The organism is Clostridium sp. CM042, assembly GCF_055080995.1.
The window spans coordinates 345,424-402,530 of the sequence record NZ_CM143646.1; the positions used below are offsets into that span (position 1 = coordinate 345,424).

A 57,107-nucleotide genomic window follows, 5' to 3' on the forward strand; every position below is an offset into this window, starting at 1 on the left:
TCCATAATCAAAGCTTAGGATTAATATACAATAATGAATATGTAAGTTTTTCGGATATTTTAATTGGTGATTATTTTTATAATAAAACATATAGGTCTGGGATTAATAATTTATCAAAAAAAGAAATTATTAACAAAAATACTGAAAATTACAATGAAATTTTAGAATCAATAATTGGAACAAATAAAATTAATACAGTTTTAATTTTAGGTATGAGTATACAAAATGATCAACATATATTAAGGAATATTATGCTATCATTTTATTTTTCCAAAATTATTAAACCTAAAATTATTTATTGTTATTTTTCAGAAAAAGAAAAAATAGATTTTGATGAAAGTTTTTATAAAGTTATAACTTTCGATGAAGAATTGTCTGCTTATTCTAGGGAGATAGAGGTAAGCTATATTGATACACAAGAGGTTTTATCAATGCATTTTTATAAGTAATAAAATATTAGAGGAATAGACAATGAGCGAAAAATATTTAAGCGGAAATGTATATTGTGGTACCTTTATAGGTTGTTTTACTACTATGCAGTGGGTAAGGGTGTCTTGTAAATAACGGTATAATTATTGATGCTGGAAATGGAAAACATTTTGTTGATATGAAAAAAATATAATCTCGCAAAGTGCATAATATGTATTTACAGTTGTATCGCAATTTTCATTAAGTTCGTCATAAGCAACTGTAGAGATACTAAGACATTAGATAAACTGGACAGGTTATTTCTATAATGGGAAGCTAAAAAATGATTAATGAGTGTAGGTGATATCGTAGTAAGTTGAAAATTCATGTTTTGTAAAGAGCTCTCTTCATTAAAGAATAACTGCGATATGTCGAACTTGCTAAATATTATGAATTGTAAAAAGCAAAAGGTAACTTCTTTTTATTGAAGCTACCTTCCAACTTATTATTCAAGCCAGGACGAAATAATCGCTCCTAACATAATGAAAGCTATCCATACAGCAATAGTTCCTACATTCTTTGACAGGAGATTAAAATTAATCTCAACTACCTTATAATGCATGGAAAGTATTATGATGGATATTACAAAAATTCCTACTTTAAGATGCTTCATGACAATTCCTCCTATAAATAATCTTCAAATTATTCATCGGATGTAGAATTACTTTTGCATCTTTTGCCAATCAATTTATAAGCTTTTGTAAATGATTTTTTAACCTTAAGTAGGATATCTAAATTATTGACAGTCTTACAATAATTATTCAATGAAGGTGATGGATTTTGAAATATAAAATCAATGTTCCACATTTTAAATTCCTGTAAATAGGGTGAAACTAGAAATAATATAGTGTGTGGTAAAGTAAAAATCAACTAATTGACGTTGTAATGGCACCATACAAGTTAAGCCAAAGTAGTTAGTTACTACAGAATACAATAAAACTTTATCAGAAACTACTTTAAGAAGTCTTAAAGAAGTCTTAAAGAAATTAGATAAACTGTACAGGTTGTGTCTATAATTGGAAGCTGGAAGAGTGAATGCTTAATATGAGCGTAGGGAATATAAGAAATATCTGAGAAGTCATGTTTTACAAAGATATTTCTACGTTAAAGAATAGGGCGATACGTCGAACTTGAACAATTATGCGAAAATTTTTTATATTAGGTGGTGTAGAATAAATATTAAAATTCAAAACAAAAAGACATATATAGCGGTGCTTATTTTAGTAACAATAGATCAGGTTATTAAAATAGTAACTAACAACAATTTTCTTGACAAAAGTTCTCCTATATTGCCTCCTTTACTATACTTTGAGCCTATGTTCAATAGGGACTATTCATGGTTTAATTCTATGTTACAATTAGGCGTAGGTAAATATATACATATTTCATTAATAGCAATTATGAGTATATTAATATATCTGTTTTATCAATATCTAAATAAGCAATTTGGAACTAACAAATTTATTAATAGCATGTATGCTTTTATATTTTCTGGCGCTATGTGTTCATTAATTGATAAGATTTTTTGGAACGGTAGTTTAGATTACATATTAATAAATGGTTTTTTTACGTTTGACTTAAAAGATGTATATATTAATATTTTTGTTGGATTGCTAATATTATCATTGCTCTTTAAAAACAAAGTTTTAAACCAAATTGATGATAATATAGTAAAAGATTTTACTAAATATATTCTACGGAAATTATAAACATAAATTACATCATTGAAAGGATAAGAATTATTAACGATTGTAGTTAAGTCACAGTGTTTGTAAATACTGCATCAATCATAAAACTACGATTAATGAACAATCGTAGCTAATCACGTCATAAGAATTTAACAAGGGGGTGTACGTTAATGAATGAGATAAATTATACTAAAGTAATTAAAGACCAGACAAAACGTGCTCTTTGGAGTATAAATAATGTTATGGATTGTGTACCCGATAAGTATTGGGATAAAAAATATTGTGAAATGCCATTGTGGAAACATATTTATCATACACTACATTCATTGGATATGTGGTATATTAACCCACGAAGGTATTCGGACCCTCCATTTCATATCAAAAATTTAAACAATTTAGATGTTGAGACAGATAAGCTATTATCAAAAATTGAATTAAAGCAATATTATCAATTAATTGAAAATAAAATAAATCAGTATCTAGAGTGGATAACAGATGATTTACTCCTTACCAAGCCTGAAAATTGTGAGTGGACAAGGTTTGCATTAATTATTGCACAACACAGGCATTTACATAGCCATATGGGAATACTTATGGGATTTATTATTGCTGAAACAGGATTATGGTCTAGAGTTATAGGATTAGAAGGTGATATTCCAACAGCCGATTACAGTTTATATTTCTAATAATTTTTGTATGGAGTAAAATGGATGCTAAAAATAACAATATGAAATTTTTCCATAGATGATTTTTGACTGTGATAATAGTAAACACAAATAAATATTTTATGTCGAAATTGTAATTTTATGCGAAGTAAGGTTAATTTATATTTTATGAGGAGGAGTCCACTATGGCTGATTTAAAAAAGAATAATGATAGAAAAAACATCAATGAAAACAAAACGAACTCTAAAAATGGGTCTTACTTTGCTATTGGGATTACTTTCGGTGTTGTATTTGGATTATTAATTAATAATCTGGCTATTGGTATTGCTATAGGGGTTGCTAGTGGAGCAGCAATAGATGCGAAAATAGCGAACAAAAATAAGAAACAACAATAAAGTTAATAAGTATAATCTGCAATTATAGTTAATTAATACCTTTCTTATATTGTTAACAAACTAGAGTAAAAAACACTCTAGTTTTATTCTATTTGAGAGTGCCTAAAACTGTCGTTTATGGTGCTGAAAGAGTTAGATACTGGTTTAGTTCTTATTTTTGGAATATGTAGTACCAAAACTATTACCAAAAACAAAGTATCAAAATAAACTATCAAAATAAACTATCATTTAACGTTTTGGGTCTCTTTATCCATATAATTCCTTAACGTGGGTTTTGTCGGATTATCTATACTACACCACATAGAAATGGTTTAGACAATTTAGTTTTTTTGCTAACAATATATTGTGTTAAATAGAATATTTTAAGAGAAGTTGCTCTAAGGCTCTGCTGCTTTTCCAATACTAAATGTTGAGGAAGATAAGATATTAGGCAACATAACTATTGAATTTTAAAATTGAATAATACGGTATTAAAAAATGAAAATATTTACCATTATAGGAATGTAGAAATATGTATAATATGCTATAATTTCTATAGAGTTAGGTCGAAGGTGTATAAATTAGTTACTACTATAGAAGCTATACTATCAATAAAAAGGGGACACAATATGTCAAGGGAAAATAAAGTGGACAAAGGTTTTGCACCTACCTACTGGAATTTAAGTTATAGAAGAAAATTTATTAGAACTTTATGGATGATACCTTTTAGTGTAATGGTATTGTTGCTTTATTGGTTTGTATTTTATAATTTTATTGTAAATATAATATTGACAATAACTATTGTTATTGGCTTAATACTTCAATTGATTTACACTTATTTAAAATGGAAGAAAAATGAACAGTAATCTTAGATTGAGTCACACTGGTATAAAACTGCGAAATAAAGATTATTTATATAATCTGCAGACAAATAGTAATTTGAGGTGTGAAGCATTTCGATAATGGGAGGAGTAAGATTATGGCATATAAATTAAATAAAATAACAATAAGAGCGAATAATTCCAAAGATGGAATAGAAAATATTGGTGATATTTGGAAGGATATCACAAGTGGGAAATTACCTATTATTTTTGATAGTGAACATGTGTTTCAACAGGGTATTTCTCCAGTTTCAAAATACAGTAATTATTCTAGTGATGAAAATGGAGATTATGATCTAACGGTAATGGCTGTAACAGCGGACTTTTTTCAAAAGATGGGTGCAGAAGTAAGTAAAGGCTTTTATAAAAAATATGATGAAAAAGATGAAAACGGAGAAATAAGTGTTTGTACGAGAAAGGCGTGGGAAAAGGTATGGTCTGAGCAAAAATCGGGCGATATACATAGAACCTTTACAGCAGACTTTGAGAGCACTGTTCCAAGTGAATATACGAAAGATGGCAAAGCACATTGCTATTTGTATGTTGCAATTCGGTAGATTTAGAAAACATAAGTGGGATTATGAGCAATGTGTAGCGTGTGTACATGGTGACATGAAAATGTATTTTATATAGTTAATAGGATTATAAGAATTTCTTGAATCATAACATATAAATAAGAGGGGGTGAGTTTATGGGATTAATTACTTTAGATAAGGTTGAAAGGCTTGAAAAAAAATTAGATAATATTGAAAAACATTTAGTTAGATTAGAGATAAAGATTGACAATGTCAGTAAAGAAAATAACTCAATTAAAAGCATTGGAGCAAATATAGCCGAAATCAAAAATCAAATATTGGAATTAAAGAAATAAATACATTAGTCAAAAAAGTTGCATACGCAACATTCATAAATGGTAATTCTACGATACATGAATAGGTGTAAATAAATCTGAAAAAAGTAGGTATGTATTATGATATGCAAAGAGTGTTATAGCGATAATGCAAGGGTAACACCGCTTTTAAAACCAGAGCATTGTTTAGAAAACCATACTCAATACATATGTTCAACGTGTGAAAGATGTATATGCATAGATAGAGATGATAAACGAGATGTTTATAGATGGAGTTTCCCATTTAAAACATTAGAAATTGCTAAATTATATTTGAGAACAGCAGAAGTAAGTTGCAAAGATATTTGTGGAATATATGAGATTAAAGGAAAGAATAATAGAATTTCTTATAAAATCTTTCATACAGAAGAAGATTTGGAAAAATATTTATCTAAGAATAAAGAAAAGTCATGTAAGGATAAGAATCCCGTTTATATATCTAAGCAATATATTGAAAGTCCTAATGCTCAAATTCGTAAATTAAACAATGATGAAATAGAAATTTACATTGAAGAGCAAAAGCAGTTCGCAGAATAATAAATACACAATTTTTTTAAACTGCATCACAATGTTTATTTATAACGAAGCTAATATATTTATTAATAGAATATTTTATTAATATAGAAAGAAAAGGAGAAAAATTAAATGGAGTTAAGTACAGAACGTTTAAAAATTATACCGTTGACACTTCATCAGTTTAAATTATTGCTTGATGGAATTGATAAGATGGAGAAGGAGTTAAAGTTAAGTGCTTCAAATGAATATTTAGATGGACATACTCAAGAAGCAATGGAGGGCTTATATCAAGAAGCTGTAAGAAATAGAGATAGATATTTTTGGTACACAAATTGGCAGATTATTTTAAAATCAGAAAATAAGGCTATTGGTAGTGCTTGTTTTATGAAATGTCCAGATGAAAATGGTGAGATTGAAATAGGATATGGTATCAATAGTACCTATCAAAATAATGGGTATATGACCGAGGCAGCACAGGCTATTTGTGAGTGGGCTATTAGTCAACATGATGTTTATATTATCATTGCAGAAACAGAAAAAGACAATATTGCTTCACACAGAGTTTTGCAAAAATGTGGAATGGAAAAATATAAGGAAATAGATGAGGAAATTTGGTGGCGTATGAAAGTTGCTGAATAATATAATTTTTAATAAAAGGTAAAATTGAAGTTACAGTTTTGTGAGGAGTGTTTATTATAAAAATTAAGGAATTAACTATAGCAGCCTTAGTCATGGCGATGTATATAGTAATAATGTATTTAACACAAGGGTTTTCATTCGGACCTTATCAAATAAGGATGGCAACAAGTTTATATGCTCTAGGGTATATATATCCATTCTTAATAGTTCCTATGGGGTTTGCAAATTTATTAAGCAATACATTAATGGGTGGCTTAGGAGTATTCGATATGATAGGCGGAACAATGGTGGGAATCATAACAACAACATTAATATATCTTATCAAAAGATTTAATTTAAATAAATGGCTGATTGTTATTCCAATAGTATTTATTCCAGGCTTATTAGTACCTATATGGCTTTCATATCTACTACATATACCATATTTCGCATTAGCCATTAGTCTTTGTATAGGTCAAATAATACCCGGTATAGTAGGTGTTTTTTTAATAAAAAGGTTAGGACGTAATACAAAAATGGCTCGTCATAACTAAATGTAATAATTATTAAAGAGATAGATTATTTGGGTCTTTTTGTGTAATAAATACACCAAATGACTTTTTATTTTCCATAGAAATTCCTCCTAGTATTTTTTCACTTCCAATACTATACTTACCATTTCCCTATGTCAACTAAACAGCCCGATTTAGCAACTCGACTATCAAGCCAGTCGGCTAAAACACTGCATTTACAGGCATCCTTTCTATAAGAATACAATTGAAGATGTGTATTTATCTTCAACGTACAACACACTGTGTGTAAAAGGAACATAACTAATAAAGTTAAAATATGTTCTTTTTAATGTATCAAGCATGGGTAGTGCTGTTAGGTACTCGTAAGACAATAGAGGTAGGATAATTAGAAAAAGATAGTAAAAACTTTGTTATAAGGTTTTGCTATCTTTTTTGGTTAGGCTAGTGATTTAGATGGAGCGGTTTTAGTTTAAATCGTAGATAAAAGAAAAAGAAATATTAAAGGTAAAATAAAGATATTATGATAAAATTTGTAGTATAATTAAGGTATATGAACTTAGAATGAGGATTACAATTCTTTTCTTTGAAAAGAAAATATGAAACTAATGTTTTATCTTGTTATGAGTATGCTGATAATGTCTATAATGTGAAGATGGAAAAATGAACACTTAATTGATGAGTGTGGGGAAAAAGAATAACGGCGATATGTCGAATTTGTAAAAAATAACGTACAAACCAACATATTCGAAAATAATATTAACTATAAGGGAGAAAACTGAAATGATAGAGCAAAGAAAAGAAGATTGTTCGGGTAACGTAGAATGTGAACAGATATATATAGAGAAAGATTACAAACTAATTTTAAGAAAAGAAACTCAACATTTTATAATTTATTACACTGAAATAGATAAGACATGTATAGATAAAGTTTCAAATGTTCTCGAAAATAGTTACAATAGAATTACAATTATTTTTAATGAACAACTTAAAGAGAAACTGACTATTGAGATTCATTCAGACATTAATCAGCTTCATATTGCTTTAGGATTTCCCAATGCACCTGATTGGATAAGAGGAGGGATTGGGGTAGACAAAATTGTAATAGCATCCCCTTTAAATCCACCACCTGGTTCACAATTTGATAACGTAGTAAATACAGCTGTTCATGAGTTTGTGCATATAATAGTAAATAAAATAAATAATCATACGCCCAGATGGTTGAATGAAGGAATTGCATGTTACGAAGCAAAAGATAATAATGAAAACTGGATAAGGAAAACAATTAATGAAGGTTTAGTAAACAGTACGATTCCTACACTCAATGATTTAGATACTGGCGATGATTTTGAAACATTTTTCAAACGCAATGGGTATCAATATTCATACACAATAGTAGAATCAATAGTTGAAGAGTTTGGTTATGGTAAGTTATATAATTTAATAAAATCACCGGATAACGTTATAGGCATTTTTGGCATAACAGAGGAGCAATTGCAAAATAAATGGATTGAGTATATTAAAAAGAATTATCTACTAACCTAAATATGGAAGATTTTCTATTTTTCATTACTTAATAATGTTTGATTTACTCTCAGCTACAATATCAATTTTTTATATGCAAGTTAAATATTCAATAAAAAAATAAGCTAGGAGTTACTTCATAATGTTCATAAAGTTGGTTATAAACAATTGTAAATATTGCCTAAGAAATCAGACGAATTAGACAGATTATGTCTATAATGGGAAGCTAGCAATTGAATACTTAATTGATGAGTGTAGGGAATATTGGAGTCAGCTGAAAAGCCATATTTTATAAGCATTTCTCTCCGTTAAAAAACGGCGATATGTCGAACTTGTAGAGTATTGCGGTGCTAATATATAAAATTGGAGGTAGATTATGAGTGAGAATAATGATAAGAGTTTGCATACAGTAACTTTTCTAATTATTGTTTTGGGAATTCTAACGTCAGCAATAGGTCTTTTGTATACAACGGGAGGGAAAGCATTTTATTTTGTGAATCAATATGGTGACAAAGTGAAAATATATGGAGATGGACTGTATGCACGTGATTCGTATTTTATGGCACCTATACTTCGTGGAACAGATTTTACAATCATATGCTTTGCCATTCCAATTTTAATAGTAGCATTGGTACTAGATGTGAAAAAGAAAAAACTGAAAAATCGATTGTTCTTAATGTCAGTCATTTCGTTATTTACTTATTATTCTGCAAGTATAGCATTTGGCGTAACCTATAATATATTGCATTTAGTATATATTGCACTTTTTTCAGCTAGCTTTTTTGGATTAATTATTGCAATTGTAAGTATAGATAAAAAGCAGGTAGTAGAGAACATGGGAGATGTATTACCATACAAAGGAATATATATATTCTTAGCTTTAACCGGAAGTGCACTAATTGTCGCTTGGCTTCCAGACATCATTAATTCAATAGTTCTAGGTCGTTCTTTAGGATTAATTGAAGTGTATACAACACAAATTACATATGTTTTAGATATGGGGGTAATTGCTCCAGCTGCTTGGATTTGTTTGTTTCAATTAAAGAAACGAAGTGGAATGGGATATATTTTATTAGGGATATTGTTGACAGTATGTAGCATTATTGGAATAATGCTTCCAATTCAAACGGCATTTCAGTTAATAGCAGGAATTTCGCTTCCAATTGCAGTTATTGTAACAAAGGTAGGAATCTTTGTTCTTCTAGCATTCTTTGCATTATATTTTAATATAAAATTTTTTAGAAACATGAAGTGATAAAGTTAAATATATTACAAGCTCGTATCTTTCGTAAAGTTCGTCATAAACAACTGTAAGAATTACTAAAGAAATCAGATAAACTGGACATGTTATGTCTATAATGGGAAGCTAGCAAAATGAATACTTAATTGATGCGTGTAGGGAATATCGTAGTCGGCTGAAAAGCCATGTTTTACAAACGTTTCTCTTCGTTAAAGACCGGCGATATGTCGAACTCGTAGTTTATTACGAAGTAAAGATTATTAATAAAATGGGAGTATGGAAGTGATAAAAATGATAAGGCAGATAGAAAGAGATGAGATTAAAGTATGTGTAAAAGTAATCAGAAAAAGTTTTGGAACGGTAGCACAAGAATTTAGTCTTACAAAAGAGAATTGTCCAGGGAATGCAAGTTTTATGAAAGTTGAAAAATTATATAAGCAGTATGATGAAGGTCGACCAATGTTTGCTTACCTGGATAATGGTATCATTGTAGGTTATTTTTCGCTTAGCAAGAATGATGGTGGGAGTTTTGAACTGAATAATCTTGCTGTATTGGTAGAATATCGCCATAAAGGTTATGGCAGAGAAATGATTATTTTTGCAATGGATAAAGTCAGAGAAATGGGAAGTAATAAAATGACTATTGGAGTAATTGAAGAAAGTACGAAATTAAGGAATTGGTACAGTGGTTTAGGATTTATACATACAGGTACAAGAAAGTATAAACATTTACCTTTCACAGTGGGCTTTATGAAAATTGGACTTTAGGCTTCTATAGTAAGCAATACTACAAATATATATGATATTCAAGATTGATTCTAGTTACTTGTTTTGATGTTTTTCTAATAATATTTGATTAGTTCGGAATGTTCATAAAGTTCATCATAAACAATTGTAAAAATTACTTAAGAAATCAGACGAATTAGACCGATTGTGTCTATAATGAGAAGCATTCAGAAACCAAAGAAAAGAAGAGTTTGATAGATTACTTAGGTATATTTGAAATTGCTTTAAATAATACATAGGGACTATCTGCTCCAAATAAATTGAATAACTTGCAATATATAAATTGATACTATCTTAGGAGGGATATTATTACAAGGAAATATAAGTTATATCAAATTGACTCATTCACTAAGGAGAAGTTTGCTGGAAATCCAGCTGGAGTAATAACAAATGCTGATGGATTTGTTATTACAGTTGATTCTCAAGATGCTGATATTTTAGTGCATGGCAGAATGTTTGCTCCTGCGATAGGCATTAATGAAGATCCTGTAACTGGTAATGCAAATGGTCCTTTGGGTGCATATCTGGTTCATCACAAATTGGTTAATCATAATAATTCTTTATTTAGATTCAAAGCTAAACAAGGTGAAGCTATAAAACGAACAGGTATTATCGACGTTGAGGTAAAGATAGAAAATAAAGAACCTGTAGAAATTAAAATTTCAGGAAATGCCATAATAGCATTTAAATCTGAATTATCATTGGAATGACTATCTTAAATAACAACCAATTTAGATAAGATAGAATAAAGCATTAGTTTTGATATGTACTAATCAATAATCAGTTTCCTATTATCCATATATCCATTAGGCTAATAATAGGAAGCGAAGATGACTGGAGAAAAGTAGCTAAGTGATTAATGAATTTAGAATGTGATATGCTGAACCGTCCCATAAGTAAATGTCGGTTTTACAAATTTAGGAAAGCTGATAGCTCGTGGATTTACATAGAAATTGAAGTGAAAGTACCATATAATATGACAGATAGAAAACTTTTATAGTCTCTTTGATTAGAGGTATTAAGGAATATTTATATTAAACGTATGTGCATATAATCCCCAATAGTCACAGTTATAAATAAAGAGACAGCGTATTGTAGGAAAACAGTACGCTGTCTTTTTTCGCAATTCATTAATTATTTTAACATGTAATTATCAACTTTTATGATCTATCTTGACGGTGTTAAGATTGTGCATTATAATGTTAACACTGTTAAGTTATAGGAGGACATATAAATGTCAAATAAACCATATCATCATGGAGATTTAAGAAATTCACTAATTGAGGCTGGTATTGAACTAATTAATCAAGATGGTGCAAAACAACTCTCATTACGAAAAGTGTCTGCATTATGTGGAGTAAGTCAAGCAGCGCCTTATAGCCATTTTAAAAGCAAGGAAGACTTATTGGAAGCGATGCAGGATTTTGTAACAGAGCAGTTCATGGAAGTACTGGAGAATACGATTAAATCTTGCCCAAATCAAAAGGATCCAAGCGTGCTTATTCAAATGGGTAAGAGCTATGTTATGTTTTTTGTTAATAATCCTCAGTATTTTTCTTTTTTATTTTCTCAGCCATGTATTGAGGTTAATCTTTCCTTGGGGGGTGATGGGACGAAGAACTTCCCGCCTTTTGAATTTTTAAAAACCACTGTTTTTCGTATTTATGGAGAGACCAAAATGCCGAAAGAAAAAATGGAAGATACAATAATATCATTGTGGGCAACTGTACATGGTCTTGCTTCTATTGCAACAATGAAAAATGTTCATTATGACAAGGAGTGGGAAACAAAGATTGAAGATATTATTTGGAACAAATAGAGGTATTAGCTGTTTGGCTATATATATGAGAAGTAAAAAATGACAAATAAAAAAATTAAGGGACTTTCAACTAAATCATTTGTGCGAAGGATGGTACGTATTATGTTGATTATACTTTCTGTTTTATTTGTTTGTGTATTTATTTCTGTAGGCGTGTTAATGGCATGGAGTCATGGAAAACCTAAACATTTCTTAGATGAAAATGGAAGGCCGCTGGCAGGTAGCATTTCAGAAAAAATCCATGTCAATATCAATGGGGTGGAGCAGGGGATGTTTATCAAGAGTAAGGATAAAACGAAGCCAGTGCTGCTTTTTGTGCACGGGGGGCCTGGTATGCCCGAATATGGCATTAGCCAGAGATATCAAACCGTTCTTGAGAACTATTTTACCGTCTGCTGGTGGGATCAGCGAGGCTCAGGGCTATCCTACAACACGGACATCTCTCCAGATGCCATGACAGTGGAGCAATTGATATCCGACACGCTGGAGGTAACAAATTACCTTCGCAAACGCTTTGGACAGGAAAAGATTTACCTTATGGGACACTCGTGGGGAAGCTTTCTTGGCATCCAGGCAGCAGCACGGGCACCAGAGCTGTACTACGCCTATATTGGCATGGGTCAGGAATCAAGACAGCTCCAATCGGAAAAGCTGGCATATGAATATATGGTGGAACAATTTACGCTGGCGGGAGACAAAAGAATGTTGCGAAAGCTTGAGAAGTATCCTATCAATAAGATGGACATCTTGCCACCTTCATACTGGTCCTTGCGTGACGAACCGATGCACAGTCTTGGCATTGGCACAACGCATAATATGAAATCTGTAGTTAGTGGTATATTTTTGCCGGTGATGGAAAACCGAGAGTACACCTTCAGCGAAAAGATAGATATATGGCGTGGCAAATCCTTTTGTAACAACTCTACCAACCTGCGGGACAAGATGATTGCAACGGATTTGACTAAGAAGGTGCAGAAATTGGACATTCCTGTCTATTTTTGTGAAGGCATATACGATTACACAGCTTCCTACAGATTGGCAAAGGCTTATTTCGATAAATTACAGGCACCTATGAAAGGGTTTTATACATTTCGCCAGTCAGCCCACAGCCCACTGTTTGAAGAACCGGAAAAATTTGCGCGTATTTTGCAGGAAGATGTGCTGGCGGGAACGAATAATCTTGCTGACGGAAAATGAGAATTGCAGCTACTTTCTATAAAGTAGCTTTTTCTTTGTATTAAAATTTCATTCAATATATAATTGCATATATTTACATATGGGTGGATAGTGTTAAGATTGAAATAGTAAGGCTTTTTAAAGTTGGTTACATACAAAAAAAATAAACGACGCTAGTGATTTTTAAAACTATATTCTTATAATTGGAAGTATAAATTTGTAGTTGGGAATAGCACTTAAAGAAGCAAGTAACAGAAAATTGCATCATATTCCCCCTAACAAATACTTATAAAAACCTGGCGAATCTAAAAAAATATGCTGTCTAACTTTAGCTTTTTTTATAATTAACAAAAATAAAAAGAAGTTGATACTTTTATTTTAAAAGGGAGAGGAATATGGAGTGGATTGAGTTGATAAGGGGATATAACCCTTATAATGAACAAGAAAAAAAAGATAAAGAGTTAATTTTACACTGTATAAGTATATTTGATGACATTTTAACCAGAGAAAACAAGATTGCACATATAACAAGTTCAGCACTTATAGTAAATAAAACAAAAGATAAAGTGTTAATGGTACATCATAATATATATAATTCATGGTCATGGGTAGGCGGTCATGCAGATGGGGAAAAAGATTTATTGGCTGTTGCAATTAAAGAAGCAAAGGAAGAGACGGGGGTGAAAAATGTTTTCCCTATTACTTCGGAAATATTTTCATTAGAGATATTGACAGTACTTGGACATATAAAAAGAGGGGAATATGTATCTTCACATTTGCATTTATCAGTTGCATATTTAGTTGAGGGCGATGAAAATGAATTACTTATTGTTAAAGCTGATGAAAATAGCAATGTTAAATGGGTTCCAATTGATGAAGTTAGTACATATGTAAGTGAAGCCCATATGCAGAAGGTTTATAAGAAATTAATATCAAAAATTAGGGCGGTAACAATTTAAGTAACCTTGTCACAAGATCCTTCGAAAAGTTAACTTCCAATCTGCTTGATTCCTATACTACCCCAAAAAGACTGACGCTGATAAAAAGGCGTTAGTTTTTTTAATGTTATATTAATGTTTCTCATACTTTACAGAAAGGTTTTTCCTTCATACTAAATACAACAAAGCCAAGGTAAGTAAAAAAATAACCAACAATATAATGGAGGATTATAAATGAGTGAATGTATATTAAAGGTAAATAATTTAACTAAATTCTATAATAATGTGAAGGTACTGGATGGAGTTTCTTTTACAATTGAACAAGGAAAAATATATGGGTTTATTGGAGAAAATGGTGCAGGAAAGACAACTACCATAAGAATATTAGCAGGTCTTTCAGAAGCTACTCAAGGAGAAATTGAGATTTTAGGGCAGACAGAGAAAAAACAGTTAGAAGCCGTACGAAGAAAAATGGGAACATTAGTTGAAAAGCCTATTCTATATGATTCTCTTTCGGCAGCTGACAATATGAATATGCAATGTATACTTTATGGACAGAAAAATGCTGATATTGGACCACAATTATTAGAAAAAGTAGGCCTTACAAATGTGAAGAAAAAGAAAGTGAAGGATTTTTCACTTGGTATGAAGCAAAGGCTAGGAATTGCAATGGCTCTGGTTCAAGAACCTAAGCTTCTCATTTTGGATGAGCCAGTAAATGGTTTGGATCCATTGGGCATGGTTGATATAAGAGAGCTGTTAAAATCACTAAATAAAGAATACGGTATTACAATTATTATTTCTAGTCACATATTAACTGAATTATACCAACTTGCAACTGATTATATTATTATTCATAAAGGTAAAATTGTGGAGTTACTGACATTAGAAGAGTTGAACGATAAATGTAAAAAAACATATTATTATTGAAACAGATGAGGCTCTGAAAGCTACTGAAACAATTAGGAGAAAATTAGAAACAGAAAACTATAAAGTATCAGAGAATACAATTAAACTTTATGATTGTATAGATGATATTAAAAATGTTTCAAAAACATTATTTGATGGTGGAATTTTAGTTACTAAATTTACAGTAGTAGGAGAAAATCTTGAAGAATATTATATTGATTTGTTGGGAGGGAAATAAGAATGAGCAGAATCTTGAAATGGGAATTTAGAGGATTGTTTAAATCGGGGAAATTTGTAGGTACATTTATCCTTATGTTATTAGTAAGAGCCAGTTATATTGGCATTGGTATGGCCGATGGTGTGAAATCTGGATTTGATGGATTTATGGGTGCTAGTTATTTTGTTACTTCAACTTTATATCTTGCAGGTTCTGTCTATGCCGGGATTTATTTTACCTCAGCGTTTCAAGAAAGAATGATTCAAAGTGCAGTTATGGCTGGTAATAGTAGATTTAGGATAGTAATAAGTAAATGTATAGGTTATTATACCGCGCTGATAATTTTTATTTTATGTCCTATATTGATTGCGACTTTAACAATGACTGGAATTTTAGGAGTTGGCACGATAACAACAGGTAATATTATTTTGGTTATGCTCCGATCTGTCTTATTGGTAATATTAGTGAATATTGCAACTATGAGTGTTTGTATACCAATCTCGTTTTTTGCTAAAAGTATTGGGTTATCAATAGGAATAAATGTAGGAGTAATTCTTGTTTGGTACGGTTTGACACAATCTTTTATTGCTAATCCACAAGTTATGAAAGTATTGTAGTATACCTCAATGGGGCAGTCATTCTTAATTTTTGGTGAATTAAGAGGAAGTGATATTTTGAGAGTCGTAGTTGTATCTGCAGTTACAATTTTTGCAAGTGTTTTTGTAGCATATATTAAATTTAAAAAAGAAGAATTGAAGTAGAATTGAAGATAAGGGGGATAAAAGTGAGTAAAGTTGTATTTAAGACAAAAGATGTATGTAAAGACTACGGTGGGAAATTAGCACTTGATCATTTGGATATGCAGATAAACAGTAGAGAGATTTATGGTTTTATTGGAGAAAACGGAGCAGGAAAAACAACTACTATTCGTATGTTAACTGGAATAGCCAACCGACAAGTGGAGAAATTGAGCTTTTTGGAACAAAGACTTCAAAAGGACTTCAATAACAAAGGAATAAAATAGGATGTATCATTGAGTCACCTGCATTATATTTGGATATGACAGCTAAACAAAGTTTAGAAGTGCAGCGTATCCAACGAGGAATAAAAAATAAGAAGTGCGTAAATGAGGTCTTAGAAATGGCTTTTTATCTTCCATAGAAATTCCTCCTAGTATTTTTTCACTTCCAATACTATACTTACCATTTCCCTATGTCAACGAAACAGCCCGATTTAGCAACTCGACTATCAAGCCAGTTGGCTAAAACACTGCATTTACAGGCATCCTTTCTATAAGAATACAATTGAAGATTTGTATTTATATTCAACGTACCACACACTGTGTGTAAAAGTAACATAACTAATAAAGCTAAAATATGGTTTTTTTAAAGCAACAGTAACCTACAAAAATCATTTTAAACAATACTATTGAAAAAATAGAAATAATAGTATATTATTTATCTATAAACAATCTATACGGATTATATTTAGATGGTATATTAATGAGGCTATATGGATACAGAAAAGATTACTTCGGAAACTAGTATAATTACAACCGCCGGAATTGTAAAACTAGGGCGTATGTTATAAAATATTATTAAGATGTGGAGAAATGGAGAAACTTACGCAACAAAATCTAGAAAAAATATTATGGGATGCAGCGGATATTTTAAGAGGAGTAAATTCTTATTGATTAGAAAAGAGCGATATTTTGAGTGAAAACTATATAACAAAAGTTTGTATTGAGAAAGTTAGGAACTTAAGCGATATAAGTATAGAGTTGTCTAATAGCACAAGAAAACATTTAATATTAACGGGAAAGAACGGTAGTGGTAAAACTTCAGTTTTAAATGCAATTAAATTATATTTAGAAGCTATAGAGGATAATAACTACACAAATTTGTTAAATGTTGAAAAAGACATAGAAGCGTATTTAAGAAATTTAAATAATATTGAAAATGATGACAGTATAAGTAAAGTTGAAAAAATCCGATCTATTGAACAGTGGAATAATGCTATAATTTCTTGTAAATAAATGAAATAGAAATATGAAGAAGGATTGAAATTATACTTTAATGATGATGATATAATAATAAAACACCAAAGTGGTGAGTTTATTTTAGCTTATTTTGATGCGCATAGGATGACTAGTGTAGAGATTCCTAGAGGTGTTGAAAAAGGATTAACAACACTTATGGATGATTTAACCATGAAGTTGAAATTCGACTATAAAAATTATAATATTGAAATTATTCAAAAGGGGAAGGAGGCTTATGGATTTGATAAGCTATCAGATGGGTATTCTTCTGTTTTAAATATTATTATGGATTTAATATTAAGAATGGAGAAGAAACGAAGGTCGGCTTATGATGTAGAAGGCATAGTTTTAATTGATGAGGTAGAAATACACCTTCATATTAGAGGAAGAATTAAAATGATAAGAATAAGTAGAACTACAGAGTCACCTGAATCTTTAATAATAGAGAAAAATGAAAATAATGGAAATAAAAATACATTAGAGGTTGTAAAGGCTTTAAATAGAGATTTTCATAATAAATGCTATATATGTGAAAGTAAAGATTTAAAATCTATAAATATAGAGCATTTAAGACCTCATGGTAAAAAAGATAAGGAATTAATGTTTAGTTGGGAAAATTTATTTTTATCATGTTCTCATTGTAACAATATAAAACTTGGAAAATATGATAATATTTTAGATTGTAGTAAAATAGATGTATTTGTTTTATTAAAGAAGGTAAGTTGTAAAAACAGTAAAACTTTATTGTAAGTAATATTGTAGCAGATTAATTTTCACATAGGAGTTGTACAAATGATTGAAATTATTGGAACAACAATAGAAGATGTAAAAAGAATTCAAGAAAGTGGTGCTGATAGAATAGAGCTTGTTAGTGGATTATCAGAAGGAGGCTTGACACCAAGCTATTCGCTTATCAAAAGAGCAGTCCAAAGTGTTAAGATACCTGTAAATGTGATGATACGACCACATGGCAAATCGTTTATATATACAGAAGAAGAAATTCAACTTATGGTAGAAGATATTATAATTGCAAAAGAACTTAATGCAAATGGTGTAGTATTTGGAGCTTTAAATAAACACAATGAAATATGTATACCTTCTTTAGAGAAATTGTTGAAGGCTTGTGATGGTATAGATGTAACATTTCATAGAGCTATTGACGAACTCGCGGATCAGGTTAAAGGTATAGAAGTTTTAGCTGCTTATGGTCAAATTAAAAATGTTCTTACATCGGGAGGGAAAGGGAATATACTTAAAAACATTCCAGTTATTAAAAAGATGGTAGAAAAAGCAAAACATATTAATGTGATAGCTGGAGGCGGCTTAGATCTTGAAAATATTATAGAGGTTATGAAAAATACAAAAGCACCTCAATACCATTTTGGAACTGCAGTAAGAAATGATAAGTCGACATTTGGAGAAATAAATACAGATAGGTTGAGGTTATTAATTAATACTATTAATAAACAGACATAAATCTAAAAATAAATAATAGGCAAAAATATTTTATTTTTTAATGAAAAACTAACTAACATTAGTAAGGGAGTGATCATGTGAAAAAATTAAGCAAATACAAGGTACTATCAATTTTAATCTTTATCTGTGGAGTAGGAAGTGCATTCGCCTATGTTCTACATGTCATTATAGGTGGTATTCTTAATCCCAATTACAGTCAGATTAGTAATTCTATAAGTAATTTAACGGCAGTTGGGGCACCTAACCAAGACATCTTATCATCTATTTTAGGCTGGTATGGTCCGTTATATATATTATTTTGCATTTTACTTGTTGCTCTGTTTTGGGAAAAAACCAACAAACAAATGACAATAGGTGCAATCCTTTTGGCAATTTCTTCGTTCGTTTCAAAATTTGGATATGGTTCATCTTCATTTGATGGTGAAAATGCAGGAATGACCTCCAACAATGTTATCCATATTGTAGTGACGATGATTGTGGTAGTTTTTACAATCGCTGCACTATTTTCGATTGCTATTGGCTGTTTGAAAATGCAAAAGCACCATAAGTTTGGTGTTTATTTACTGATACTTGCTGTTGTCTTCACCCTTTCAGGTGGATTGGCTGGTGCCTTCACAGCAAATGGCAGTTCAATAATGGGACTTGTTGAAAAAATTAATATTGGCACCTTACAGCTTTTTGTTTGTTCGGTGGCAATGTACTTTTTAAAATACCAGTTGACGATGAACACTTTAGCCTTTTAAACACAATATTATTGATTCTACTGATATTCGAGACTTATTATCTACCTTTATGTTAAAATCAAATGGTAGAAGAGGATGAAATGAGAAATAACTGTCTTGAAAAATTAATGAACCATTTGTCGGGTTACCGCCTACTTACCTAAAAATGAGCCACATCATGGATAATACTTCTATGATGTGGTTTTTAAGGTGTTTTATTTGAAAATTAACGATATATTTCACGAAGTATACTTTGTGAAATGGTGATAGTATTATACTTTTTATATGTCAAAACTTCAACATTTTTATATATTAAACATTTAAACATTTCAAATAGCTTGTATACTTATTGAAGTATTATTATGATTTTTATATAAAGTTTAAGAAGGAGTTACATAGGATGAGAAGTTTTTTTTATGCAAGAGTAAGTAGTAAAGACCAATCTTTAGAAAAACAAGTTTCTATGGCTAAATAGTTTGGAATACAGGATGAATATATAAAGCCAGTGGTGAAAATTTTAAAAGACCTGAATATCAGTTAATGAAGCATATTCTTCGAAGTGGTGATATTTTATACATTAAATCGCTTGATAGATTAGGAAGAAATAAACAAATTCTATTAGATGGGTGGCAGGAGCTTATAAAAAATAAGGAAATTGATATAATTGTTTTAGATATGCCTTTGCTTAATACAACAAAATATAAGGATATGAAAGGTATAGAAAGTTTAATTGTTGATTTGATACTACAGCTACTAAGCTATATGTCAGAGGATGAACGTACAAGAATAAAAGAAAGACAAAAGGAAGGCATTAGAGTCGCTCTGAAAAAAGGAATCAAATTTGGAATAAAAAGAATACCAATTGATGAAAACTTTAAAGCTGTTTATAGGAAGTGGAAGCAAGGTAATATATCTGCCATAAAAGCTATGGAGCTTGTTGCCATGAAAAACAATACTTTTTATAGAAGAGTTAAACTATGAATGAATTTTTAGGGAATTAACCATAGAATCATTCTTTACAGATTATATGATAAAAATATCTCACCTCAGCGTGGTTTGGTAACGTTTAAAATACCTATTATTACATTTACTATCCGAAATCATTTCTCAGTTTTTAATGGCGGCATTTTTATTCCTAATGATTCTAAAGTTTTATATCCTTTCGTTTTAAATATGTCTATATTATATTTTAATTCCTTTTCATAGTGTATCTAAGTTTCAAATAAATCAGCATTAAAGTATTCATCACAGTAAAATGTACCCTATAGAGTAGACGATTTAAAAAAAACTACCCTATGGGGTTTTTCTATGTATAATGGAATAAAGGATTAGGGGTGAATAAATGAGCATTAAGAATTTTACAGAAAAAGAAGTGAAAGTGTTATCCAAAAATAAATATGTAACAAATGTTAGTATTAAAGGTATAACTTACACTGATGAATATAAACGCATTTTTGTAACAGAGAATGAAAAGGGCAAATCTATAAAAGAAATATTTAAAGAATATGGTTTTGATATAGACGTTCTTGGAAATGATCGAATTAGATCAGCAGCTTACAGATGGCGGACTGCATATAGAAAAAAAGGTGTAATAGGACTGAATGATACAAGGAAATCAATGTGCGGAAGATCAAGAGGGAAAGATCTTCCCATAGAAGAAAGATATAAACGTCTTAAGGTCCAAGTTAATTTACTTAAAGCTGAGAATGAATTACTAAAAAAAATCGACATCCTAGAAAGAAGGCTGGTAAAGAAAAAATAATATTAGTAGCAGAAGAAAAATATATTCTTATCAATTCACAAATTAAAAAATATAAACTCAGAAATATGCTTAGCCATTTATGCAGTGTGTCGGGGGTATCCCGTTCAGGCTACTACAACTATTTCTCAGTTAGTTCACAAGGAGTTAGGAATCAACGTGACGATCATGATCAAATAGTGCGAGATACTATCTTAAAAGCATATAACTTTAAAGGCCGCAAAAAAGGAGCTAGACAAATTAAAATGACGTTAGAAGGCGAATTTGGTATCGTTTACAATTTGAAACGTATCCGTAGGATAATGAAGAAATACCAAATTGTATGTCCTATTAGAAAAGCAAATCCTTATAAAAGGATGATGAAAGCCACCCTCGAACATGCTGTTTTACCAAATCTATTAAATAGAAACTTCAAGCAAAATATACCTGGCAAGGTATTGCTTACAGATATAACTTATTTGTTTTATGGAAAGGGTCATAGGGCGTATTTATCAACGATTAAGGATTCCTCTACAAATGAAATACTGGCATATAATGTGTCAGCTAATATTAAGATGGATATAGTCACTGATACTATACTAAAGCTAAAAAAGAATAGAAATATTAAAATATCTAAAGATGCATTTATTCACTCAGATCAAGGTTGTCATTATACAAGTCCAATCCTTCAAAATCTCGTTAAAAGTTGTGGACTAGGACAATCTATGTCAAGACGTGGAAACTGTTGGGATAACGCTCCACAGGAATCATTCTTCGGTCATTTCAAAGATGAGGCAAACATAAAAGAGTGTCAAACATTAGTAGAGTTAAAGAAAGAAATTAAAAAATATATGATCTATTATAATAGATATAGATATCAATGGGATTTGAAAAAGATGACTCCTGTTCAATACAGAAATCATCTTTATAATTCAATATAGTTTTTTCTAATTGTCCTTGACAAAGGGTACAGATTACAGTATGCAAATATTGCGTTTTTAATCTTGCCGAGGATTACCGTATTTTTTACAAGTAAAGTAATCTAGTGCGATAGATAAATTAAAAATACAGGCCATAAGCTATAAAGAGATCCCACTGAAGTGATATCTAAAAAATCACCACCATATCCAAGATATTGAGAATGTTTATATGCCATATAATTTATTATAATGCCTAATATAAAGATTAATCTAGTATAGTGTTTTCTACTTTTATTAATTTTATTAAGACAATATAATGTATATATAAGAAGTAGGAAATGAATAAGTTTTTCAATCTCATCTTTGCTTACTTTACTTTGTATTTTATACAAATCCTTCATTTTTTATAGTGCGCGTTCTCTTCTTTATCTTCAATCTTGTTTAAATACATAGAATGATAGCCCATCTAAAAGTCACGTTAATGAAAATCAACTAACATATTTTCAAATTACTATAAAACTAAATGATGAATAAGGCTTTTTAATATGCTCCAAGATATATTTTAATTAGAATTTTTAGGGAGCACACTATTATTTACTATATATTCACTTAAATGTCAGGCAACTTTTCTTAACGGTAATTTTGAACAAATTGCGAGCCCTACACCTATATAAGTTATGAAAATTCAAACTATAAAGCAACCAATTTACATTAGAAACATTTTCTGTTAATATATATAAATAAGAAAAATTTAAAAAATATTATTTATACAAAGGGTCAATTTATTATTGCAGAAGAAAAGAATACAGTAACTAATTTTAAATATCCTTACCCAAGCCAAAGAATATTTGGTTTATTTCTTATAGGTGTAAGTATTACAATGGCATTAGCAACAGTATTAGGAACTAATCATTATCCTGATACTCTAGTATTTATTATAGGATTTATGTTGTTTAAATTTAGTCCTTTTATTATAATAAAGAAAATATAAAGGTGGTATAGAAATGAATGAAATGGTAAGTTTAGAACAAACGGTAAAAGTGATAGAAGGAACAGCAAGGCAGGATTATAAGGCTAGTAAATCAGCTAAAGTAGTACCAAAAGTTGATTTACTAAGTAGGAGATAGAATATGAAGCCTTATTTAATAAAATTAATTAGGAACATTTGTAACATTTCATCAACTGTATCTATAAAAAAAAAGATTTTGACGAGAATTTTATTTATATCCATGATAAGTATATTTTTATTAAGTCAAATAACAGCTATGAATTTAGTGAATGCAGAGACCGAATATCCTAAAGCTACAGAATTAAAATATGTTAATGATTACGCTAAAGTGATAGATAGTAAATCTGCAGAATATATTTTGTCCGTAGGTAAAGAATTAGAAGCTAAAACAGGTGCACAGGCTACTGTTGTAGTTATAGATTCACTGCAGGGAGAAACTATAGAATCATATGCTACTGGCATTTTTAGAAGCTTTGGTATTGGACAAAAAGATACAAATAATGGACTATTAATTCTATTATCAATGGAAGAAAAAAAGTGGAGAGTAGAGGTAGGTACAGGTCTAGAAGGGGCGGTTACGGATATATATTCCTCAAGTGTTATGAATGATTTTGCAGTTCCAAAATTCAAGGAAAATCAATATGGAGAGGGTCTTCGCGCAGCATATTCAGCTTTAGCAGATAATATAGCTAAAGAATACAACGTAACCCTAGCTAAGAACGTTAATGTTCTACAATATGTTGAAAGTTCAAACGTATTTAAAGATGGAGGTGACCTTGGATTAATAGGATTTATTGTATTTGTTTTTCTTAGCATTGTTCTTAATGGGGAAAATGGTGGTGGCTTCGGAGATGATTCTGGAGGTTTTGGAGGTTCTGGAGGTGATTCTGAAGGTTCTGGAGGTGATTCTGGAGGCTTTGGAGGCGGTTCATCAAGTGGTGGAGGATCTTCTGGAGGATGGTAATATAATGATTATGAAATTGATTTTAAAAATATACCAAATACGATAGATATGGCTGTTTCAATACCTATGAAACAAGATATAGCCACATGATGGATATCACTTCCATCATGTGGCCTATTTTTATTCACGTCTTCTATTTGAAAATTTTTCTTATACAATTATTAATTCCTCTTCCATATCAACATATTCATAAGCTATAGGGGGTAGTGCTCGCAAAACGCGGAAAACATACGTTAGGACAGTTATTACCAAAAGAGCCTTTTGTCATAACATTCTGACTTAGAATTAATACTAAAAAGTTCTAACTCATAAAACTTCAAAAAATCAGTGTAATGTGTTGATACATCTAGGGTTTTATATCTAAATGATAAAGTTCTTATTTTTTTCCTAAAAATAAGTTAGTTAAAGTACAATTATAGTGTTGATAACACTAACTAAAGTAAAATATGAAAATCACCGATATATTTTAAAACTATTCTGAATATCTCAGTATTTTGATAATATATGTCTTAACGTATAAAATCCACGTATTGCGGTTACTACCCTATCTACAGTAAGAGTCATATTTTTTTCCTTATTATGGTTTTTATAATCTCTCCACCGAAAAGTTACATATCCATTTTCTAAATTCATAATTCACCTGAGAACTTCAAGTTTGCCTTGGTCCATTTCACATACTGTGTCACAAAGTGTATCAATATCCTCTGTGCTATGACTAGCTAAAATTATAGTTTTTCCTTCGTCACGCAACTTTAGCAAAAGATCACGCATATCTTGAATGCCATGTTTATCAATGCCATTCATAGGTTCATCAAGTAATAAAATAGATGGATCTTCCATTATAGCCTGTGCTACGCCAAGCCTTTGCCTCATGCCTAATGAATACTTGCCTACCCATTTTTTACTTTCAGGATCTAGACCAACTCGCTTCATAGTATCTTTAATTTTCTCTTTTGAAATGCTATTATTAATAGATGCCAAAAATTTTAAATTTTTATAACCGCTGTAGTTTGGTAAAAAACCTGGAGTCTCTATAATGATACCAACATTCTTTGGAATATCAGTATCTTTACCAATCTTCTTACCATCTACAATTATTTCTCCTGAGGTTACTGGAATAAATCCACAAATACATTTTAAAAGCATTGTTTTGCCAGAACCATTTCGTCCAACTAAACCATGTATCTTGTTTTTTTCAAAATCAATGGACACTTGATCTAATACTGTGGTTTCTTTAAAGTCCTTAGAAACATTATTTATACTAATTATTGAATCTTTCATAGATTAATTTTCTCCTTTTTATAATTAGATAGTGGGTAATACTTGTATTTCACGTTTATGTACTGACAACACTGCAATAATACTCAATAGAACAATTGCTGCTGCAAAGAAAACATAGGCATATAGGATGGTTGGACGTTGTGACAGACCACTTGGATCAAGAATAGTCAAACGTGCCATTGATACCGGTGAAAAATGATACGCATACGGTTTAAATTCATAGTTAATAGCAAAATCAAACAAAACAATGACCGATGCTACGATAGCCCCCATCGATCGTTTGCCATAACTATTAATTACAAACATAATAAGCCCTAATATAGTCCCGGCACACCATTGCAATATAAAACTTAATCCAAAGGCTTGAATAGGTGTATAAAAAGTCTGTATTGTGTAGCTAATAGCAAGTTGTATGTTAAATGTTTGCCCAGGATTTGATTGGGCTAGAGTACCTAATATTTTCCCCCACTCATTACTTAAAAACATGTTTGGAGACATCATTAACGTACTCACAAAAACTATAAACAAAAAATAAATGGCAGTACCTATCATAATATATAATATCTGCCCTATTGCCCATTGAGTACGCCCACAACGTATCAAAAGATAAGGTTGTCCTTCGTTCATAAAGGGTGCGTCACAAAATAAAAATACTATACCAAACATCATCATCATATGTGTATAAGTAAAATCAGATATAAAAGGAAATATCCATGGAGCAACCCTATATCCCATACTTTTTGAAAAAGTCAAAATTGGACTTATATAATTCCACAAAAAAATACTAAGTAAAATAGCCAAAATATAGATACGGGGGTTCGTAACCCATCTTCGTATATTATTACCAGAAATAGAAATATGCTTAGATATATTATTCATTGGATATCCTCCTTTTTATAGTTTTGTAAAATAATAATCCAATGCAAGCTATAAGTACAGTAACAAATAGCGTAGCATAAATTAAGCTTACAAAGGTTCCGTTAATTATACATTCTCCAGTGGTTATTTTATTTATTTGTAGCCATATTGGGAAATTACTCGTAATATACCCAATTACATATAATCCAATAAATGGTGTAAATAACGCTACGAATTTATTAGGGATATAAGCAGAAACACAAAGTCCCAGAACAGACCAGAACGCCGCTGCTAAGAAAGCTAAGTAAATATAAACTATGAAGTACATAATAAAATGTCCATTAAGCAGAAACCCACCACCTAGTGTAGTGACAAACTGTTCATAATTTGCTAAGCGTGCGTTAGTAGCTACCAGTGGAATTCTTAGTGTTAATGGGAGAATAAATAATATTATTCCCAAAACCATAGCAGTTCCAGAAGACAATGCACAAGATATAATCTTACACACGGCATACCTACGTAGACCCATTCGAGCAACAACTGATCTTATATATCTACTATTCCAATCATTGCAAAAACTGGTTGTATAGGGCAATGCACAAAATAATAATAGTACATGATTAAAACTACTACCACCAGTAGCATATTTAAACATAAATAATATATCTGCATAGCTAAAAAAAGTCCTAGCACCTGCATAATAAACCATACAGACACCCACTACAGCTAATAAAAAGCCAATCGAACCGAAGGCTCGCCTTATATCCATTGAAAGGACCTGAAATGTTGCTTTCATTAACTCATCTCCTCCGGAGCTGTATATTAACGACTTCAAAAGGATATTTATTTTTGCTAGGCTAGTTAACCCCCATTTATAGAAGTGGAGGACTTTCCTTCTGAAATGTCGTTAAAATCACCTCTTAATTATAAAATTTCTTTACCAGTAATGGCATTTATACGCACTTCTATGGGCATCGTATAAACTTTACCATCCAAATTATTATACTTTACATTAATATTAAAATACCAGCATGGCACCATTTCAATTTGTTTATTTGACGATACTCCTTCATCTGAAGTCGTACCTGCACTAGTTATTACAGGTAAATATACCATAGAAATTCCTGTTACCATCATTTCATCTGTTAGTATTACATTGGAATACTTTTTTTTCAGACTCTCCACTGCTTGCTGCATAGAAATCAATGGAGAAGTATTAACCTTATACTTCTTCTGATTATATATTAATCCATTGATATTAAATGATTCAATCCCATTTTTTGAAATAATAACGCTTACTTCGCTACCTTGAACCATAGAATCTAAACTTTGCATTTCATAATGGGAATCATAACAGGGGATAGCATTCATATCAATTCGAATAACCATGTAATAACATTCATCATCTTTAGTCCATTTTTCTTTAATTTTAGTCTTACCTAAATCAACAAACTCTTTGTAAGTTTTATCCTTCATTAACACATCCTGTTCCTTTTGAAGAGTATTATAATCTAACGCATATATCTTTGGTGACATATTTGGTGTAATGTCTATCGTCTTTAACATTTCTGTTACTTGCTTTGTAGCTTTTGATTTTGTCATAAAATCTAGTTCTTTCAATTTGAATTTCTTAATTTCATCTTCTTCGTTTACTATAGATGTTACGCAATCACCAAGGGGCGTAATAAAGTTAAAACTACCTGGTTCTTCAAGAATTATGAGATTTTTATTGTTAACAGTAAAAGAGCTTGAACCATCTTGCTTTTTTTCTTTTATATCCTCTGACCCGAAAAACATATTAAGTAATTTATTTTTATCAAATACCTTTCCTGTAACCTGTAGTGTAGGAATATCTTTTACATCTGATGCATCCACTGTGGCATCTACCTTCAGATTAGTTGCTAGAGTTGCTTTGTAATTTTTCCCATTGCGGGTGGATTTGCCTGATGGGACAGACGTATTTACCGTATTATGATCCTTCGATGTGATTTCTTCATTAGTACATCCCGAGCAGATAACCACAACTGAAAGTATTACTAAACACATTCCTGCCTTAAATCTTTTTAACATTACGATAATAACCTCCTTCTATTAAATTCATAAAAAACAAAACAAGCCAGTGTACTCGTCACTAGCTTGTTTTGTATTTATTATGGAGTCCATCTTCCAATTACCTTAACAGCCTTAGGATCAGATGAATCCTGTTGTCCTTTAAGGTGATAACTTTCACCTGCGTTTACCTGTTTTAAATACCCCAAAGTAATTGGGGTACATTCAGTTATAGATTTAACTTCAGATGCAAAATCGTCATTAGCATATCTTACTCTATACCATACTCTACCATGAACCCCATCAGAACCACGATAAATACCACTACTTGGAATTAAATTCCCAGCGGTAGTCGTAACATATGCTCTTTGTTCACCATCACTTTTTGATACATTATCAGAACTTATACGACTACCCGGTGAAAAGTAGAAATAATAGTTGCCAGTATTAGCAAAAGCAACAGTTCCTAACATCATAGATGCCATCAATATTCCAGAAAATAACTTGGTTCCTTTTTTCATGAATAATCCCCCTCTAATATGTTTAGTTTAAATTTAATATCTATCTCCATTACGCCAATTACTAGTATGAGCCGTACATATGATAGATATATAGTAGTATAATTGGGCGTCCAACAACGTTTACCTCTCAACAAACCAAAAAATTATTATATAGCCTAAAATCAAAGTTATTTAACCTAAACAATTCATTTATAGACTGTAAAAGTGGTTTTTGCCTACAATGTTGGCATTTCCCTTATTGTTAGAATTCTTACTCTTTTAAATTTGACATTAATTTTTTCAAAAAACAACATATTTTTTAACAATATATATAATGATTTACTAATAATGAATAATACGGTTTATAACGCAATTAATATAATAAACAGCATAAAGCGTTGATATGTAAAGGATTATAGTGAATTTAGCCAAAGCCTTTTTTCTTAGCGTACGAAATATCATTTTTGCGTATGCTACCACGTCACGAGCTTGTTTCGTTTTGTTTATTATGGAGTCCATTTTCCTTTTACTGTAGCACCAAATGGGGTAGTGCTCGCAATTTGTGCAAAAGTCCCATTAAGGAAAAACAGTTACCATAAATTCAAGTTAATTGAAATAGGTAACTGTTTTTTATTAGATTGATTTTAATGGTCTCATATTATTTACTAAATCATAATCACAATTATCATCAAAATTATACTGTCCAATAAAATTTATATGTTCCCATCCTAAAGGAGAAATATGCTTCATATACAATTCATTAACTTCTTCTGTTTCTTTTAGTTTCTCAATAGCTTTAGGTAAATATAATGTATTCCAAAGAGTTATTGAATTTATAATCATGCTGAGGGCAGTGGCTCTTTGTACTTGTCCTTGAATATCTTTCTCATAAAGCATCCCATGCTTTCCAAAAAATAAAGCTCTAGCCAAAGCATTTATTGCTTCACCTTTATTTAATCCAGTATTGATTTTTCTTCTGAAATCCTCATCCGAAAGATAATCTAATATAAAAATTGTTTTTTCTATCTTTCCAATTTCACTTAATGCTTTTGCTAAACTATTTTGTCTTGAATAAGATCCTAATTTACTCATTATCAATGATGCTGAGACTTTACCTTGTTTTATTGAATGGGCAAGTCTCAATATATCATCAAAGTTCTCTTTTATAATGTTAATATTTATCTTACCTTTTATAACTGATTGGATATTTTTAAACTATTCTCTTTTTTCAATATAATATAATTTGCAATCTGATATATCTCTAAGTCTTGGTGCAAATCTAAACCCAAGCAATTGAGTTAATCCAAATACTTGGTCTGTATATCCCGCGGTATCAGTATAGTGTTCTTCAATTTCAAGCTCTGTATTATGATTGAGAAGTATATCAACTACATGAATTGCATCCCTTGAATTTGTATTTATAACGCCAACTCCAAATCTAGAATAGTGGTCACTTACAGCTGAATACATAGTTACGCCTTTTTCAAATCCATAATGTGGATTATAAGATGCATTTAAAGTTTCAACACCTGTTATAACTCTTACACCATCAGATGATGAAGTAGTACCATCACCCCAATATCTAGCGTAAGGTTGCTTATGCTGACAGCTAATAATCTCTGCCATAGCTTTATCTAAATTATCATCGCTCATTCTCCAATTAGCAACATTGCTCATCTGTTTATATGTTATTCCTTTTACTGCTTGTTCCATTTTCTTGAGACCTATATTAGCACCAAGCCCCATAAGAGTCGCTATTATACAACTTCTTTCAGTATCTTTAGGTTCTTTATTAGTTGAAGTATGTATTAACTTTTTATCAAACATTGTATGTTTGCAAGTATCTATTAATATATCTGATAAATTTACCCTAGGCATTAAATTGTAAATTTTAGCAGATAATTTTTTTGCCTCATCTGGAACTGCTTTCTCTAATTTTGATAATACAAATTTATTATTTTCTATTGATACACCTTTAAGTTTTTTTATATTATCAGATACGTATTTTAATTTGTTATTTAATATGGTCAATCTATCAGTTAAGTATTCGTCAACATCTAAAGGTACTTTAAAATCAATACTTTCTTCTTTGTATTTTAGCCATTCTGATTCATTCATAAGATACTCTTCAAATGGGATATGCTGCTTACTTCCGATAATAGATATATCTCCAGAACGAATGGCATTTTTAAGTTCAGTAAATGCTGCTAATTCATAATATTTTTTATCTATATTTCCCTCTTGGTCATAAACATATTCTTCCCATTGACTAGTTACAAAATCTAAAGGAGCATCATTTGGCATCTTTCTTTTACTTTTATTATTAACTTCTTTTATAGTTTCTAATGTTTTTAATATCGGTGTTCCTGACTTAGATGCTTTAAATTCAAGCACCTTTAATAATCTAGGAGTATACCTTCTAAGATTACTATACTTTTTAGCTATTAAATCTAAAGTGTTATATTCTTTAGGTCTAGTAATTTCAGATATTTCGGCTATTGAGTACAAATGCTTCCCAGGGCATGATATTTTCGATATTCTTAAAATCAACTGAAGTTTGCCCTTCTTCTTTAGTTTTAATTATCAAATTTCCAAGCTTCACATAATTGTGAAGACCTAAATTTGCTTTTTTTCCATTTTTTTTAATAAGATTTTCTTGCTCTTTTTTACCAAATGATTGAATGTTTTGTACTTGAATATCATGTATTTGAATCGCTTGATCTATAAGCTTTTCACAAAATAGAATTAAATATATTGAAAGAATAGAATATCTTTTTTTAGGATCAAACCTTTTAAAATCATAAGCTTCATATTTTGAACCCAATTTACATAATTCTTCAATTTTATTATTATGGATATTCCTTAAATCAATATTTTCTAACTCTAGACTACGAATGTATTCAATTCTATCAGCAATTGCATTAAAAGTTTTTGACGATGACTTGCCTGGTACTTCACGTAACCATGATAATTTAGTTTTTATATCTCCCTCTTGAACTGTTACTAAATTATCTAATTGCTGTTTGTTTGCCATAGTTACTGAATTATTTATTAAATTAAAAATAGAATCTTGAATATTCTCTTTAGCTTGCCAAACTATTTGTTCAATACTTCTTATTGAAGGAATTACTACTCTGTTTTTTCTTAATATATCAAGGGCATAGTTTACAAGCTTAAAAGAATTAGTTTCACTTTGAGTTATTTGTAAGAGTTCCTCAAATAAAAATATTTCTGTGTTTTTATCATATTTTTTATAATTAAATAATCTACAAATAGATTCTAAATGCTCATATTTAGTGTTTTTTCTATTAAAATATTTATAAAAATCCTTTGAATCCAAATCTAATTGATTAGCAACATAATGTACTATTTTCATAGGTATATTTGTGAATTCAACCAATGGCCATCCCGATTGTCTTAAAATAGTTAATTGTAATGCAAACCCAAGTTTATTATAATCAAGCCTATAAGTACTTATTATATCAATATCCTCAAAACTTAAAGTATAGTAATAAACTAGTTCCTTTTCTGTTATATTATCTGAAATCTTCATTAATTCAGCTCTTTGGTTAGTTGTTAATAATTCTCTTCTGTTTAAGTACATAATAAAATCCTTTCTAGAATTGAACTATAGAATATAGTTCATCCTTTTGCTCTTGATTTATTCCTATATACTTTAAAGTAATAGTTTGGTTACTGTGGTTAAATGTATCCATTATGAGACCAATATTGTAACTGCTCGCCTTATATGTCCAATACCCCCAACTTTTCCTTAAAGAATGTGTTCCAAAATTCTCTATCCCTAATGAATTAGCAGCATTTTTTAATATCCTATATGCTTGTACAGTACTTATATGACCACCTTTTTTACTAATAAATATATACTCATTAAGTGTAAGTTTAGATTCTATAATGTAATTTTTTAACGCACATTTTATTTCTTTATTCAATTTTATTTTCTTTTCTTTACCAGTCTTCTGCTCATTTAATGTGAAATATTCTTTAAATTTTATATTCTCATTGAATATGTCAGAAACTTTAACTTTAACTACATCACCAATTCTTAATCCAGTATTCAATTGAAATTTACATAACAGCCAGTCTCTATCGATTTTACCTTTTAAAAATATAAGTAAATCATTTATTTTCTTTTTATCTCGTATAGGTTCTACTATCAAATTTTCCCACTCACTTTCTCTTTTGTTCTATGTAATATTTACTACTTATATAATATTAAACATTACATGAAAATGCAAAAGAAAAAAAGCTTCGTTATAAAAATTAACTGAAGCTTAGATGTATCAATAGGTAACGATATATTTAACAATGTAATGTTTAGTGTATTTTATTACATTAGAATTTTTAGGGAACCTGCTATATTTACTAAATATTTACTTAAATGTTAATCAAGTTTTCTTAACGGTACTTTTGCACAAATTGCGAGCCCTACCCATTTAAAAATAGGTAAGCTGCTTCAATTATATGTAGATGAAAATGTTAGTGATGATCTAACTTTTGGTGAAATTAGAAAAATGTATGCTTATTCTTTAATGCCAGAAGAAACAATTAAAAATACAGCTCACCAAATGATTCAAAAGCCCATTACAGAACCTACTTTAAAATGGAAAGCAGTGGATAGTATAAACCATAAATTCAAGAAACATTTAAGACCAATATTTATGGCACTAGATTTTACAAGTAATGATCCTAATAACCCTTGGTTAAATATAATTAATCAATTAAAAGAAAGCTTCGGACGTCAAATAAATCTTAATAAAAATAACGATATTGAAGTTTATATTACTACCATAATGGGATGAACATTTCAAACGAATAAGAATACTTGATTCTACTGCTTTTCAAGTGCCAGAAAGCTATAAAGACATATATCCTGGATCTGGTGGATGCTCTCAGCCTTCAGGTGTAAAAATACAACTAGAATATGAATTGAAATCTGAAAATCTTCTTAATGTACAAATAGGAGCTGGCTCTGGAAGTGACAATACTTTTGGGAGCAAAATAAGAGATACTATTAAAGTTGGTATTTTAGAGATCTTGGATACTTCAATTTTGAAGATTTTGGATATAGAAGATAAACATTTTACATATCAAGACTCAAACCTAATATAGCAGTATATATAGACAATGAGGATATAGAATACTATAAGAATGGTGCTCCTAAAAAATCAAGTCTTTTTAAAAGAATCTACATTTCTGACATAATGAAACAGATGGGCGAGGGGGACCGTTATGAAATTAAGGATGTCTATGTAGGTAAGGCAAAGACGCTAAAAACAAGGCTTATTCTATATAAACTAACAAATGATCAATTGAAAAAAAGAACAGAAAAATCTGTGAAGAATGCTAAAAAAAAGGGTATAGAAAAAAGTGATAATACTATTGAATTGTTAGGGATATCTATTTATATAACGAATATTAAGGAAGAAGTTTTAAATGCAAAGCAGGTTCATGAGTTTTACAGCTTAAGATGGCAGATAGAAATAATTTTTAAAACATGGAAATCCATATTTAGTATACAGGTTGTAAGGTTAGTTAAAATAGAACGGTTTCAATGTCAACTTTATGGGAAACTTATTTTGCTGCTCATAAGCTCCGCTGTAATGTTTAAAATGAGGTCGTTAGCATTAGAAAATAAAGGTCTTGAAGCTAGTGAAATTAAGACTTGTGAAGTAGTTCATGAATATATTGATAGTCTATATTTTGAGCTTATCAAATTCCCTAATAAAGTTTTCAATACCTTAAAATCAATATTTGAAAATGTAGTTAGGAATGGTCTGAAATCTCATAAAAAAGATAAGAAAACTGTTTTTGATATTCTTGGAGTTTGTTATAAATTAACATCATAGCACGCTAACGTTGCAGCATAAACCAACATAATAAAATTGTAAAATTTCCACTGTATACGTGTTTTTTTTGGTGTGCCCTAAAAATGTTTGAATACTAATGTACATTTAAAACTTACCATTTAAATTTATTAGAAATAAATTATTGGTAAAATATAGAATCTAATGGTGACTTGCTAATATTCAATATGCTTAGCTTGATGGCTAGGGGGTAGAACCAACATTTCCACTCTAAGACATAAATGAATAAATATCGTATGATTTAATTTATCTACTTTGAAAAGTAGTAATGTATGGTACATAATGGTATAATCGATTTAAGATCGTTACGCAATTCTAACAAATTGGGAGGTGAAGAGTTGAACAAAATAAATGCTATTAATAGAGTAGTTTCAGTAATAACTGTTATAGGGCTTATATTGTCGGTTTTAGGGTTATTAAGTTTATTTGGCATAATTAATATGAATTCAATGCTACTTATATTACTCTCATCAGCTATTTTTAGTATAGTAAACGGGTATTACTTATATATTAAGAACAAGAAAAGAAAATCAACTTTTTTTATTGTGGTTGGATTATGCTTAATTTTTGTTGCTATATTTTAGAATTTTTTTTAACATGAATCTTTCATATATTGTTCATCAACAATAGTGTAAATAAAGGCTCTTGTTGATGAACAATATATGAAAGATGCGAATTAACATCAAACCTAAATGGGGTAGTGACCGCTAAGCGTAAATTTACCACGTTAAGACACATATTACCAAAATAACGATAAATTCAGTGAGAGGATTAAATACACTCGTGTTATTTTAATATTTTTCTCAAAGATTTTACATTAGGTAATATATATTTTTTATTATCATTTTAGTTAGTGTTATCAATAATATAACTGCATTTTAACTAACTTATTTTGAGTAAAAAAAATAAGAACTTTATCATTTAGTGATTAAACCCTAGATATATCAATACTTTACAATGATGTTATATGTTTTTTTGAGTTAGAACTATTGTATATTAATTCTAACTCAGAATATTAAAATACTAATGGTTAATTGTAAATAACTGGCTTAGCGTTGTAAATTTGCGCTTCGCGAGCACTACCCCTTCTACAGCCATTGTAGCCTTTACGTTATCTAGTATTTGTTTATCTCTTTTAGACAACACATTATTTTTTGGTGGATTCTTATTTAAATAATCACTCCTTCTAAAAATAATTTTTATTTTTTTACTACTGCTGCACTCTCTTTCTTAGCTCTTGGAGTTGGTTTCTTCTTCTCCAGTTCTTCTAATAGTGATTTATATTTACTTTGATATTCTTGTATCTCTGTACTATGTTTTAATTGTTCTTGGCTTAGTTGCTCTTGTTGTGCCTTTTGCAGTTCTATCAATGCCTTATCCATTTTTATATCTGCTTTATCTTTTAACTGTTCAATGTCTGAAATATATTTAGGGTATTTTTGCCCATCCCCCCGAAAAGGTGGAATAGGCAAATTATCCAAGGAATTTTTAAAATATTCTCAAAGTAATTCATATTCTTTAACTCTTCTATAAAAAGTATTATTTTTCATGTCAACAAGCTCCATAGCTTTTACAGCAGTTATATTACCTTGCTTCCACTTCCTATAAACAACTTTAAAGTTTTCATCAATTGGTATTTTCTTTCTTCCAAATTTGATCCCTTTTTTCATAGCAATGCTAATGCCTTCTTTTTGTCTTTCTTTTATTCTTGTACGTTCATTCTCTGCCATATAACTTAGTAGCTGCAGTATCAAATCAACAATTAAACTTTCTATACCTTTCATATCTTTATATTTTGTTGTATTAAGCAAAGGCATATCTAAAACAATTATATCAATTTCTTTATTTTTTATAAGCTCCTTCCACTCATCCAAGAGCATTTGCTTATTTCTTCCTAATCTATCAAGCGATTTGATGTATAAAATATCGCCGCTTCGAATAATACGTTTCATTAACTGATATTCAGGTCTTTTAAAATCTTTACCACTGGCTTTTTCTATAAATATATATTCATCCTGTATTACAAGTTCTTTAGCCGTAGCAATTTGTCTTTCTAAAGATTGGTCTTTACTACTTACTCTTGCGTAAAAAAAACTTCTCATCCTATGTAGCTCCTTCTTAAACTTTATATGAAAATCATAATAATACTTCAATAAGTATACAATCTATTTGAAATGTTTCATATATGAAAATGTTGAAGTTTTGACATATAAAAAGTATAATAATATCACCATTTCAAAAAGTATACTTTTTGAAATACACTATTGGACAAGAAAGGTGAATATATGGATACTGAGCAAAATAACACTGAACAAAAACGCCTTAGAATTCTTGGCGAAAATGAATTAGAAAGTATTTATGGTAGACCGTGCTTTACATATGAAGACCGATGCGATTATTTTTCGCTTTCCCAACCGGAGAAAGATTTATTAGAAGTATTGCGCTCAACCAAATCCCGAGCTTATTTTATATTGCAACTCGGTTATTTTAAGGCCAAACGCCTGTTTTTTATCTTTGACTTGAATGAAGTTCAGGAAGACCTTAACCATATGTTAAAGCAATATTTTTACAATACTAAAACTGTTGATATGAGTTCAATTGATAAGTCTACCAGGCTAAAACAACAACAAATGATTCTTCAGCTATTCACCTACCATATTTGTGATTCTGAAATACGAGAACAATTGGATAAAAAAGCTTGCACGGCGGTAGCTGTATGCGGTAAACCAATATTTATTTTTCGTGAAATTATCAATTATTTATCTGAGCAACACATTGTTGTTCCAGGGTATACCTTTATGCAAGAAACAGTAGGCAAAGCAATAAACTACGAACAAAATCGGTTAATTACTATTATGAAAAATCAATTGAATCAATCTGATCTTGAAAACTTGAAGAAGCTCTTAATGGATTCAGAAGGATTATATGAAATAACACAACTTAAGCATGAGCCAAAAGATTTTAGTGTTGGTGAAATAAAGCGTGAAATCAACCGTGGCCAGCAAATACAGCTTTTGTATCAGATTGTTAAGAACTTGCTCCCGACATTAGGTGTTTCTAACGAAAGTGTAAAATATTATTCCTCATTGGTAGATTATTACTCTGTATACAAACTCAAGAGATTTAATGAATGGATAGTATACATTTACTTATTATGTTTTATTTATCACAGATATCAACGGGTGAATGACAATCTTATAAACACTCTCATTTATAACGTAAGGCATTATATTGATGAATCTAAATTCACAGCTAAAGAGAAAGTATATGAGCTCGCTACAGAGAGCAATCAAAATATGAAAAAGGTTGGTCAGGTGCTTAAAATATTTACAGATGATAGAATGGAAATTAACACACCATTTAGACTAGGTAGGATGGGTGAAATTTCAGATATTAGTTTTCCTTTGCTCTCTGCTACATCTGATAGCTTTATTAGATTGGAAACTCTTAAAGAGGCAAATGATCGTGTAAGTAACGCTACTGCTAAGCTACCAATATTTCGACACTATGATATTGATGAAGTCATCCACTCAAGTAGTGATGGACAAAAATTTGAAACTAATATTAACACCATTAATTCTCGCCACTCGCCTAAATACTTTGGGCTTAAAAAAGGAATTGTATCTTATACATTGGTAGCTAATCATGTCCCAGTTAATGCTAAAATCATTGGTGCTAACGAGCATGAAAGCCATTATGTCTTTGATATTTTATATAACAACACAAGCGATATCCAGACTGATATTCATTCTACTGATACACATGGAGCCAATGAAGTTAATTTTGCTATTCTACACTTTTTTGATTATCGTTTTGCACCTCGTTATAAAGACATCTACAATAAAGTAAGTAAATCTTTTTATGGATTTAATCAGCCAAGTCACTACGGCGATATATTGATAAAGCCTGTAAGAAAAATCAATACTGATTTAATTGTTGAAGAGTGGGAGAATATTCAACGTATAATATTGTCACTTGCTCTTAAATCAACAACGCAGAGTATTATAATTGGAAAGCTCAGTGCTTATGCACGTAAAAACAAAACCAAAAGTGCTTTATGGGAGTACGATAATATCCTTAAAAGTTTATATTTTCTTGATTATATTGATTCTTTGCCACTACGTAAAAATGTACAACGTGCACTAAATAGGGGCGAGAGTTATCACAAATTGCGCAGAGCTGTATCTCATGCAAATTTCGGGAAATTGCGCTTCAAAACAGAACAGGAACAACAAATATGGGGTGAATGCAGTCGTCTATTAGCAAATTGCATCATTTATTATAATGCCAGCATATTATCTAATATGTTAGACTACAGAGAAAGTAATGGTCAAGATTTAGATGTGTTAAAACATATTTCTCCAGTTGCATGGCAGCATATTAATCTCTATGGTCGATATGAGTTTAATAAAAACCCTGAGCCTATCAACATGGATGTAATCATTCAGAAACTGGCTCAGTTCCAGGTATTACCTGATTAGTAATTTGCCTATTCCACCTTTTCGGGGGGATGGGCAAAAACACCCTAGTTCCTTTGGTGTATCCATGAAGTTACGTCCTAATCTATCAAGTTCTTTAATTATAATTGTATCTCCTGTTTTAACTATTTCTTTTAATGCTCTATACTGCAATCTTTCAAAATCTTTACCACTTGCTCTATCCTCAAATATGATTTTGTATTTAAGATTATTAGAAGCAGCATACTCTTTCAAAGCTTCATGCTGACGGTCTGTAGTATTTATATGAATATCTATTTTTAATAAATTTTTATAATTTAGGAAACATATTGTGACAATACTTATAGATAAAATAATTATGATTTTTTTGCTGAGGTTGAATGCACCTACGTAAATAATTTCGGCAAACTGGAAAAGAGGTTTTTAAAAGAGAATAAGATCAGTTCCTGTCCTTATACTTTTGGGACAGTAGAAAGATGGCTTTCTTGTTAGTTAATTTATTAAAGAATTTTTTTAAATATTATTGACACCGAACTTATAACATCCGATAATGGTATAAACAAACAAATAGGGGGCTTATTGTATGAAGAAAAAGTTTTTTATTTATAATTTATTAGTAAAAACATTAATTATGGTTATAGTGGTATTTGTTTTATCCAAAATTTCATCTCAATATAATTCTATGCTGTTAATATCGATGGGAACTTTACTTATTGCCACGGAAATTATATTTCAAATTCTTGATCGTAAAAAAAACAACTAATAATTTATTCAATCATGATTGATCGTAAAATGTGGGTTATGTTCTAATTCTATTATTGCCGATTTAGTTGTAATTGGCACGCCTGCTTTCATTTTATTTTTAAAATGAAAAAGAGACTACGTCTCAGAATGACTTTACAAATCATTCTGAGACGTAGCCCCCTACATATTAATATCTATAATTTCCTGTTGGAACCCATCCCTGTTTATTCTTGCCTTGTGAAATATATCTATACTCAACTTGTATTGTTATACTAGCTGAGTTTTTAGCTTTAGCTAGTATGGCATTAAATATGTGCTTATATTTAATGCCATAAGCTGCTTGGCTCATCCCTAATAGTGTCGTAGCTATTCCTACTGGTCCTAGAAATCCTACCAATCCATATAATAAAGTTGCTGTTGGTGTGGTATCGAATGCACCGATTATTCTTTGAAGTTGTGCTTTAGTATAAGTTGATGATACCCATTTTTTTTCTCCGTCCCTTGCCATAATAATATTCCTCCTAAAATTTAATTTATTTATTTTACTTTAATCGATTAAGTAATTACATTTATAAAAGAGTTGTTTGATTCTGATTTGTAAACCTAATTTGAAAATTTTTTATTTATTTTTTACTACATATTGTTTTATATATTCTAAATCCTTTTTAACTTTGTCTAATATTCCTAATTTATCAGTAAGTTTTGATATTATCTCTTGATAATTTTGCTCTCTCTCTTCTTGCTTTAGATCTCTTTTTTCTTGGGCTCTTAATATGTAAAATAATAAGAATATACTCATCGCAGCCCAAACACCTTGTGATACTGCTGCTGTTAGAAGTTCCTTTTCCACCTTTTAATTCCTCCCTTATCATTTAATTTAGATATTTCTTTAAGTTAGCAATGGCCTTTCTGTGACTTTTACTTACAGCTTGTCTACTTATACAAAGTTCTTTTGATATTTCTTCATCAGAACAGTCATAGTAATACTTCTTCATTAACACATATTTTTGTTTTTTATTTATAACTTTTTTTAATATAAGTTCATCTAAAAATATTTTATCCTCAGTTTTGTTATAATCGCTTATAAATATATATAAATCGTTTTCTTGGTGAATTTCATTTTTGATTTTAGCTTTACTAAGCCTGTAATATTCTCTATAAAATGATGTCTTTATATAATTTACCAATGCACCTTCTGATAAATTTGTAATACTTTCTAATTTAATTGAATAAATTATTTTTATAAAAAATATAGTTAAATCAGTTTTAGCACAATCATATTCCAATTTATAAGACAAACTATTTAATATAGGCTCAAACTTAATTATTAATAATTCCATGCTATCTTTATTACCTTTTTTAGCTTTTTCTATAGAATTTACTATTGAACTCATTGCATAAATCCTCCTTAAAGTTCTTGATATAAAACAAAGAGGAATTATATTGAATTAAATGCAACTTATGGAATGTAATTGTCACAAATTATGACTATATGGGGTAGTGCTCACAAAACGCGGAAAATATACGTTAAGACAGTTATTACCAAAAGAGTCTTTTATCAAAATATTCTGACTTAGAATTAATACTAAATAGTTCTAACTCAAAAAAGTATATAACGTCAGTGTAAAGCACTGATATATATAGGGTTTAATCACTAAATGATAAAGCTTCCAGATAAGCTAACAACAGAAGTGAAATATAAGGATACTATAGAAAATATTAATGAGAATAAGGTGAATAAAGCTTTGATATACAATTCTACTGTTGCATTTTCTCTAATTGATAACCTTCAAGTAATAAATTACAACTTTACTGGCTCAGCATATAAAGTTTCGCATTCTGTTGTTGAAAAGTGGTATGGTCAAGATTTATCAGAATTATTAAAAAAAGAGGAATGGAAAAGTAAAGTACAGGATAAGCTTGAAGATAATAAATACGTTAATGATTGTGCAAAAACGGTATTGATAAAACAATAATATTTATACGGTTTTCTAAGTCAATGAACCATCTTTTAATGATGTTTCGCAAATTTCTTGATAAATACTAAATAAAATTGGTATTTTGATGTTACTAACTAGTATATTAATATTCTAGTATTGTTGCATAAAAGGGGTGTATTTTCTCAATTAGACACCTTTTATGCAGTGAAAATAGTGTATATTGGCATAGATAAATGAATCAATGAGGGTATAGGCTAGTTATAGAGTTTAGCAAAATGTCGTGAAATTATATATTTTCACGACATTTGTTTATTTATCTCACATTTACAATAGGTGTAGATCACCCATTTATTTTTATATTGCGATATTAACAAAACATATTTTTACTTTATATAAAATTTACGGTAAAATTAGTATAATCAGTAGAGATTATTTATATTGATTGAAGATATTACTAAATAAAAGGGGGGAAAAATGAAACAATATATAAAGGGATTATCAGTACCAATTTTATGGAAGCTTTATTTATTATATCGTGTGTCTTTTTACCAAAGGATTATTATATATATACCAATCTTTTATTCTATTTTGGGATTGTTTTGTTTTTTATACAAAAGGGATCTTTCAGCTTAAATGAATTAAAAACAAACATAGTTGCAGGAAAAAAGTTTTGGTTTAACATTAGTTTTGTTTTCAATATCCACTATAATCTTTCCACCTTTGGCGGAAGAATTGTTTTACCGAAAGGCGATCATAAATTTTCAAAGTAAGAAGATATTATTTATAACTACTATCATAAGCTTGATCTTATACGCATTGGAGTACTCACTTAGTTGGTATGGAATTTTGATGACAATGATATGGGCAATTCCTTTTAGTATTTCCTACATAAAAACAAAAAATATTTATATTCCAATGACGGCACATTTCATTGTGAATTTGATTAGAAATGGTAGTTCTATAATTATTACAGCCATTCATTTTTTACGTTAATACATAATCTTCATATGCCGTCTCAAGTAACCCTCTATCATTAGTCGTAATATTTTTAAATTAATATATTGTTCAAGTTTTAATCTACAATCTTAGTTATTTTATAAAAGAAAGAAGATGAATTTATATGTTTGGTTTTATTTTATTAATTTATGTAGCGCTTCATATGTTTACAAAACGTATAAAAATTTTTAATAAAGCTGCAAAGTATTTAAAGAAAGGAGAATTTAGTAAAGCAATTAGTATTTATACAGATTTTATTGATAATTCTAAAGAAATCAAAAAATCTATTTCATATATATTTAGGGGAGGAGCTTACTTAAAAAGAAAAAAGTACGAGTATGCCTTTCAAGATTTCATATCATCAGTTAAAATAGGAATACTTCCTACTTTAAATTTAGCATCTATTGCGTCAGCTTACAGTCACCTTAAACAATACGATAAAGCTTTCAAATATTTTTCTAAAATAGTTGAACTTAAACCTAAATCCAGTTTATCATATATTTATTTAGGTTCTTTTTATAGTAATATTAAAGAATATGATAAAGCTATCTTAAATTTTAATAAAGCATTAAAATTTAAGGGGTTACGTCTCATTTCAGATATACAAACTAGATTAGGAGATACATATATTAAAATAAAAGAATATGATAAAGCGGAGCAATGTTTATCTATAGCTCTTAAATCACATATTAAGAATGCTGCTGTTTACAGAACTTATGCATCACTTCAAAGAATATTAGGAAATGAAGAGCTATCAAAAGAATATGCTTTAAAGGCTATTGAATTAGATTGCTCTGAGGGACCTTCATATAAAGTATTATCAGAAATAAATCTCATGGAAGATAATTTCACCGATTTTTATGAAAATTTTGAGATATTTTTAAATAAAAAGGTCTCAGGTGTTGATTATGATGAGCTTGAAGATTCTATCTATGATAAAGTGAAAAATGATGAAAAGTTTAAATTATTAATAAAAAATTGTAATGAGCATATATTAACTTTTGAAGATTTAAATATCTATATAAATGATGATGAACTACTTTCTACTAAAACATATAAAAAGCAAAAAAAGATTTTTTTTACAAAAACGATATTATGCATTACGTTGCTTATTTTACTTTTGTGTATAGTATATAAAATTAGTGTTAGTTATGGGACATTAGTTATAAATCTCATTTATTTGTTTTTACTTCTGATATTGTGGCTATCTACGTATATAAGAATAATTATGTATGTTGGTATTGTATGTTTTGTAATAATTGGAGGAGCCTGTTTTTCTACAGTTCCTAGAGTTAAAATTCTAAACCCCCATAAAACAGCTACAGTTCCTAAAACAACTATAGTACATAAATTATCACCTATTGATGAGATATATAAACGTTATGGTATAGATAAAAACAAAGTTATATTTAATAATTCAAAATATAAAACTTCTCTGAGCTCAACTAATGTTAAAGTCAATGAATATATAAAAGTTCAAGTAAAAGGAATTAAACAAACAGCTAAGGTGAACGATGGACAAATATTAATGGTTCAAAAATATGCTAATAGTTTTAAAGCTGATTATTCTACAGGAGCATACTTTCTAACAATTCAAAATCTTAAAACAACGAATAATCAAATTAAAATTTATATATTTGTAGAACCAGAAGGCGATAGTAATGTATATGAATATGATTTTACACTAACATTAATACCTTAATAAGGATATAGTAATATTTATACGATGGTTGATAGTTTGAATGTAGGATGCATTTGTATAGATCTAACTTATAAATTCAAGAAGAATAAAACTATGGTGGTGATCAATTGGTAAATTCAAGAGAAATAAGAGAAATGAATGGACAATTTTTATTATTAACAATTTTAAAGAAAATAATATTACTGAAATGAAATCTTTCCGAAAAGCTGCAGTGATCTGTAGCATTGGTATGTCATTAGCTATGGCACTAGATATGATTACAAACAAGGAAGATAGAAAGCATGTTGTCGCTTATCTATTTATTATATTGACATGTTTTATTGTGTGGTTTATGACATCAATTGTTAGAAATATTATGATTATGATTGACCATCTATTATTTACAAACGGTAACATTATCTTGATGGGTGGTACCATTATCGTAAACGGAGAGGTTTTCAGATTGGATGTTCCTCTTAAAAAGGAACTAATGAAAAAGCGAATAAAAAGTGGTAATATTGAAATTGAGTATGCGGTTCCGGCTAGATATTCAGTACACAAATAAGAATAAGTAAGCAATGATGATACCAAAATGCTATATTTTAAACGTAATTCATACCTAAATGGTGGAGATGTAACAATCTCTTTAGCCTAAGGTGCGATTTGCAATCCTTTGCAGGATATTAGTGGAACAGCAATTACTACTTTTTATCTAGTTAAAGAAATCATGGCTAGTGTCCACTTTGATAAAATGCAAGCACTAAAAAGTCATGAAAAGTTGCTTATTTTAAAACGCAACAGATTGAATGGTTTAATAGAGCTTGTAAATAAAATATTAGAAGGAGAAAACGCAATGAGTTTTAAAGAATTTGATATGAGTGAATATTATAATGTACTAGAAGAGTTTAAAACTGAACACAAAGATATTATAATTAAATCTTATGGTAGTATGGGATAAATATGATGAATGTATTGAAAATCTAAGGAAGCTGAAATTGCTAAAATGGCTATAAAGCAATATGGAAGTATTGAAAAATATGTTAAAGCTATGAAGAAAAATTTTAATAGTAATACATTCACTATAGCAGAACAATATGATGAATTTAAAAAAGATTGCATGGAAGATAAGCATCCTAAATTAAAAGAACTATATAAAAAACTTGTATCTGACTTAAATAAAGAGCCTTCTTCAAAAGAAATTCAACAAATTGCTAAAGAAATAACGGATACTGCTAAAAAAGATTATGAACTTTTTAAAATGGATTATGGTGACGATTGCTGGTACTCTATGGTGCAAATTTATTTATTAATTCCTGATTGGATAAAAGCAGTTGATGATAAATATGGTAATGGGGCATCTAAATTTATTGGAGAAGCCCTAAAAAATTATTTATGAGATAATCAGCCTAAATTAAATATACTATATGAAAAGCTTACCTTTGATTTAAGTAAAGATCCTTATTCAAAGGAGATTCAAGAAATTGTTGAAGAAATAGCAAATGAGACCCAAAAACAGCATGAAGCTTTTAAATTAGATGAGGGAGAAAATTATTGGGGTTATACAGCAGGGCTTTATTTGTCAGATTCTATTTGGATAAAAGTAGCTGATAAGAAATATGGAAATAGTGCTTCTAAATTTATTGGAGAAGCCTTAAAATTTTATTCTGAAAATAATAAGTAATGAATTAAAAGCTATCAAAAGGGTATGATAATAGGCTAAATACACAATATGACATACTATTAAAAAGCACTTATAAAATAAAGTGCTTTTTTAGTCGTCGGGTAGCTAGGGACCCTCTCGGCTCCTTTTCCCCCTAAGGACCGTACTTTAATGGCCGAGATGATGATTGTAAATATTTGTGGTAACCATCGTACTTTATTAATTCTAAAAATAATAAAGGCAAATGCTATCATAATTGTAAAAATACTTTCACCCCTTATGATTAAGACCACACAAAATTATTTACACAGCAAACTCATGGAATATAAATACAATTAGAATTATTAATAACATTATTAATGCAAATAGACTTATTAATAACACACGGAATACTTTTCTTATATGATAAATCCGCCTTTGCTTTTTATATATTTTATAAGAAAGAAGTTTATCATCATCTATAAAATCATTTAAATCATTAAAAGTAATTATCTTTTCCATTCTTTTTTGTATTAATGATTTAAATTTGTCCTCATTTCTAACTTTATCATAAATAGAATCTTCAATTTCTTTGCAATCAAAATTTAAAGGCTTTTTATCTAAAAATATTTTGAAATTTTCATAAAACTCTATGTAGTTAAGTTATCCTCTATAAGATTTATTTCTGCTAATATTTTATACAAACGATATTCATGAGCGTTTTTATTTATACCTTTTAAGATATATTCTTTTGCTTGTGAAAAATCTCCCTCTATCCTAAGTAAATTAGCGTAACTTATACAAGCAGTGCAATTTCCAGGCTTTATTTCCAATGATTCCAACAGATTGCTACCTGCTTTATCATAATCTTTTAGTTTAATATATGTTGATCCTAAGTGAGCATATATAATGCTCTTGTTATGTCTATATTCAAGTGCTGTATCAAAACTTTCAATAGCTTTATCATACTGTTTCGTCCGATAATAAAACAACCCCAAAGATAAATGCGTCATACTAGACTTAGGCTTAAATTTAACTGCTTTTGAAAAGTATTTAAAGGCTATACTATATTTTTTAACTGCACAAAAAAAATCACCCATTAATACCATATTTATATCCGGTATTTGAACAACTCTAATAGAATCTGATAAATCGTGTAAAGCATCAATATATCTACCTATTTTCAAATAACAATTTCCTCTATAAACATATCCTTTAGCCCTTTTTACTTTACTATGACTGTCAATAATATTTGAATAAATGTCGATTGCTTTAATATTTTCACCTTTATCTAAAAAATTTGCTGCCTTCTTTAATTTATTTCCAAAGGTAACACGCATGTATATTTTTATAAAAATTTCAACTATTACTGCTATACAAATAAATAAAACAAACTTCATTTTTTATCACCTTTTATCACTTTCAATTAATTTTATGTTATAAATTTTCTATATTAAGTCCTTGGACTATAATAATAGTCTATTACATATGTAACAATTATTATAAATTAAAAAGATTATCTCAAAAGGTGATTAATATATCATCTTTTAAAACAACCTCATTCTTAGCTTTTACCCATTTTATATAGTTTTGTTATTGATAATATTGCTAGTATTATTAATAACATAACTGATACTATCTCTATATAATAAATACTTTTTTGCTTTTTATATCTTTTATAAGAAAGAAGTTTATCATCATCTATAAAACAATTTAGGTCATTAAAGAGAATTATATTTTCCATTTTTTTTTCTATTAATGATTTAAATTCGTCCTCAACTCTAACTTTATCATAAATAGAATCTTTAATATATTCGTAATCAAAATTAAAAAAATTTCTGTCTAAAAATGTTTTGAAATTTTTATAAAAATCTATGTAGTTATTCTCCATAAGATTTATTTCTGCCAATGTTTTATATAAACCATATTCATGAGTGTTTTGATTTATGGCTTTTAAAGCATAATCTTTTGCTAGTAAAGAATCTCGCTTCATCACGTATAGATTAGCATAACCTACACAAGCTGAATAATTTTCTGGCTCTATATCCCATGATTTAGATAGAGTTTCACTAGCTTTATCATACTCTTTTAGTTTAATATAGGTTAGTCCTAAACTAGCATATATTATTGTCTTGCTTCGCTTGTTGTTTTTACATTTTAGTGATGTATTAAAACTTTCAATAGCTTTATTATACTCTTTCGTGCGAAAATAAAATATCCCTAAAGCTAAATGCGGTCTACTAGACTTAGGCTTAAAGTTAACCGCTTTTGAATAGTATTTAAATGCTCTGTTATATTCGTTAACTTTACAAAACAACTCACCCATTAAACCCATATTTATCACAGGGAGTTGGACAATTCTAATTGATTCTAATAAATCGTGTAAAGCATCACTATATTTACCTAATTTTAAATAATGATTTCCTCTAGAAGCATATCCAATAGATCTGAATATTTTAATACGACCAACAATAATATTTGAAAAAGTATCAATTTCTATCTTGTCCTCATCTTTATCTAAAGAATATTTTGTCTTCTTAAATTTTTTTATAAAGTTAACACCTATGAGTACTATTATAAAAACTCCAACTACACAACTACATAATACAAAATTCATTTTTTATCACCCTTTATTAAATTTAAATACCATAATACATTGTATTATACACAATATATATAATTCTGTAAATTTTTCATATTAAGTATATAGAAAACAGTAATAATATGTTATATCTGCAAGAATACCTATAAATATAATTAACATTAACTATATTAAATGCTAAATATTCACTACTGGAGGAGCAAATAAAACGAAAAATAGTTCTAATTGAATATTTCCTATTTCCGAAAAATCAATTGCATTTAAAGATATATATAAGCGGCAAATGGGGATTTATTGATAAGACTGACAAGGATGTTATTAAACCTCAATTTCAAAGCATAAATTGATTTTATGAAAACTTGTTACTGAACTCAAGCTATAGAAGGGGTATTGCCAAAATTTCTCTGAATCACACCAACAGGAATAAAAAACAGCCTAAAGCTAACCAACCCAAAATGCATTGCGGCCTTTTGGGTTGGTGTACAATAAATGAAGGTTATGATTTTTTCAATTTTGATATCCAACATCCAAGCCAATATCCTATAACACTAAATAGTATACCTAGCGGTGACGTTATTAATAATAAACTTGCTCTATCTACCATTTTAAATATATATCTAAATCCGTATAATGGACCTCCGTACCATATATAAAATGGAGATGCTAATAACTTAGTTAATCGAATATTAACTAAAATCCAAATAACTATACAAGCAATGATACTGATACCCCAATATACAATGATAAACTTTTTAGATTTTTCTTCCTGAACTATTCCCCAAGTAGAAAATGAATGATTTTGAAAGCAATATAAATATAGTTATCTGTATTATATCCACCAGTTACAATGATTACAAGTAATCCTGTTGCCGTGAAAAATAATATGGTACATGAACAAAATATAAAATGTAATAGCTCTTAAAATTTGATAAGTATTTTCAAGTTAATGCCTCCAATGAAAATATTTTAGGATCCTGTAAATATTTTCATCCTTATCACAACACTTATTAATAATTTTTAACTTTCTATTTATCTTCATAAATTTAATGTAATTCAAAATGCCGTTACCATAAATATTCAAAATTAAAAATACTTTTTGGTCCAGCTGACATATAACCAAAATATCTGACCTTCGTATCATCTAATAATGTTAATTCAAGTTCAAACGCCATTGTAGCAAGTTTATGAGGTGTAAAGTTATCATTGGGTAGATAATCGTAGATAGTTTTTTTTGTACTGTCCAATAACCTACTAGTTTTTATATCATAAAAACCACTTGTTGTGATAGGGTTACCTGCTAACCCCCAATTAATAGAAATCTTTGTTTTTGAGATTTGCTCAATTAAGGTAGAATTTTCTCCCTTATAATGCAAATAAAACTTTCCCTGATAAGGGATTTTAATGTCACTAATTTAGGTAAAGACATTAAGAATTTAAAAGAAGATCATGAGAAGGTTATTAATGAATTGACTAAGGGGCAATAGCAGTTGAAAGATAAACATAATGCAGAGATACGAGAATATCAAAGTAAATATAAATCACGATTAGAAGAGCTGGAAAAGAAAAAGGCGACTCCAAGAGTTAAAAAAGATAATGCAGCGGAAAAAGTAGTTAAATAATATTAATAAGAAATGTAAGAATAGTTACTTTTAACAAATAACAAGAAAGATAGGTGAAGTATTATGAAATTAACTGGAACATTTTTACTTGAGTTAAAAGAAGTACCCAATTCTGTTTACTACGCTTTGAGGATTGAATTTTAATTTCATTCTAATAAATTAGAGGGTAGTACTTTTAATAGAGATGCATTAAATCAGTTGGCAGATAAAAATATAGTTTCTGGTATCCATACTTTAGATGATGTTATTGAAACTAGAAATTCTTTATATGTATTTGATTTTATAATTGAAACATTAGGTGAACCATTGTCTTTACAACTAATTAGAGAATATCATCAATCATTAAAAAAATGGTACTTGTGATGATAAAAAAGGGTTTTTACGTATCTTTAAAAAAATTCCTAATATGCTTAGTGGATTAGATGAAATAAAAGTTGCAGAACCACATGAAGTTGAACCTTTATTATTAGGACTTATTGATCTTTATAATACTAAAAAGGCCATAAGTATTAATTTACATGAAATATCTTACTTTCATAGTAATTTTGAAAAGATACATCCATTCCAAGATGGTAATGTCAGAATAGGTAGGTTTCTTTTACTTAAGCAATGTTTAGAAAATAATATCGATTTAATAGCTATTGATGAAAAATACAATAAAGAATATAGGGATGATCTATATGAATCTCAATTAAATGGAAATTATGATAAACTTATTGAAATTTTTAAAAAATGTCAAAATTATATAAAGTCTAAAGAAGATATTATTTTTTCAAGCAATGAATTATTAAAAAATTTAAAAAATAATATTAAAATACCCACCTGACTAAGGTGGTATTTCTTTTGGGTCAATATAATTATATATTATATTGAACATACTTATTATCATAAACTAAATGAATATATGTATTGTCTTATTATAAAATTTTTTTAAAAATTTATAAGTTTCAATTAAATCAGCATTAAAGTATTCATCACAGTATGCAAATATTGCGTTTTTAATCTCGCTGAGGATTACCGTATTTTTTACAAGTAAAGTAATCTAGTGCGATAGATAAATAAATTAAAAATACAGGCCATAAGCTATAAAGAGATTCCCCTGAAGTGATATCTAAAAAATCACCACCATATCCAAGATATTGAGAATGTTTATATGCCATATAATTTATTATAATACCTAATATAAATATTAATTTAGTATAGTGTTTTCTACTTTTATTAATTTTATTAAGACAATATAATGTATATATAAGAAGTAGGAAATGAATGATGGAGAAAGTAATATAAATATGCCTATTTATAGTAGACATATTAGGTTCAATGATTACAAGTAATCCTATCGCCGTGAAAAATAATATGTTACATGAACAAACTATAAATGTAATAGCTTTTAAAATCTGATTAAGTATTTTCAAGTTAACGCCTCCAATGATAATATTTTAGCAGTCTGTAAATGTTTTATCCTTATATCATATCACCTATTAATAATTTTTACATTAGGTTGTGATAGCAATAATAAAACTCCTTTCTAAGATTTCCTTAACACTATTATATACAACAAACAACAGTAGCAACTTACTGGTGTTTGTTGTAATGTTTATTAAAAATACTATAAAGTTGTTAATATATATCTAGAAAAAGCTAATATAGTTGCATCTATTACTGGGTCAGTTGGATTGTTTGCTTTACCTTTAAGTTTACCACCAGCAAAACCACCTATGTAGCCAAATCCTAGACTACCTGTCATTATATCAAAAATCTTATTATATAATTGATTTTCAGCAGTGATAAAAATATATTACCTCAGCGTAGTTTGGTAACGTTTAAAATACTCGCTATTACATTTATTGTATTTATATCTTGTTTTTGGTTTAATTAGTGGTAATATCCTATTTGTACAAAAATAAAATATCTTATTCACTATAACATGTACCAGTTATCTTTATCATTTTGTAGTTAGTTGAAATACTGGAAATTCATTAAAAACTAAATATAAAATCAATTATTCGAGGAGGAAAACTATGATGAAAGATGTATTAGTATCACCACAAACAAAAGATTTAAATGTAATAACAAATGTTGAAGGTATCAAATTTAAGCAAGCTAACAATGAGGGTTTATATTTAGGAGTGTTCGAAGACGTTAAAATTGCTATTTGCAAAGCAATATATGCACAAAAGGCGTTAACTATTTCTTATAATAAAGAAGATAGAGAACGGCTTATAAGAAGTAATCCAACGGAAACTGTTATATGCAATAGTATAGGTATGATAGCTGCCGGAAATTCTGTCGTGTTTAATGGACATCCAGGGGCAAAAAAATGTGTTGCGTTTGCTGTAGATATGATAAATAGAGCCATCAGCTTATGATGCCAATACTTCCAATTGTAAGAGTTAAAGATATTGATGAAGCTATAGAGTGTGCAAAAATAGCGGAACAAAACAAAAGACATAGTGCATATATATATTCAAAAAATATCGATAATTTAAATAGATTTGAAAAAGAAATAGATACAACTATTTTCGTAAAGAATGCTAAATCCTTTGCTGGAGTAGGTTTTGGTGCAGAAGGATTTACAACTTTCACTATTGCTGGACCTATTGGTGAAGGAATAACCTCTGCAAGAAATTTTACAAAACAAAGGAGATGTGTGCTTGCAAACTAACTTTTTAATGGAGCCAGTGTACTTTAACTGGAAGATTTAAAATCTATTTTTAAAGATAGACAGATTGTAAATCACGGAATAAGACTTCCAACTTTGGTTGCAAGTTATGTGCCAAAGGAAATATAGATTATGGATGTATAAAAATTTACATTTCAAAATATAGTACTTGTAAAAAAATGTGTTGATAATAATAAATAAGAAAAGAGAGTGACCATTTATGTTAGAAAGTGAAATATCTAACCAAATTACAACACCACTTACTGCTCCATCATTTCCTAGAGGTCCCTATAGATTTCATAACCGTGAATATCTTAATATAGTATACCGTACAAGTGCTGATGCCTTACTAAAAGTTGTACCGGAACCTTTATCTTTAGATTTAGATGAACCTTTAGTTAGATTTGAAATGATGTATATGCCGGATGTAAGTGGATTAGGTGCTTATACAGAATGTGGCCAGGTTATTCCTGTAAGTTTTAATGGTATAAAAGGTGACTATTTGCATATGATGTATTTAGATAATTATCCAGCTATTGCCGTTGGTAGAGAACTTAGTGCCTACCCTAAAAAACTTGGTTATCCAAAACTATTTGTTGATTCAGATACATTAGTTGGTACATTAGATTATGGAAAATTAAGAGTATTAACTGCTACGATGGGATATAAACACCAATCTTTAGATATAAATGAAGCACGCAATGAAATTTGCCGTCCTAATTTTATGCTAAAAATTGTACCTAATTATGATGGAACTCAAAGAATTTGCGAGCTCATATCTACACAAATTACGGAGATTACTATACATGAGGCATGGACTGGTACTGCAAGATTACAATTATTCGATCATGCTATGGCGCCATTTAATGACCTACCTGTAAAAGAAATAGTATCCTGTTCTCATCTTCTTACGAGCTTAACCCTTCCTACTCCTAAAGTTATATATGATTATCTAAAAAAATAGTTATGATAAATTACTGCATAAAAAAATATCACCAGCTGACAGGCGGTATTTTGTTCTTATGCTTTATGCTGTTTTTACGAATGTAAGGTTTTAATTAAAAGATTTTGAAATTAAATATTAATAATTCTGTGAAGAGAAGAGTAAATGTTATCTGAGTATCTAAAGCGAGTGGAGAAGAGTGGAAGCTCCATGAGAAAAGTAATATTGAAAGACATCTCTGAGAAGTTTATCTGAAATTTAAAGTAAGATAAATCGGATTCCTCCGTTACAGGGAGTTGAGATGGCGTAGTTTAATAAACTTTGTCAAAGTAGGATGGTACCGTGAAAAAAGCCTTCACTTCTATATATAAGAAGTTAAGGCTTTTATTTTTTGTTCAGAATAGGGGCCATTCTGAAAGGTTTATTACTATTTTAAGAAGTTTATTATGTTAATTAGGGTGGCACCACGAATTTCGTCCCTTGAGTTTTTTACTTAAGCGACTTTTTAATATAAATTTTAAAGGAGAGATTGTATATGAAAAGAGTTATGATAAATGAAATAGTAATTGAACAATTTGAAATGATTAATAATGTAAATGAAGAATTGCCGATAGAAATAAATAAAGGGACCTTAGATATTAACTTAGATATCATGTTAAATAATAGAGTTCTGAGTCTACGTCATGAAAAAATCAATTCAATATTTAAAATACAAAACCTAATTGTACAAGGTTTTAGAGAATTTCTGTCTAAGGAAGGTTTTACAGAAATTTTCTCACCTAAGATTGTAGCTGAAGGTGCCGAGGGAGGAACTCAGGTATTTGAATTAAAATATTTTGAAAAAAAGCATATTTAGCTCAAAGTCCTCAGTTTTATAAACAGATGATGGTAGGTGCTGGATTTGAAAGGTTTTTTGAGGTAGCTCATGTGTATAGGACAGAACAGCATAATGCTAGCAGACATCTTAATGAATATGTTAGCATGGACTGCGAGATGGGATTTATTGAAGATGAAAAAGATATTATGGATTTGGAAGAAAATTTAATAATATTTATAATAAACAAAGTATTTCAGGATGAGAAAAAATATTTAGAAATGTTGAATGTAGATTTACCTAAATTGAATATAAAAATTCATCGAATAGCCAATAACCCTTAATATTTATGTAATAGATTATATTAAGGGTTATTGGCTATTATTGTTTGTGCTATACATTTTAAAATTGACAGTTTCAACTCGAAAGGTATTCCATATAATATTTTTTATCTTGAATGCCTTTATTTTAGATTGTCATTCATTGATGAATAATGATATCAATGGATGACAATCTATATGTATTTTTTTATTTAAAAATATTATTCAAATAATATTTTTGGCCAATTGCATGTGCTAGTTTCTTTATTTTCTATCTTTGTTCCTTCACATTCCATCTTTAGTAATGTCATTTCTTTTATAAATTCCCTTATTGAAATTGCTATTAATACAACGCCTATAACTCCTACTATAATACCTGACTCCATATAATTATTTCATCTCCTAAAACAGCTCATAATTTTAACCTAAGTATAATTATACTATGATATATAGGGGCTTAGCAACTTCTCAAATGGGTGGTTAATACGTTTACTTAGCTAAAATCATTTAAAATAATATTGATTACTATTATAAACTGATGTCGTGAAATTCATTTCTGAATAATATGGTATCTTAAAGAATTATTTACTTTTTAATAATTTTCATGAAACTTCAACTATCAAAGTTTATTTACATATGTAAAGAATAATGTAAGTATATCAAAGTTATGATAAAATGGAGGTGTAGAGCATACACTACATAAAAATAAGTGATTTTCAAATTAAAGATAATAAGTTGGAATATTTAAAACCTAAAAATATATTTCTATAAAGAAGGTATGTACTAATGAATGAAAATAATGTTGTAATCGGTAAAAAATATAGACATTTTAAAGGCAATGAGTATTTGGTGCTTTATGTAGCAAAACACTCAGAAACGCGTGAAGATATGGTGGTTTATCAGGCCCTTTATGGAGAAAGAGGAATATGGGTTAGACCATTAAGTATGTTTTTAGAGAAAAAAGAAGTTGATGGTAAAATGATAAATAGATTTGAAAAGATTGATAACGAACTAGAATTAGTCGAAGAAATTCATCACAGTAGTTGAGGTTATTAAGGTTGAAATCCAAATTAGTGGCATAGATGTAAAAGGTAAACCACTTCAGAAATGAAGTGGTTTTTGTAAGGCTATTTTTGTCCATTCAAACATCTTCCTCATTTTATAGTGATTTAAAATTTTGTTCTTATTTAAAATTTAATTATTCCTATAGAATTGAAGAAAACAATTATAAGAAGAATTGGTGATATAAATTTAATAAATACATATATAATGTTTAACACAGAATCGTTATTTAAAGTTCCTTGATTTGATAGTTCTAGTTTAAAATCTTCCTTTTTAGTAAAGTATCCAACGTAAATCGCTATCAAAAGTCCACCTATTGGAAGTAATATATTTGAAGATAAGTAGTCAAAGGAATCGAAAAATCCTCTCTGTCCTATTATATGAATATTAGCGAGGGCGCTAGTGGGATGAGTCGATAATGTTGCGAGAATTCCAACCGCCATCATTATGCTTGTTGTAAATAACACAGATTTCGTTCTACTCATACCCTTTTCTTCTGTAAAATACGCAACTGGTACTTGAACCATAGATATCAGTGCGGTTGTAGCGGCTATTGCAGTTAAAAAGAAAAATGCGACTAATAATACACTGCCAAAAGGTATTTTTGAAAATACAAGTGGTAGCGTCATAAATAAAAGACCAGGACCTTCACTAGGTTTCAGACCAAAGGAGAATACGGCTGGGAATATTGCAATTCCTGCCAATATTGAAATTAATGAGTCAGATAAAGCAACCTTAACTGAAGTTGCTATCATATTATTATCAGGCGTAAAATAACTTCCATAGGTAATCATTGCTCCCATTCCGAGGGACAGTTTGAAAAAGGCTAGACCAAGGGCTGCTAATATAACAGGTCCAGTTAATTGCGAAAAATCCACATGAAATAAAAATTTTAATCCTTGTGATGCACCTGGAAGTGTTAATGCTCTTACAGCACATATAATAATTAG

At 29.4% G+C, this 57,107-nt stretch carries 72 protein-coding genes, 5 pseudogenes and 1 other annotated feature (2 of these 78 only partly in view); of the genes and pseudogenes, 49 read left to right on the forward strand and 28 right to left on the reverse strand.

Going from position 1 to position 57,107, the window contains the following annotated elements; translation table 11 throughout:
* Positions 1-449, forward strand: the end of a protein-coding gene (locus ACWJJ7_RS01715) for a hypothetical protein (protein WP_462963655.1). Its footprint begins 856 nt before the window's first position; the window shows 449 of its 1,305 coding nt (coding positions 857-1,305); its start codon lies beyond the left edge, outside the window; the stop codon is at positions 447-449.
* A 464-nt stretch (positions 450-913) separates the two neighbouring features.
* Here ACWJJ7_RS01715 and ACWJJ7_RS01720 read toward each other — a convergent pair whose 3' ends face one another.
* Positions 914-1,081 (reverse strand): hypothetical protein, encoded by a 168-nt coding sequence (locus ACWJJ7_RS01720; protein ID WP_462963656.1) that lies wholly within the window; start codon positions 1,079-1,081, stop codon positions 914-916.
* Between the two features lie 29 nt (positions 1,082-1,110).
* A complete protein-coding gene (locus ACWJJ7_RS01725) occupies positions 1,111-1,275 on the reverse strand; it encodes a hypothetical protein (RefSeq protein ID WP_462963657.1) in 165 nt (54 codons plus the stop codon).
* Between the two features lie 404 nt (positions 1,276-1,679).
* Between ACWJJ7_RS01725 and ACWJJ7_RS01730 the strand changes: the two genes are divergently transcribed.
* The 26 genes and pseudogenes from ACWJJ7_RS01730 to ACWJJ7_RS01855 all read left to right on the forward strand — a co-directional run bounded on the left by ACWJJ7_RS01730 (position 1,680) and on the right by ACWJJ7_RS01855 (position 22,153).
* On the forward strand, positions 1,680-2,177 hold the full coding sequence (locus ACWJJ7_RS01730; RefSeq protein WP_462964912.1) for a signal peptidase II: 498 nt from the start codon (positions 1,680-1,682) through the stop codon (positions 2,175-2,177).
* 149 nt (positions 2,178-2,326) lie between these two features.
* Complete coding sequence (locus tag ACWJJ7_RS01735; RefSeq protein ID WP_462963658.1) at positions 2,327-2,842, forward strand: hypothetical protein; 516 nt, start codon at positions 2,327-2,329, stop codon at positions 2,840-2,842.
* Positions 2,843-3,006: 164 nt separating this feature from the next.
* Positions 3,007-3,216, forward strand: a complete 210-nt coding sequence (locus ACWJJ7_RS01740; RefSeq protein ID WP_462963659.1) for a hypothetical protein — start codon at positions 3,007-3,009, stop codon at positions 3,214-3,216.
* 608 nt (positions 3,217-3,824) lie between these two features.
* Complete coding sequence (locus tag ACWJJ7_RS01745; RefSeq protein ID WP_462963660.1) at positions 3,825-4,061, forward strand: hypothetical protein; 237 nt, start codon at positions 3,825-3,827, stop codon at positions 4,059-4,061.
* Between the two features lie 113 nt (positions 4,062-4,174).
* Positions 4,175-4,633: an AraC family transcriptional regulator gene (locus ACWJJ7_RS01750; RefSeq protein ID WP_462963661.1), complete on the forward strand. Its 459-nt coding sequence runs from the start codon at positions 4,175-4,177 to the stop codon at positions 4,631-4,633.
* Positions 4,634-4,767: 134 nt separating this feature from the next.
* Positions 4,768-4,947: a hypothetical protein gene (locus tag ACWJJ7_RS01755; RefSeq protein WP_462963662.1), complete on the forward strand. Its 180-nt coding sequence runs from the start codon at positions 4,768-4,770 to the stop codon at positions 4,945-4,947.
* 99 nt (positions 4,948-5,046) lie between these two features.
* On the forward strand, positions 5,047-5,502 hold the full coding sequence (locus tag ACWJJ7_RS01760; protein WP_462963663.1) for a hypothetical protein: 456 nt from the start codon (positions 5,047-5,049) through the stop codon (positions 5,500-5,502).
* A gap of 108 nt (positions 5,503-5,610) precedes the next feature.
* The gene (locus tag ACWJJ7_RS01765) at positions 5,611-6,120 is read left to right on the forward strand and encodes a GNAT family N-acetyltransferase (protein WP_462963664.1); all 510 of its coding nucleotides are present in this window, start codon (positions 5,611-5,613) and stop codon (positions 6,118-6,120) included.
* 47 nt (positions 6,121-6,167) lie between these two features.
* Positions 6,168-6,653 carry a QueT transporter family protein gene (locus tag ACWJJ7_RS01770; RefSeq protein WP_462963665.1) on the forward strand — a complete coding sequence of 162 codons (486 nt, stop codon included), beginning with the start codon at positions 6,168-6,170 and terminating at the stop codon, positions 6,651-6,653.
* 759 nt (positions 6,654-7,412) lie between these two features.
* On the forward strand, positions 7,413-8,174 hold the full coding sequence (locus ACWJJ7_RS01775) for a peptidase MA family metallohydrolase (RefSeq protein ID WP_462963666.1): 762 nt from the start codon (positions 7,413-7,415) through the stop codon (positions 8,172-8,174).
* A 355-nt stretch (positions 8,175-8,529) separates the two neighbouring features.
* Positions 8,530-9,408 carry a hypothetical protein gene (locus ACWJJ7_RS01780; RefSeq protein WP_462963667.1) on the forward strand — a complete coding sequence of 293 codons (879 nt, stop codon included), beginning with the start codon at positions 8,530-8,532 and terminating at the stop codon, positions 9,406-9,408.
* A 261-nt stretch (positions 9,409-9,669) separates the two neighbouring features.
* Complete coding sequence (locus ACWJJ7_RS01785) at positions 9,670-10,161, forward strand: GNAT family N-acetyltransferase (RefSeq protein ID WP_462963668.1); 492 nt, start codon at positions 9,670-9,672, stop codon at positions 10,159-10,161.
* Between the two features lie 419 nt (positions 10,162-10,580).
* A pseudogene (locus ACWJJ7_RS01790) lies at positions 10,581-10,889 on the forward strand (PhzF family phenazine biosynthesis isomerase); the annotation flags it as partial.
* Between the two features lie 524 nt (positions 10,890-11,413).
* On the forward strand, positions 11,414-11,998 hold the full coding sequence (locus ACWJJ7_RS01795; protein WP_462963669.1) for a TetR/AcrR family transcriptional regulator: 585 nt from the start codon (positions 11,414-11,416) through the stop codon (positions 11,996-11,998).
* A 39-nt stretch (positions 11,999-12,037) separates the two neighbouring features.
* Complete coding sequence (locus ACWJJ7_RS01800; RefSeq protein ID WP_462963670.1) at positions 12,038-13,195, forward strand: alpha/beta hydrolase; 1,158 nt, start codon at positions 12,038-12,040, stop codon at positions 13,193-13,195.
* A gap of 374 nt (positions 13,196-13,569) precedes the next feature.
* Positions 13,570-14,133 (forward strand): NUDIX hydrolase, encoded by a 564-nt coding sequence (locus tag ACWJJ7_RS01805; protein ID WP_462963671.1) that lies wholly within the window; start codon positions 13,570-13,572, stop codon positions 14,131-14,133.
* A gap of 213 nt (positions 14,134-14,346) precedes the next feature.
* Positions 14,347-15,042 carry an ABC transporter ATP-binding protein gene (locus ACWJJ7_RS01810; protein WP_462963672.1) on the forward strand — a complete coding sequence of 232 codons (696 nt, stop codon included), beginning with the start codon at positions 14,347-14,349 and terminating at the stop codon, positions 15,040-15,042.
* Positions 15,043-15,261: 219 nt separating this feature from the next.
* Positions 15,262-15,855, forward strand: coding sequence for a hypothetical protein (locus ACWJJ7_RS01815; protein ID WP_462963673.1), 594 nt, complete (start codon positions 15,262-15,264; stop codon positions 15,853-15,855).
* Between the two features lie 9 nt (positions 15,856-15,864).
* Positions 15,865-15,999: a hypothetical protein gene (locus ACWJJ7_RS01820; protein WP_462963674.1), complete on the forward strand. Its 135-nt coding sequence runs from the start codon at positions 15,865-15,867 to the stop codon at positions 15,997-15,999.
* A gap of 23 nt (positions 16,000-16,022) precedes the next feature.
* Positions 16,023-16,262: an ATP-binding cassette domain-containing protein gene (locus ACWJJ7_RS01825; RefSeq protein WP_462963675.1), complete on the forward strand. Its 240-nt coding sequence runs from the start codon at positions 16,023-16,025 to the stop codon at positions 16,260-16,262.
* Positions 16,263-16,949: 687 nt separating this feature from the next.
* Positions 16,950-17,273 (forward strand): AAA family ATPase, encoded by a 324-nt coding sequence (locus tag ACWJJ7_RS01830; protein ID WP_462963676.1) that lies wholly within the window; start codon positions 16,950-16,952, stop codon positions 17,271-17,273.
* A 24-nt stretch (positions 17,274-17,297) separates the two neighbouring features.
* Entirely contained in the window at positions 17,298-18,026 is a 729-nt protein-coding gene (locus tag ACWJJ7_RS01835; protein WP_462963677.1) for an HNH endonuclease, read from the forward strand.
* Positions 18,027-18,068: 42 nt separating this feature from the next.
* Positions 18,069-18,752: a copper homeostasis protein CutC gene (locus ACWJJ7_RS01840; protein ID WP_462963678.1), complete on the forward strand. Its 684-nt coding sequence runs from the start codon at positions 18,069-18,071 to the stop codon at positions 18,750-18,752.
* A 77-nt stretch (positions 18,753-18,829) separates the two neighbouring features.
* Entirely contained in the window at positions 18,830-19,495 is a 666-nt protein-coding gene (locus ACWJJ7_RS01845; protein ID WP_462963679.1) for a DUF998 domain-containing protein, read from the forward strand.
* Positions 19,496-20,014: 519 nt separating this feature from the next.
* A complete protein-coding gene (locus ACWJJ7_RS01850) occupies positions 20,015-20,455 on the forward strand; it encodes a recombinase family protein (RefSeq protein WP_462963680.1) in 441 nt (146 codons plus the stop codon).
* 361 nt (positions 20,456-20,816) lie between these two features.
* A protein-coding gene (locus ACWJJ7_RS01855) for an IS3 family transposase (protein WP_462962368.1) occupies positions 20,817-22,153 on the forward strand; the annotation gives its coding sequence in 2 pieces (ribosomal slippage) (positions 20,817-21,198 and positions 21,198-22,153; 1,338 coding nt in all).
* Positions 22,154-22,254: 101 nt separating this feature from the next.
* On the opposite strand, the gene ACWJJ7_RS01860 is transcribed toward ACWJJ7_RS01855, so the two are convergent.
* Positions 22,255-22,533, reverse strand: coding sequence for a hypothetical protein (locus ACWJJ7_RS01860; RefSeq protein ID WP_462963681.1), 279 nt, complete (start codon positions 22,531-22,533; stop codon positions 22,255-22,257).
* Positions 22,534-22,919: 386 nt separating this feature from the next.
* On the opposite strand from ACWJJ7_RS01860, the gene ACWJJ7_RS01865 reads away from it, so the two are divergent.
* From ACWJJ7_RS01865 to ACWJJ7_RS01875, 3 genes are all read left to right on the forward strand, one after another.
* On the forward strand, positions 22,920-23,123 hold the full coding sequence (locus tag ACWJJ7_RS01865; RefSeq protein ID WP_462964913.1) for a DUF6609 family protein: 204 nt from the start codon (positions 22,920-22,922) through the stop codon (positions 23,121-23,123).
* A 13-nt stretch (positions 23,124-23,136) separates the two neighbouring features.
* Entirely contained in the window at positions 23,137-23,259 is a 123-nt protein-coding gene (locus ACWJJ7_RS01870; RefSeq protein WP_462963682.1) for a hypothetical protein, read from the forward strand.
* Between the two features lie 102 nt (positions 23,260-23,361).
* On the forward strand, positions 23,362-24,105 hold the full coding sequence (locus ACWJJ7_RS01875) for a TPM domain-containing protein (protein WP_462964914.1): 744 nt from the start codon (positions 23,362-23,364) through the stop codon (positions 24,103-24,105).
* Between the two features lie 8 nt (positions 24,106-24,113).
* Here ACWJJ7_RS01875 and ACWJJ7_RS01880 read toward each other — a convergent pair whose 3' ends face one another.
* The 10 genes and pseudogenes from ACWJJ7_RS01880 to ACWJJ7_RS01925 all read right to left on the reverse strand — a co-directional run bounded on the left by ACWJJ7_RS01880 (position 24,114) and on the right by ACWJJ7_RS01925 (position 32,971).
* Positions 24,114-24,263: a hypothetical protein gene (locus tag ACWJJ7_RS01880; protein ID WP_462963683.1), complete on the reverse strand. Its 150-nt coding sequence runs from the start codon at positions 24,261-24,263 to the stop codon at positions 24,114-24,116.
* Between the two features lie 328 nt (positions 24,264-24,591).
* A complete protein-coding gene (locus tag ACWJJ7_RS01885; protein WP_462963684.1) occupies positions 24,592-24,738 on the reverse strand; it encodes a hypothetical protein in 147 nt (48 codons plus the stop codon).
* Positions 24,739-24,741: 3 nt separating this feature from the next.
* Complete coding sequence (locus tag ACWJJ7_RS01890) at positions 24,742-25,386, reverse strand: ABC transporter ATP-binding protein (protein WP_462963685.1); 645 nt, start codon at positions 25,384-25,386, stop codon at positions 24,742-24,744.
* A 24-nt stretch (positions 25,387-25,410) separates the two neighbouring features.
* Positions 25,411-26,265 (reverse strand): hypothetical protein, encoded by an 855-nt coding sequence (locus tag ACWJJ7_RS01895; protein ID WP_462963686.1) that lies wholly within the window; start codon positions 26,263-26,265, stop codon positions 25,411-25,413.
* Positions 26,258-27,040: a hypothetical protein gene (locus tag ACWJJ7_RS01900; protein ID WP_462963687.1), complete on the reverse strand. Its 783-nt coding sequence runs from the start codon at positions 27,038-27,040 to the stop codon at positions 26,258-26,260. Before ACWJJ7_RS01900 ends, ACWJJ7_RS01895 begins: the two co-directional genes overlap by 8 nt.
* A gap of 128 nt (positions 27,041-27,168) precedes the next feature.
* Positions 27,169-28,314, reverse strand: coding sequence for a hypothetical protein (locus ACWJJ7_RS01905; RefSeq protein WP_462963688.1), 1,146 nt, complete (start codon positions 28,312-28,314; stop codon positions 27,169-27,171).
* An 80-nt stretch (positions 28,315-28,394) separates the two neighbouring features.
* The gene (locus ACWJJ7_RS01910; RefSeq protein WP_462963689.1) at positions 28,395-28,814 is read right to left on the reverse strand and encodes a hypothetical protein; all 420 of its coding nucleotides are present in this window, start codon (positions 28,812-28,814) and stop codon (positions 28,395-28,397) included.
* A gap of 612 nt (positions 28,815-29,426) precedes the next feature.
* Positions 29,427-31,097, reverse strand: a pseudogene (locus ACWJJ7_RS01915) (Tn3 family transposase).
* A gap of 178 nt (positions 31,098-31,275) precedes the next feature.
* Complete coding sequence (locus ACWJJ7_RS01920) at positions 31,276-32,397, reverse strand: DUF4158 domain-containing protein (RefSeq protein ID WP_462963690.1); 1,122 nt, start codon at positions 32,395-32,397, stop codon at positions 31,276-31,278.
* 13 nt (positions 32,398-32,410) lie between these two features.
* On the reverse strand, positions 32,411-32,971 hold the full coding sequence (locus ACWJJ7_RS01925; RefSeq protein ID WP_462963691.1) for a tyrosine-type recombinase/integrase: 561 nt from the start codon (positions 32,969-32,971) through the stop codon (positions 32,411-32,413).
* A 354-nt stretch (positions 32,972-33,325) separates the two neighbouring features.
* On the opposite strand from ACWJJ7_RS01925, the gene ACWJJ7_RS01930 reads away from it, so the two are divergent.
* From ACWJJ7_RS01930 to ACWJJ7_RS01945, 4 genes are all read left to right on the forward strand, one after another.
* A complete protein-coding gene (locus tag ACWJJ7_RS01930) occupies positions 33,326-33,613 on the forward strand; it encodes a hypothetical protein (protein ID WP_462963692.1) in 288 nt (95 codons plus the stop codon).
* 43 nt (positions 33,614-33,656) lie between these two features.
* Entirely contained in the window at positions 33,657-33,923 is a 267-nt protein-coding gene (locus ACWJJ7_RS01935; protein ID WP_462963693.1) for a hypothetical protein, read from the forward strand.
* A gap of 92 nt (positions 33,924-34,015) precedes the next feature.
* A complete protein-coding gene (locus ACWJJ7_RS01940; protein WP_462963694.1) occupies positions 34,016-34,660 on the forward strand; it encodes a transposase in 645 nt (214 codons plus the stop codon).
* 356 nt (positions 34,661-35,016) lie between these two features.
* Positions 35,017-35,262: a hypothetical protein gene (locus ACWJJ7_RS01945; protein ID WP_462963695.1), complete on the forward strand. Its 246-nt coding sequence runs from the start codon at positions 35,017-35,019 to the stop codon at positions 35,260-35,262.
* Positions 35,263-35,701: 439 nt separating this feature from the next.
* On the opposite strand, the gene ACWJJ7_RS01950 is transcribed toward ACWJJ7_RS01945, so the two are convergent.
* The 3 genes from ACWJJ7_RS01950 to ACWJJ7_RS01960 are packed head-to-tail and all read right to left on the reverse strand — an operon-like array spanning position 35,702 to position 36,780.
* Positions 35,702-35,824, reverse strand: a complete 123-nt coding sequence (locus tag ACWJJ7_RS01950) for a hypothetical protein (protein WP_462963696.1) — start codon at positions 35,822-35,824, stop codon at positions 35,702-35,704.
* A gap of 53 nt (positions 35,825-35,877) precedes the next feature.
* Positions 35,878-36,159: a hypothetical protein gene (locus tag ACWJJ7_RS01955; protein ID WP_462963697.1), complete on the reverse strand. Its 282-nt coding sequence runs from the start codon at positions 36,157-36,159 to the stop codon at positions 35,878-35,880.
* 18 nt (positions 36,160-36,177) lie between these two features.
* Complete coding sequence (locus tag ACWJJ7_RS01960; RefSeq protein ID WP_462963698.1) at positions 36,178-36,780, reverse strand: recombinase family protein; 603 nt, start codon at positions 36,778-36,780, stop codon at positions 36,178-36,180.
* Positions 36,781-36,942: 162 nt separating this feature from the next.
* Here ACWJJ7_RS01960 and ACWJJ7_RS01965 point away from each other — a divergent pair, with 162 nt between their 5' ends.
* Positions 36,943-39,159 (forward strand): transposase, encoded by a 2,217-nt coding sequence (locus tag ACWJJ7_RS01965; RefSeq protein ID WP_462963699.1) that lies wholly within the window; start codon positions 36,943-36,945, stop codon positions 39,157-39,159.
* On the opposite strand, the gene ACWJJ7_RS01970 is transcribed toward ACWJJ7_RS01965, so the two are convergent.
* Entirely contained in the window at positions 39,148-39,534 is a 387-nt protein-coding gene (locus tag ACWJJ7_RS01970; protein ID WP_462964915.1) for a recombinase family protein, read from the reverse strand. The genes ACWJJ7_RS01965 and ACWJJ7_RS01970 overlap by 12 nt on opposite strands.
* 184 nt (positions 39,535-39,718) lie before the next feature.
* Here ACWJJ7_RS01970 and ACWJJ7_RS01975 point away from each other — a divergent pair, with 184 nt between their 5' ends.
* Complete coding sequence (locus ACWJJ7_RS01975; protein WP_462963700.1) at positions 39,719-39,898, forward strand: hypothetical protein; 180 nt, start codon at positions 39,719-39,721, stop codon at positions 39,896-39,898.
* Positions 39,899-40,066: 168 nt separating this feature from the next.
* On the opposite strand, the gene ACWJJ7_RS01980 is transcribed toward ACWJJ7_RS01975, so the two are convergent.
* The 3 genes from ACWJJ7_RS01980 to ACWJJ7_RS01990 all read right to left on the reverse strand — a co-directional run bounded on the left by ACWJJ7_RS01980 (position 40,067) and on the right by ACWJJ7_RS01990 (position 41,273).
* Positions 40,067-40,387, reverse strand: a complete 321-nt coding sequence (locus ACWJJ7_RS01980; RefSeq protein ID WP_462963701.1) for a hypothetical protein — start codon at positions 40,385-40,387, stop codon at positions 40,067-40,069.
* Between the two features lie 111 nt (positions 40,388-40,498).
* Positions 40,499-40,729: a BhlA/UviB family holin-like peptide gene (locus tag ACWJJ7_RS01985; protein WP_462963702.1), complete on the reverse strand. Its 231-nt coding sequence runs from the start codon at positions 40,727-40,729 to the stop codon at positions 40,499-40,501.
* Between the two features lie 22 nt (positions 40,730-40,751).
* Positions 40,752-41,273 carry a sigma-70 RNA polymerase sigma factor region 4 domain-containing protein gene (locus ACWJJ7_RS01990; RefSeq protein WP_462963703.1) on the reverse strand — a complete coding sequence of 174 codons (522 nt, stop codon included), beginning with the start codon at positions 41,271-41,273 and terminating at the stop codon, positions 40,752-40,754.
* A gap of 264 nt (positions 41,274-41,537) precedes the next feature.
* On the opposite strand from ACWJJ7_RS01990, the gene ACWJJ7_RS01995 reads away from it, so the two are divergent.
* The 5 genes and pseudogenes from ACWJJ7_RS01995 to ACWJJ7_RS02015 all read left to right on the forward strand — a co-directional run.
* On the forward strand, positions 41,538-41,855 hold the full coding sequence (locus ACWJJ7_RS01995) for a DUF4825 domain-containing protein (protein ID WP_462963704.1): 318 nt from the start codon (positions 41,538-41,540) through the stop codon (positions 41,853-41,855).
* Between the two features lie 651 nt (positions 41,856-42,506).
* Positions 42,507-42,812: a lysostaphin resistance A-like protein gene (locus ACWJJ7_RS02000; RefSeq protein ID WP_462964916.1), complete on the forward strand. Its 306-nt coding sequence runs from the start codon at positions 42,507-42,509 to the stop codon at positions 42,810-42,812.
* 166 nt (positions 42,813-42,978) lie between these two features.
* Entirely contained in the window at positions 42,979-44,517 is a 1,539-nt protein-coding gene (locus tag ACWJJ7_RS02005; RefSeq protein WP_462963705.1) for a tetratricopeptide repeat protein, read from the forward strand.
* Positions 44,518-44,704: 187 nt separating this feature from the next.
* Positions 44,705-45,061, forward strand: a complete 357-nt coding sequence (locus ACWJJ7_RS02010) for a hypothetical protein (protein ID WP_462963706.1) — start codon at positions 44,705-44,707, stop codon at positions 45,059-45,061.
* 150 nt (positions 45,062-45,211) lie between these two features.
* Positions 45,212-46,177 (forward strand): annotated as a pseudogene (locus tag ACWJJ7_RS02015) (TipAS antibiotic-recognition domain-containing protein); the annotation flags it as partial.
* Between the two features lie 282 nt (positions 46,178-46,459).
* Here ACWJJ7_RS02015 and ACWJJ7_RS02020 read toward each other — a convergent pair.
* The 4 genes from ACWJJ7_RS02020 to ACWJJ7_RS02035 form a co-directional block, all read right to left on the reverse strand.
* Positions 46,460-46,657 (reverse strand): hypothetical protein, encoded by a 198-nt coding sequence (locus ACWJJ7_RS02020; RefSeq protein ID WP_462963707.1) that lies wholly within the window; start codon positions 46,655-46,657, stop codon positions 46,460-46,462.
* A gap of 128 nt (positions 46,658-46,785) precedes the next feature.
* Positions 46,786-47,535 carry a tetratricopeptide repeat protein gene (locus ACWJJ7_RS02025; protein ID WP_462963708.1) on the reverse strand — a complete coding sequence of 250 codons (750 nt, stop codon included), beginning with the start codon at positions 47,533-47,535 and terminating at the stop codon, positions 46,786-46,788.
* Between the two features lie 164 nt (positions 47,536-47,699).
* Complete coding sequence (locus ACWJJ7_RS02030) at positions 47,700-48,752, reverse strand: tetratricopeptide repeat protein (RefSeq protein ID WP_462963709.1); 1,053 nt, start codon at positions 48,750-48,752, stop codon at positions 47,700-47,702.
* 1,049 nt (positions 48,753-49,801) lie between these two features.
* Complete coding sequence (locus tag ACWJJ7_RS02035; protein WP_462963710.1) at positions 49,802-50,110, reverse strand: hypothetical protein; 309 nt, start codon at positions 50,108-50,110, stop codon at positions 49,802-49,804.
* Between the two features lie 114 nt (positions 50,111-50,224).
* Here ACWJJ7_RS02035 and ACWJJ7_RS02040 point away from each other — a divergent pair, with 114 nt between their 5' ends.
* From ACWJJ7_RS02040 to ACWJJ7_RS02050, 3 genes are all read left to right on the forward strand, one after another.
* Positions 50,225-50,356 (forward strand): hypothetical protein, encoded by a 132-nt coding sequence (locus tag ACWJJ7_RS02040; RefSeq protein WP_462963711.1) that lies wholly within the window; start codon positions 50,225-50,227, stop codon positions 50,354-50,356.
* 198 nt (positions 50,357-50,554) lie between these two features.
* Positions 50,555-50,719 carry a hypothetical protein gene (locus tag ACWJJ7_RS02045; protein ID WP_462963712.1) on the forward strand — a complete coding sequence of 55 codons (165 nt, stop codon included), beginning with the start codon at positions 50,555-50,557 and terminating at the stop codon, positions 50,717-50,719.
* A 43-nt stretch (positions 50,720-50,762) separates the two neighbouring features.
* Positions 50,763-51,182 (forward strand): Fic family protein, encoded by a 420-nt coding sequence (locus ACWJJ7_RS02050; protein ID WP_462963713.1) that lies wholly within the window; start codon positions 50,763-50,765, stop codon positions 51,180-51,182.
* A 172-nt stretch (positions 51,183-51,354) separates the two neighbouring features.
* Here ACWJJ7_RS02050 and ACWJJ7_RS02055 read toward each other — a convergent pair whose 3' ends face one another.
* Both ACWJJ7_RS02055 and ACWJJ7_RS02060 read right to left on the reverse strand, forming a co-directional pair.
* Positions 51,355-51,771, reverse strand: a complete 417-nt coding sequence (locus ACWJJ7_RS02055) for a hypothetical protein (protein ID WP_462963714.1) — start codon at positions 51,769-51,771, stop codon at positions 51,355-51,357.
* A 194-nt stretch (positions 51,772-51,965) separates the two neighbouring features.
* On the reverse strand, positions 51,966-52,103 hold the full coding sequence (locus tag ACWJJ7_RS02060) for a hypothetical protein (RefSeq protein WP_462963715.1): 138 nt from the start codon (positions 52,101-52,103) through the stop codon (positions 51,966-51,968).
* Positions 52,104-52,377: 274 nt separating this feature from the next.
* On the opposite strand from ACWJJ7_RS02060, the gene ACWJJ7_RS02065 reads away from it, so the two are divergent.
* From ACWJJ7_RS02065 to ACWJJ7_RS02080, 4 genes and pseudogenes are all read left to right on the forward strand, one after another.
* On the forward strand, positions 52,378-52,725 hold the full coding sequence (locus ACWJJ7_RS02065; protein ID WP_462963716.1) for a hypothetical protein: 348 nt from the start codon (positions 52,378-52,380) through the stop codon (positions 52,723-52,725).
* Positions 52,716-53,021 (forward strand): annotated as a pseudogene (locus ACWJJ7_RS02070) (aldehyde dehydrogenase EutE); the annotation flags it as partial. The gene ACWJJ7_RS02065 and the pseudogene ACWJJ7_RS02070, both read left to right, overlap by 10 nt.
* A gap of 217 nt (positions 53,022-53,238) precedes the next feature.
* Positions 53,239-53,982 (forward strand): acetoacetate decarboxylase, encoded by a 744-nt coding sequence (adc, locus tag ACWJJ7_RS02075; RefSeq protein ID WP_462963248.1) that lies wholly within the window; start codon positions 53,239-53,241, stop codon positions 53,980-53,982.
* A 119-nt stretch (positions 53,983-54,101) separates the two neighbouring features.
* Positions 54,102-54,327 (forward strand) — a binding site (T-box leader).
* A 190-nt stretch (positions 54,328-54,517) separates the two neighbouring features.
* Positions 54,518-55,104, forward strand: a pseudogene (locus tag ACWJJ7_RS02080) (amino acid--tRNA ligase-related protein); the annotation flags it as partial.
* Between the two features lie 212 nt (positions 55,105-55,316).
* Here ACWJJ7_RS02080 and ACWJJ7_RS02085 read toward each other — a convergent pair.
* On the reverse strand, positions 55,317-55,481 hold the full coding sequence (locus ACWJJ7_RS02085) for a hypothetical protein (RefSeq protein ID WP_462963717.1): 165 nt from the start codon (positions 55,479-55,481) through the stop codon (positions 55,317-55,319).
* Between the two features lie 400 nt (positions 55,482-55,881).
* Here ACWJJ7_RS02085 and ACWJJ7_RS02090 point away from each other — a divergent pair, with 400 nt between their 5' ends.
* Positions 55,882-56,142, forward strand: a complete 261-nt coding sequence (locus tag ACWJJ7_RS02090; RefSeq protein ID WP_462963718.1) for a DUF1653 domain-containing protein — start codon at positions 55,882-55,884, stop codon at positions 56,140-56,142.
* A gap of 140 nt (positions 56,143-56,282) precedes the next feature.
* Here the strand turns inward: ACWJJ7_RS02090 and ACWJJ7_RS02095 are convergent, their stop codons facing one another.
* Positions 56,283-57,107, reverse strand: partial view of a sodium-dependent transporter gene (locus tag ACWJJ7_RS02095; protein WP_462964917.1) — the 3' portion only. 525 nt of this gene lie beyond the right edge of the window; only the last 825 of its 1,350 coding nucleotides appear in the window; the start codon falls outside the window, past its right edge; the stop codon is at positions 56,283-56,285.

Excerpts from the sequence above, each read along its gene's own strand:
- ACWJJ7_RS01875 (WP_462964914.1), top strand. The coding sequence starts at position 23,362 with ATGATAAGTATATTTTTATTAAGTCAAATAACAGCTATGAATTTAGTG.
- ACWJJ7_RS01815 (WP_462963673.1), top strand. The coding sequence starts at position 15,262 with ATGAGCAGAATCTTGAAATGGGAATTTAGAGGATTGTTTAAATCGGGG.
- ACWJJ7_RS01895 (WP_462963686.1), bottom strand. The coding sequence starts at position 26,265 with ATGAATAATATATCTAAGCATATTTCTATTTCTGGTAATAATATACGA.
- ACWJJ7_RS02005 (WP_462963705.1), top strand. The coding sequence starts at position 42,979 with ATGTTTACAAAACGTATAAAAATTTTTAATAAAGCTGCAAAGTATTTA.
- ACWJJ7_RS01735 (WP_462963658.1), top strand. The coding sequence starts at position 2,327 with ATGAATGAGATAAATTATACTAAAGTAATTAAAGACCAGACAAAACGT.
- ACWJJ7_RS02030 (WP_462963709.1), bottom strand. The coding sequence starts at position 48,752 with ATGAATTTTGTATTATGTAGTTGTGTAGTTGGAGTTTTTATAATAGTA.
- ACWJJ7_RS01780 (WP_462963667.1), top strand. The coding sequence starts at position 8,530 with ATGAGTGAGAATAATGATAAGAGTTTGCATACAGTAACTTTTCTAATT.
- ACWJJ7_RS01885 (WP_462963684.1), bottom strand. The coding sequence starts at position 24,738 with ATGAATTTAGAAAATGGATATGTAACTTTTCGGTGGAGAGATTATAAA.
- ACWJJ7_RS01725 (WP_462963657.1), bottom strand. The coding sequence starts at position 1,275 with ATGTGGAACATTGATTTTATATTTCAAAATCCATCACCTTCATTGAAT.
- ACWJJ7_RS01820 (WP_462963674.1), top strand. The coding sequence starts at position 15,865 with ATGGGGCAGTCATTCTTAATTTTTGGTGAATTAAGAGGAAGTGATATT.
- ACWJJ7_RS01975 (WP_462963700.1), top strand. The coding sequence starts at position 39,719 with ATGAAGAAAAAGTTTTTTATTTATAATTTATTAGTAAAAACATTAATT.
- ACWJJ7_RS01750 (WP_462963661.1), top strand. The coding sequence starts at position 4,175 with ATGGCATATAAATTAAATAAAATAACAATAAGAGCGAATAATTCCAAA.
- ACWJJ7_RS01755 (WP_462963662.1), top strand. The coding sequence starts at position 4,768 with ATGGGATTAATTACTTTAGATAAGGTTGAAAGGCTTGAAAAAAAATTA.
- ACWJJ7_RS02085 (WP_462963717.1), bottom strand. The coding sequence starts at position 55,481 with ATGGAGTCAGGTATTATAGTAGGAGTTATAGGCGTTGTATTAATAGCA.
- ACWJJ7_RS01795 (WP_462963669.1), top strand. The coding sequence starts at position 11,414 with ATGTCAAATAAACCATATCATCATGGAGATTTAAGAAATTCACTAATT.
- ACWJJ7_RS02050 (WP_462963713.1), top strand. The coding sequence starts at position 50,763 with ATGCTTAGTGGATTAGATGAAATAAAAGTTGCAGAACCACATGAAGTT.
- ACWJJ7_RS01760 (WP_462963663.1), top strand. The coding sequence starts at position 5,047 with ATGATATGCAAAGAGTGTTATAGCGATAATGCAAGGGTAACACCGCTT.
- ACWJJ7_RS01930 (WP_462963692.1), top strand. The coding sequence starts at position 33,326 with ATGTATGCTTATTCTTTAATGCCAGAAGAAACAATTAAAAATACAGCT.
- ACWJJ7_RS01720 (WP_462963656.1), bottom strand. The coding sequence starts at position 1,081 with ATGAAGCATCTTAAAGTAGGAATTTTTGTAATATCCATCATAATACTT.
- ACWJJ7_RS01785 (WP_462963668.1), top strand. The coding sequence starts at position 9,670 with ATGGAAGTGATAAAAATGATAAGGCAGATAGAAAGAGATGAGATTAAA.
- adc (WP_462963248.1), top strand. The coding sequence starts at position 53,239 with ATGTTAGAAAGTGAAATATCTAACCAAATTACAACACCACTTACTGCT.
- ACWJJ7_RS01990 (WP_462963703.1), bottom strand. The coding sequence starts at position 41,273 with ATGAGTTCAATAGTAAATTCTATAGAAAAAGCTAAAAAAGGTAATAAA.
- ACWJJ7_RS01765 (WP_462963664.1), top strand. The coding sequence starts at position 5,611 with ATGGAGTTAAGTACAGAACGTTTAAAAATTATACCGTTGACACTTCAT.
- ACWJJ7_RS01775 (WP_462963666.1), top strand. The coding sequence starts at position 7,413 with ATGATAGAGCAAAGAAAAGAAGATTGTTCGGGTAACGTAGAATGTGAA.
- ACWJJ7_RS01840 (WP_462963678.1), top strand. The coding sequence starts at position 18,069 with ATGATTGAAATTATTGGAACAACAATAGAAGATGTAAAAAGAATTCAA.
- ACWJJ7_RS02065 (WP_462963716.1), top strand. The coding sequence starts at position 52,378 with ATGATGAAAGATGTATTAGTATCACCACAAACAAAAGATTTAAATGTA.
- ACWJJ7_RS01850 (WP_462963680.1), top strand. The coding sequence starts at position 20,015 with ATGAAGCATATTCTTCGAAGTGGTGATATTTTATACATTAAATCGCTT.
- ACWJJ7_RS01800 (WP_462963670.1), top strand. The coding sequence starts at position 12,038 with ATGACAAATAAAAAAATTAAGGGACTTTCAACTAAATCATTTGTGCGA.
- ACWJJ7_RS01900 (WP_462963687.1), bottom strand. The coding sequence starts at position 27,040 with ATGAAAGCAACATTTCAGGTCCTTTCAATGGATATAAGGCGAGCCTTC.
- ACWJJ7_RS01805 (WP_462963671.1), top strand. The coding sequence starts at position 13,570 with ATGGAGTGGATTGAGTTGATAAGGGGATATAACCCTTATAATGAACAA.
- ACWJJ7_RS01905 (WP_462963688.1), bottom strand. The coding sequence starts at position 28,314 with ATGTTAAAAAGATTTAAGGCAGGAATGTGTTTAGTAATACTTTCAGTT.
- ACWJJ7_RS02010 (WP_462963706.1), top strand. The coding sequence starts at position 44,705 with ATGAAATCTTTCCGAAAAGCTGCAGTGATCTGTAGCATTGGTATGTCA.
- ACWJJ7_RS02020 (WP_462963707.1), bottom strand. The coding sequence starts at position 46,657 with ATGGAAAAGATAATTACTTTTAATGATTTAAATGATTTTATAGATGAT.
- ACWJJ7_RS01995 (WP_462963704.1), top strand. The coding sequence starts at position 41,538 with ATGATAAAGCTTCCAGATAAGCTAACAACAGAAGTGAAATATAAGGAT.
- ACWJJ7_RS01870 (WP_462963682.1), top strand. The coding sequence starts at position 23,137 with ATGAATGAAATGGTAAGTTTAGAACAAACGGTAAAAGTGATAGAAGGA.
- ACWJJ7_RS01860 (WP_462963681.1), bottom strand. The coding sequence starts at position 22,533 with ATGAAGGATTTGTATAAAATACAAAGTAAAGTAAGCAAAGATGAGATT.
- ACWJJ7_RS01745 (WP_462963660.1), top strand. The coding sequence starts at position 3,825 with ATGTCAAGGGAAAATAAAGTGGACAAAGGTTTTGCACCTACCTACTGG.
- ACWJJ7_RS01890 (WP_462963685.1), bottom strand. The coding sequence starts at position 25,386 with ATGAAAGATTCAATAATTAGTATAAATAATGTTTCTAAGGACTTTAAA.
- ACWJJ7_RS02090 (WP_462963718.1), top strand. The coding sequence starts at position 55,882 with ATGAATGAAAATAATGTTGTAATCGGTAAAAAATATAGACATTTTAAA.
- ACWJJ7_RS02060 (WP_462963715.1), bottom strand. The coding sequence starts at position 52,103 with ATGACAGGTAGTCTAGGATTTGGCTACATAGGTGGTTTTGCTGGTGGT.
- ACWJJ7_RS01740 (WP_462963659.1), top strand. The coding sequence starts at position 3,007 with ATGGCTGATTTAAAAAAGAATAATGATAGAAAAAACATCAATGAAAAC.
- ACWJJ7_RS01980 (WP_462963701.1), bottom strand. The coding sequence starts at position 40,387 with ATGGCAAGGGACGGAGAAAAAAAATGGGTATCATCAACTTATACTAAA.
- ACWJJ7_RS01960 (WP_462963698.1), bottom strand. The coding sequence starts at position 36,780 with ATGAGAAGTTTTTTTTACGCAAGAGTAAGTAGTAAAGACCAATCTTTA.
- ACWJJ7_RS02025 (WP_462963708.1), bottom strand. The coding sequence starts at position 47,535 with ATGAAGTTTGTTTTATTTATTTGTATAGCAGTAATAGTTGAAATTTTT.
- ACWJJ7_RS01940 (WP_462963694.1), top strand. The coding sequence starts at position 34,016 with ATGAAACAGATGGGCGAGGGGGACCGTTATGAAATTAAGGATGTCTAT.
- ACWJJ7_RS01920 (WP_462963690.1), bottom strand. The coding sequence starts at position 32,397 with ATGTACTTAAACAGAAGAGAATTATTAACAACTAACCAAAGAGCTGAA.
- ACWJJ7_RS01810 (WP_462963672.1), top strand. The coding sequence starts at position 14,347 with ATGAGTGAATGTATATTAAAGGTAAATAATTTAACTAAATTCTATAAT.
- ACWJJ7_RS01910 (WP_462963689.1), bottom strand. The coding sequence starts at position 28,814 with ATGAAAAAAGGAACCAAGTTATTTTCTGGAATATTGATGGCATCTATG.